We start from the raw sequence: 57,671 nt of genomic DNA, 5'->3' as shown, positions 1-57,671 counted from the left end.
CCAATAAAATAAGCGGTGCCTGCTGCACCAATAATCGGGCAAACAACACCCGCTGAAGTTGGCCACCGGATAACTCGCCGACGGGAGTGCGCGCCATAGCGGTCATGTTTACCCTGTCCAGCGCCTCGCTAATCTGCCGCTTCGCGTGCTTATTCAACCCACCGAACATCCCACTGGTCGGCCAGCTCCCCATCGCCACCAGATCGCTCACCAGGATCGGAAACTGGCGATCCAGTTCCGCCTGTTGGGGTAAATACGCCATACGCGGTAATTTGTTGCCGCTAAAACGTAAGTTCCCGCCCTGCAGCGGTAAAAGCCCAGCCAGTGTTTTCAGCAACGTAGACTTACCTGCGCCGTTAACACCAACCACGGCGGTCAGCGATCCCACGGCGAAATGCCCGCTAAGTGGGGGAAACAACGGCGTTCCGCCATAGCCGATGACGGCTTTTTGTAGCGTTATCATGGCAGCGCTACCGCCCAATGGATGCCCAACCAGAGTAAGCCGAGCAGCAAAGCGGCAATACCGCAGCGCAGGCCTGCGGAAGCGGTGAACAGCGAGTTCAATGACGGCAGCTCGCCATCTTGTGGTGTGGATGTCAGTTTCATGGCCAAACGAGAGAGAATTTATTGTTACAATATAACATCACAATCATTTCTGTGACTCAAGCACCCTCTCGGTGATTAATGCAACCGAACGTAACAATAAAGTGATACCAGCGTTGACCAGCGCCATTTTTGGAACACCAGCGGAACTCTTTCAGAGATATACTGAGAAACACCAGGGTTATTAACCGGTAAACAGCGTTGAGTTACTGTAAAAAGCATCTGGTTAACGAAAAGTTTACCGACGTATGGATGAAAAAGGAGTAAGATTAATAGATAGGATCGCTATACGGTCAGGCATTAAATGCAGGTAACTCTTAGCTACAGCACAATGATAGAAGCACTTTCTGTTAAAAAACTAAAGAAAGTGATTAACGATAGAATGTCCGAGTTGGTGCCGGCATTGACCAGCGGCTTGAGTTTTTATTCAGAAAGCGCACGGTATAGTGAAGGTTCATTAGAAATACTTGATATTGATAAATTGAGCGACCTCGAGTATTCAATGAGTTACCGCTATAAATGGACAATTTTCAACGCCTGTCTGGATATCAACGCCGAGGAATACATCAACGAAAGCGTGATTTTTAGCGTGACTGAATCGGGGTTGCGCTTTGACATCATTGATAACTCCCGTCCATCTACTGCAGATGAATTGTAAGTTTACGTAATAACAGCAGGCCAGACGTGGAGAAATGATTTATATTCATTATATAGGAAGTTTATTTTATCACCGTCATTAAGCTACCTCTGTCCATGATGTAAATCAGCTTACTCACAGAGTGTTATCAACACCGAAATTAAGACTTACGGAGGGGATGATATGGATGAGTATTCGCCTAAAAGGCACGATATTGCTCAGCTGAAATTCTTGTGCGAAAATTTGTATGATGAAGGCATAGCCACGCTGGGCGACAGCCACCACGGCTGGGTGAACGACCCAACGTCTTCCGTCAACCTCCAGCTTAATGAGTTGATTGAACATATTGCTTCGTTTGTGATGAGTTATAAAATTAAATACATGGATGAAAGTGATTTATCGGAGTTAGTCGAGGAATATCTCGATGATACCTACACGCTGTTCAGCAGTTACGGTATCAATGATTCCGATCTGCGTCGCTGGCAAAAAACCAAGGCGCGATTATTCAGAATGTTCTCAGGAGAGGGCATCTGTACGACAATGAAATCTTAGGGGATAATTATCCCTAAATTATTCTATTCTACGGTTTATAACACCAAAGGTTATCATGACTAAAACTGATTATCTGATGCGTTTACGTAAATGCACCACTATTGACACCCTTGAACGCGTTATTGAAAAAAATAAGTATGAGCTTTCGGATGACGAATTGGAGCTGTTTTACTCTGCAGCTGACCACCGTCTGGCTGAGCTCACCATGAATAAGCTCTACGATAAAATCCCAACGGCCGTTTGGAAGTTCGTACGTTAATCAAGGCTCGAGATGCGTTGAGCCGATAGACTATCGGCCTCAATGTCAGGCAAATTCTCGTATTTATCTCATTGACTTACTGCACTTTCATCCGCCGTTGAAAATCCTGTAATAACAATTGGAAACAATCCTCAATTAATGCCGGGTGATTTCTGTGTGCACTGCGCATTAATGCCACGGTACGGCTAAGCATCGGTTGCTGCAGTTGAACCACGGTTAATTCATCGTCTTTCAAATGGGTGGTGTAAAGCTGAGGTAAAATAGCGACCGCTAATTCCGAACGTACCAATCCGTATAACGTCTCCAGAAAATCGACCTGGTAGCGTGCGATTAAATTCAGACGGTGGCTTTCTGCCAATGCCAGTACCAGCCGGCTGATATTTCCCTTGGAAAAAACCGCAATATCACGCCGGGCTAATTGCCGCCATGGCAGATGATGTGATTCAGCCAAAGGGTCATCACGGCGCATAACCACCACAAAGGGATCTTCCTGCAGCGGATATATCTCCAACGACTCCGGCACGGAACTATCGAGCGCCCCAATACCAAAATCAATCATGCCGTTCTCTAATTGCAGCAGCAGAGAATCATTAGTTTGATCGTGAAATTCTACCCCCAGCCGTGGAAAGTTCGCCGCCAGCAGCTGTGGCACGGCCGGAAACAACAGTCTGCTGACCGAAGGTACCAACCCGATGCGCAAGGTCCCGTCGCCCCCCGCCAACATAATGCGCTGCATATCGTCAAAGGACGCCTGCGCCACATTCAGCAGCCGCTCGGCATGCGGCAGAATTGCCGCTCCCTGTTCGGTCAACGTCACCGCAGAAGCCGTGCGATTCACCAATTTTCCACCCAGCACCAACTCTATCTGTCGCAGCGCGCTACTCAGTGCCGGTTGGCTGATCGCCAAACGGTTCGCGGTATCGGTAAAATGCCTTAGCCGCGCCAGAGTAACGAAATATTGAATCTGCTTCAGAGACAGCGCGGGCAAGCGGCGCCAGGGTTCAGACATGTCAGGTTTCCATTCGCCAACCAAGTAAACGTTTGCGACAGCATAAACGTTTCTTATCAGGCAATAAATTAAATCATCTGTGCAAAGCCTGCCCGCCCCCCTAGAGTAACAACCCTGTCATCATGCCGGGTAATTACCATGACCACTCATTACACCAGCGCGGGCGAACGCCAACGCGCGGTGAAGGCTGCATTAGGCCAACTTCCTTTTGATTTGCTGCTGACAAACGCTGCGCTGGTTGATATGGCCACCGGTGAAATCCGTAGCGCTGATGTCGGCATCGTCGGCGCACTGATTGCCAGCGTTCATCCCTGTGGCAGTATGACCGAAGCCCTTCAAACGCAAGACTTGGCCGGCGCATATCTGAGCCCCGGTCTGATCGACACCCACGTACACGTTGAAAGCTCGCACCTGCCGCCGGAAAAATACGCCGAAATCGTCGTTGCCCAAGGCACCACTACCATTTTCTGGGATCCACACGAACTGGCCAACGTGCTCGGCGTTGAGGGTGTGCGTTACGCGGTCGACGCCAGCCGTGGTCTGCCGCTCAGGGTGATCTGTGCAGCACCATCAAGCGTCCCTTCCACTCCAGGTTTGGAAATGTCCGGCGCTGATTTCGGCGGTCATGAAATGGAAACCATGTTGGCCTGGCCGGAAGTCGGCGGGGTTGCCGAGGTGATGGACATGCACGGCGTACTGAACGGCAGCGAACGCATGCTGGATATCCTCAACGCCGGGCTGAACAGCGGCAAGTTGATCGAAGGTCACGCACGTGGGCTAAGCGGCGCTCAGCTTCAGGCCTATCTGGCCGCGGGCGTGACGTCCGACCATGAGCTGACCTCCGGTGCCGATGCGCTGGAGAAACTACGCGCCGGACTGACGCTGGAGATCAGAGGATCTCACCCTTACCTGCTACCCGAGATCGTTGCGGCACTAAAAACGTTGCCACACCTGTCCTCGCAGGTCACCGTCTGCACCGACGATGTGCCGCCGGATATGCTGCTGCAAAAAGGCGGCATTGTGGCGTTACTCAATATGCTGATCGAACAGGGGATGTCGGGAACCGACGTATTGAGGATGGCGACGCTTAACGCCGCTATTCGCCTGCAACGCAACGATCTGGGCTTGATTGCCGCGGGCCGCATTGCCGATCTGGTGGTCTTTGATTCGCTCACTCAACTGAGTGCGCGGCAGGTCTACGTCGCAGGAAAGCTGCTGGCGCAGAACGGAAAAATGCTGACACCGCTCAGTGCAAACCCGAAAGTGACGGTGCCGCGCGATACGCTGCGGCTCCCGCCACTGACTCCCGCAGATTTCATATTGAAAGTCCCGGCGATCCGCCACGGTAAAGCCACCCTGCGCCATATTAAAGGCGCGCGTTTTACCCAGTGGAACGAAACCACCGTCGAGGTTCGCGACGGCGAAGTGCAGATACCGGATGGCTTTAGCCTGATCTGGGTGAAACATCGCCATGGTCGCCACCAGGCCACCCCGCAACTGGCACTGTTGGAAGGCTGGGGGGAACTGCGCGGTGCCATCGCCACCAGCTACTCACACGACTCGCATAACCTGGTGGTTCTGGGCCGTAACGCAACCGATATGGCGCTGGCGGCCAATGCCCTGATCGCCTGCGGTGGCGGCATGGCCCTAAGTCAAAACGGGGAAATTCTGGCTCAGGTGGCGATGCCGATTGCCGGCATGCTTTCAGATTTGCCTGCCGCGGAATTGGCACAACAATTTAAAAAACTGCGCGATCTGAGCGCACAAATCGCCGATTGGGAACCGCCCTACCGGGTTTTCAAGGCAATCGAGGGCACCTGTCTGGCGTGTAACGCCGGGCCGCACCTGACCGATCTCGGCCTGACCGACGGCACCACGCGCCAAATTGTCGAACCACTGATCGCCTGCTGGGAAACCCCGGCGTAAAAATAATCATAATAACAATATATACCCTATGGATTTCTAGTTGCAGCTAGACAGGCACGCTCACTCATCCTCAGGCGCTTACTCAAGTAAGTTACTGGGGTAAGTGAGTGTTGCCAACAACGCTGCGGCTTGAAATACGACGGGTAGCAACGGAGATTGTCTATATGGCTGAGAATTCAGTAAATGCTCCAACACCAGGGGGCTGGCTGCAACGGCGTTTTCAACTGCATGCGCGGCAAAGCAATGTCAAAACCGAATGCCTGGCCGGTATCACCGGTTTTCTGGCTGCGGCCTATTTGTTGGTGGTAATCCCCGGATTGCTGGCCATCGGCGGCATGGATAAGGGCGCGGTGACCACCGGCACCATTCTGGTGTTTGTGATCGGCAGCTTGCTTATGGCGTTTTACGGTAATCTGCCGTTTATCGTTGGCCCAGGGATCGGCGGTTCGGTGTTGGTCGGCGTGACGTTGGCGGGCAGCGAAGACATAGGTTGGCAGATTGGGCTGGGTATCGCCTGCTGGTCCGGCATTTTGTTTTTTGCCCTGACTCGTCTTGGGCTGCGCGAGGTGGTTACCCGCTCGGTACCGCAGTCCATCAAGCTGGGGCTGACCGCCTCTATCGGATTATTTGTTGCGGTGCTGGGGTTCCGTAACGCCGGGCTGGTACTGGCCAATGCCAAATCCAATGCGCTGATGCTGGGTGACTTCACGGCACCCGGTGCGTTGATCGCCCTGTGCAGTCTGTTTCTGGCCATTGGCCTGCAGGCTCGACGCATCCCGGGCGCGATTTTGTGGGCGATCCTGGTCGCGACTCTGGTGGGTATTCCATTCGGCGTCACGCACCTTCCAGCCAGTCTGATGGCAATGCCACACTCATTGGCCCCTGTGCTCGGCCACGTCGATATGATTGGTGCATTGAATATCGCCTTCCTGCCTTACCTGTTTGTCTTTTTCGCCTCGGAGTTTTTCTCCACCATGGGCACCACGCTCGCCGTCGGCGGTGAAGCCGGGTTACTGGACGAGCACGGCAACATGCCGCACATCAACCGGCCGTTTATGGTGGACTCGATCGCAGCGGCTCTCGGGCCCTGGGTCGGCATTCCAGCCGCCACGGCGCTGATCGAATCGTCAGCCGCTGCCGAAGCCGGTGGCAAGACTGGATTAACGGCGCTGGCGGCAGCCATCATGTTCTTGCTGATGCTGCTGTTTACCCCCATTGCCCTGATGATCCCGAAAGAGGCTACCGCACCGGCATTGATCCTGATCGGCCTGAATATGTTCAGTGGATTGCGCAAAGTCGATTTGGCCAACTTTACCGACGGCCTGCCGGTGCTGATGATGGTGATGATCACGCTGATTGCCAACAGTTTCGGCACCGGTATCGCAGGTGGGCTGCTGTTTTACATCATCATCAAGGTGATTGCCGGCAAATGGCGTGAAGTCCCGGTCGGGCTTTACCTGTTGGCTATCCCGCTGGCGTACTATTTCGCTACGCTGGTGAAGCACTGAGGTGAATTGCTGGCGAGCAATCGGCGCCGGCAGTTTTCCTGCAGCGAGATTTTTACGGCGATAGTAAATACGAGAGAGTAGTGAAAGAATGATGCGGCGCTGAAATTGGTGGAGGCCCTGCCAGCTACATCCCGGCACACACGTCACCTGCTGCGGCTGCTTCCTTCCGGATCTGACCGAGTTCACAAGTTAGTGTTGCGGGAGAACCAACAGGGCCCCCATTGACGGCTTCTGGTACTGCGAAGCGGTGGGCATTATCGGTGATGACCAGCCAAATAGCAAGCCAACCGGGGCCAACCGCTGTTTTCTTACCCACCTCGGCTGTGGCACACTTTGATCTTGGGATTTCGCCGCAGCAGGAACACAGAAATGGAATCAGAAGACGCCTCATTCAGCCAGCGGGTGTTTCACATCGTGGCCGCCATTCCTTATGGCAAAGTGACGACCTACGGTGAGGTAGCGCGTCTGGCCGGTTCACCACGTGCGGCACGTCAGGTGGGCGGCGTATTGCGTCGCCTACCGGAAGGCAGCAGCCTGCCCTGGCATCGGGTGATTAACCGGCACGGGCAGATTTCGCAGCAGGGCGAGGACTTCCAACGCCAACGTCAGGCATTGCTTGGGGAAGGGATCATTTTTGGCGCCCACAGCACGGTGGATCTGTTGGTTTACGGCTGGCGCTGGTGATAAAAAAACAGCCTTTGGCCGGAGCGCAAAGGCTGTTGATAGCTTACTGCTTCAGGACCACCGGATTACGGCATCGCCGTTGGCGTTGCCTGAACCGGAATGCCTTGCACCGGAACCAGCAGCAGGTCGGCACGGGTGCCGTTACGGTTCACCACTTCCTGGATTGTGTCGGTAATAAAGATCAGCTGCCCATTAACCGTGATTGCCGCGCTCAGGATAATACGCGCATTAGGCTGAATATCAGCCGGGTTGAACGGCAATACAAAATTAAACGGCGCCTGCTTGCCGTCGGTACGTACCGCACGCTGGGCGATCACTTTAGACGGAGCGTCCGCCAGTGAAGCATCAGAGAGCGTGACGGTCAGTATCGCATCCGGCGGCAGCGCAATGCGCTGGCGAATGTTAACCGAACCAGTCACCGCCGGGCCCTGAATCTGCGTTTGTGCAATCGCCGCGCTTCCCGCCGTTGGAGTAGGCACATTGCCACTCTTCTGGGCACAGCCAGCCAGAGTGAGGGTTAATGCTGCAGCTCCACCTACGATTTGCCAGAGTTTCATGGATCGGTCTCCTTTTTTATTATCAACACGTTGGTGGCTTCCACCACCCCACCCATTAAAGTTAGCACAAAACACTGAAAAATCCATTTAACACTGCCTATTAATCACTTACCCCCCTAATAATGTTCAGTATTCAGCCAATTTTCTCTGTGCCATAACGCAATATATTGACGTCTTACCGTGATATTCCGCACACTGAGCAAAATGATTATTATAAGGGTAGTAACTTTATGAGCCAGGCACTGCAAAACCTCCTTGATCTGCTGGATCTGGAGAAAATCGAAGAAGGGTTGTTCCGCGGCCAAAGCGAAGATCTGGGGCTACGTCAGGTATTTGGCGGTCAGGTGGTTGGTCAGGCACTTTATGCCGCCAAACAGACGGTTCCGGCAGAGCGAAGCGTACACTCGTTCCACAGCTATTTTCTGCGTCCAGGCGACAGCAGCAAGCCGATTATCTACGACGTGGAAATCCTGCGCGACGGTAACAGTTTTAGCGCCCGTCGCGTCAGCGCCATTCAACATGGCAAGCCGATTTTCTATATGACCGCCTCTTTCCAAAGCCCGGAAGAAGGGTTTGAACATCAGAACACCATGCCGGATGTGCCGCCGCCGGAAGGACTGATGTCCGAATCGGACATTGCCCAAAAGTTGTCGCACATGCTGCCGGATAAAGTGCGTGAAAAGTTTATCGGCCAGAAGCCGATCGAAATGCGCCCGGTCAAATTCCACAACCCACTGAAGGGCAGCGTGGAAGAGCCGCACCGCTACGTTTGGTTCCGCGCCAACGGCACCATGCCGGACGATCAGCGCATCCACCAATATTTACTGGGTTACGCGTCAGATTTTAACTTCCTGCCGACGGCGTTGCAGCCTCATGGCGTAGGCTTCCTGGAGCCGGGCATGCAGGTGGCGACAATTGACCACTCAATGTGGTTCCACCGCCCTTTCCGCATGGATGACTGGTTGTTGTACGTGGTCGAAAGCACCTCCGCTTCCGGTGCCCGTGGATTTGTGCGCGGGCAATTTTATACCCGTGACGGCGTTCTGGTTGCCACTACGGTGCAGGAAGGCGTCATCCGCCAGCGAGAAGCCTAAGCAATTCACCCTTCAATGGAATGCCAGTCAGGTTGGCTGGCATTTTTGCTTTGTGCCTTCACAAATGGGCGGGGCTCCTGCTCAGTCAAGGGTTCCCGGTGCCAAATCCGGATGATCTTTCAGCCACCCGATGACCTCAGCAGCCGCTCTGTTCGCGGGGAAAACGGGATAGAACACATGTTCAATCGTGCCATCCCTGATGATCAGCGTTAAACGCTTAATCAGCCGCATACCCTCCACGTTCATCGTGGGTAAACGCAAGGCGTCGACCAATGCAAACTCAGCATCGCTCAAGATGGGGAAAGTCAGCCTGAGTCGGTCAGACAGCTCTCTCTGATAATCCGTTGTTTGCGTGCTCAACCCAAAGATCCTGATCCCGAAGGTGGTAAACACCTCCTTTTCGGCCTGAAAAGATAAAGTTTGCGCTGTGCAGCCACGGGCTCCGGGGATAGCGTCCCAACCTGCCGGCAGATTGCCGTGGGGCTCGCCGGTCCTCGGATAGGCATAAACAACCGTTCGCCCCGGCAAGATAGACAAGTCTACCCTCTCACCAAACGTTGAGTGAAAACGCAGGGCCGGCATCGGCATGCCGACCAGATGATCGGCCGCACCGTCATCCACCGGGCATGGCAGGTCGTCTGGCAATAACGCGGGATTGCCCATGTGATGTTTATTCGCCATGCTCTGGCTCCCTATTCAAATGAAAATACTTCCTCATCGTTCGGCGAAGAGTTAACGCTTACTTTTTCATCACGGTGACAAAAGCATCAGAAAACTCAACCCTATCCCCTTGATTTACACTACTGAAATCGAGATCCCAGCAGGAATCAAACAGAACTATGACTGTTGACCCCATAGTGAAATAACCTATCTCCTCGCCCTTCTTGTAAAACAAACAATCATTATAAAAAGACTCATGGGTGTAGAGCCGGTTATAGTTGACCTTTCCTCCCCAAGTCGTGACTATCCCCCCCACCATAAATGCGCCTACAAAAATAACGGACATCCTGCCATGCTCCGTCATAAACTCACAAATCAGCCGTTCATTACCCACATATAATTCTTTATCATTTTTTACATTCTTCTCCCTGACCGATTTAAAATCTCCGGGACAATAAATGGTATTAATCAAGAAACCGTCGAACGGCATATGTATCCTGTGATAATCCTCCGGCGCCAGGTATATATTCGCAAAACGGCCGCCATTGTAGCCCTGCGTCATTTCATTATTAAAACCAAAAAGCCTAAAGATGGAATACTCAACCCCCTTGGCTTGCAGTAACGTATTCTCTTTTATCTCGCCATGGGCCCCCATACGCCCATCACAAGGCATACAAAGCTCCATTGAATTCAATAAATTGACTTTATTCTTTGTTTCTTCGCTGAGCTCTCTGCAAAAAAAATCCTGGAAGCTGCTGTAGTCCTTGATGTTCTTCTTCTGGTAACGTGACAGATCGATTGACTTTGCCTTGCACAGGATAAAAATAAAAATATAGTGAACGTTAAAAAAACTGGCTTCACTCATCCGCTTACCAATTTTGAATAGGTTTGTACGTAGCAGCGATAAAAAATCAACGTACCCTTTCATTTTAATCCTTTTTTCCATGCAATCTTGGCGACCAATCTTCAACAGCCCCAGTGAGCAATCTTTTCATAAACAGTTTCCGCCAAGAGGCAACCAAGGGTAATTCCAACATACTGGTCAGGGTTTCTTCATCAAGAGATTTAGTAAAAATAACTTTCATTATCTCCTGCAAACTCCATTTATCATTGGTCCTGTTAATCAAGGTAATTTCATCGCCCAAACCGACATTTCCCTGCTGAATCACCCTGAAATACCAACCGGTGCGGTAGTTAATTTGTAGCATTTCCGAAAAATAGGGAATGTCGAATCTGTCATTTAACTTCCAACAGGGTAATCGACCTTGTGAAACCTCCACTACTGCCGTCCCTATGCTAAAAATGTCGCCGACAAAGACCTGGCTTTCATCCAAACCGATAGTGCTAAAATTCTCGCCAAATGCGCCGGCATTCTCGAAAAAGGGACAGTCGGGAAATTCTGCCTTCCACTTTTTATAATGTTCCAATGGATAAACGTGTACCGCTTTTTCGGGCCCGCCATGTACCTTCAGGTCGCCGATCTCATCACCCTCAATGCCTTCATAACCTACTGAAACCAGATGATTAACCTCTTTTTTGAATATGCCGGTAAAGCTGTCAGGACGAGTGAAAGGAACCACTTTTCCTACGTAAACAGAATTCACTATTCCTTTCATCGTTATCTCCCACTTAATACGTATTAATACAAATAAATAAAACAAACAGTACAAACCAAGGCCATTATAGAAAAAGCACTTGATAATGCAATTAATATAAGGTCAATAAAAACAGTGCATTACTTAAAAAGGGGGAATATCGTTAAAAAAGAAAAAGGGCGATGTCTCCATCGCCCTTTCTGCATCATCATTATTTTTCGAGTTATTTAGCGCACTGCCCTTCTTCAAGGCTTATTGGTTGTAGGCACTCTCACCATGGCTGTTGACGTCCAGACCTTCGCGCTCCTGCTCTTCCGGTACGCGCAGCCCGACGATAGCACCTGCCACTTTGAAGGCAATGAAGGCGGCCACTCCAGACCATACCAGCGTGATCACCACGCTCAACAGTTGGATCCATACCTGATGCCCCATGGTAACGCCTTCTGCGTACCCGGTTCCGCCCAGCGAGGCGGAGGTGAACACGCCGGTCAGCAAGCATCCGACGATGCCGCATACGCCATGTACACCGAACACATCGCAGGTATCGTCCACTTTCAGCCATTTCTTCAGCGTGACCACGCCCCACAGACCGGCAATGCCACCGACCAGACCGATAATCAACGCCCCGCCAACCCCTACGGTACCCGCAGCAGGCGTGATGGCAACCAGCCCGGCGATACAGCCGGAACAGGCCCCCAGCAGAGAAGGTTTACCGCGCACAATCCACTCGGCAAAAGTCCAGGAAAGAATAGCGCCTGCGGTTGCCACTACGGTGTTCAGGAAAGCCAGGGCCGCAATGCCGTTAGCCGCGCTGGCAGAACCGGCGTTAAAGCCGAACCAGCCGATATACAGGATAGAAGCGCCGGTAAATACCATCGGCAGGTTATGCGGTTTGAAAGCTTCCTTACCGAAACCAGCACGCTTGCCGAGCAGATAAGCGCCCACCAGGCCGGCACTTGCCGCATTGATATGCACCACAGTGCCGCCGGCAAAGTCCAACGCGCCATCAGCTGCCAGGAAGCCACCGCCCCACACCATGTGGGCAATCGGCAGGTAGGAAATGGTGAACCAGATAGCGGCGAAAATCACTACCGCCGAGAAGCGGATACGCTCGGCAAAGCCCCCCACCACCAGCGCGACGGTGATACAAGCGAATGAACACTGGAACGCTACGTGGATCATCTGGCTAAAGGTCCCGGTGACGCTGTCAATGCCAATGCCTTTCAGCATCGCCGTCTGGAAACCACCGAAGAAGGCATTACCTTCGCTGAACGCCAGACTGTAGCCATAAAGCACCCACAGAACACACACCAATGCGAAGGTGACGGTGACCTGGGTCAGCATGGAGAGCACGTTTTTGGAGCGCAGCAAACCACCGTAAAACAGAGCGACACCCGGCAAGGTCATGAACAGCACCAAAGCGGTGCAAATCATCATGAAGGCGTTGTCGGCCTTGTCTGCGACCGCCGGAGCGGCCAGGGCCAAAGAAGGAACCATGGTTACCGTACTCAGGCCCAACATGGATAAAAGTTTTTTCATTATCAATCCATCCCCATTACTTTACTGAGCCTGTGATTACAGTGCTGCTTCGTCTGTTTCGCCGGTGCGAATGCGAATGACACGTTGCAATTCGGCAACGAAAATTTTGCCGTCACCGATTTTACCGGTGTAGGCCGCTTTACTAATCACATCAACCACTTCATCCAACTGATCGTCGGCGATAGCGATGTCGATTTTTACTTTAGGTAAAAAGTTGACGCTGTATTCGGCTCCGCGATAGAGCTCAGCGTGCCCCTTCTGGCGACCAAAGCCTTTTACTTCGCTTACGGTCAGCCCCTGAATGCCTACAGAGGATAGGGCTTCACGCACGTCCTCCAGCTTGAATGGTTTAATCACCACGGTCACCAGCTTCATATTGCCCCTCCACGAATTAAGCCCAAACTCACCCCGGTACGAGACTTATAAAGCAAAGGCTATGCCACAAATGGTTTTGTACGCGGATTCAGCAAATTAACCGGCAGGATGGGGATCTGGCATGCGACGAGCGACTAACAGCACGCGACCAACTGATAGGCTGATTAAATATTGCGCACTAATTTGGTGCGTAGCGCGTCGAAAAAGTGCAGCGAGAGGGATTTTAAACGGGCTTGTGCCTGTTTGTGGTGCGTGGCGACAAAAGAAAGGGGCCGTTAAAACGGCCCCCAGATCATGCGGGTTGTGTTTCTTCGCGATTGGCAGCGGCCAATTCTTCACCTACCAGTTGCAGCTGGTACATCTGGTAGTAACGCCCCTGCTGAGCCAACAGTTGCTGATGATTGCCTTGCTCGACCGCCTGACCCCGGTGCAGAACCAGAATGGAATCGGCATCGACAATGGTCGACAATCGGTGAGCGATCACCACCAGCGTGGTATGTTCACGAATCAAACGCAGTGCACGCTGAATAGCTTGCTCAGTGCCTGAATCGATGTTGGCGGTCGCTTCGTCGAGGATCAGGATCTGCGGCGCCTGAACCAACACCCTGGCCATCGCCAATAGCTGTTTCTGGCCCACCGACAGGTTGTTACCCTGCTCGCCCAGCCGGGTGTGAATCCCCTGCGGGAAGCTGCGTACCAGCTCAGCCAATTGCACCGTTTCCAGCGCCTGCCACACTATCTCTTCACTGATGTTACGGCCCAGCGTAACGTTGGCCAGCACCGATTCGGCGATCACCACCGGATCCTGCTGCACCATTGCCACCCCCTGCCGCAACGTACGGTGCGACAGACTGGCCAGCGGACGACCATCGAGACGGACTTCGCCCTGATTGACCGGGTAATACCCCATCAGCAGGTTGGCCAGCGTGCTCTTGCCGCTGCCGGTATGCCCCACCAACGCCACAAAACCCCGCGACGGCACCGACAGCGAAATATGCTGCAGCACCTTTTTGTCATCCCGGTAGGCAAAGCTCAGGTCTTCAATATCAATGCGGCCACTCTCGAGCGGGCGATCGTCCGTTCCATAGCTCTGTTGACGGCGATCCATCAGTTCGAAAATACGCTCACCGGCTACCACCGCCTGCTGCAGAATCGACTGCTGCGACGTCAGCTCAATCAACGGCTCATTCAGACGCCCGAGGTAGTTGATAAAGGCATAGAGCACGCCCACGCCAATGCTTCCCTCACCGCTGAAACCAAACAACATCAGCAGGCCACACAGCACCAGCGCCGAAAACAGGCTGAGCAGCGGACGCAACAGGAAACCATCCAGCCGCAGAGTCTGCATACGCGCGGTGTAGTGCGAACGGCTGGCGGCGCTCATGCGTTCACCAAAGCGGATCTGTTGGCGGAACTGCTGGATCACGCCCATGCCGTTGATCACTTCGTTAAAGCCGTCGTTGATGTCTGCCAGATAGCTGCGCACCCGGCGCACAATCGGGATGCTGTAGTATTGGTAAATGCCCATCACCACAAACACCGCCGGGAAGATGCAGATCGCCACCAGCGCCATACGCCAGTCCAGGCTGAACATCGCCACCAGCATGGCGCCAATCAGCGCAGCGCTTTTCAATACGGTGGACACTACCATGACGTACAGATCTTTAATCACCTCGGTGTCATTGGTCACTCGCGAGATCAACTGCCCCACCGGCTGCGTATCAAAAGCGCTGAGCGGCTGACGCAACGCGGCGTCCATCACGTCGGTACGCAGGCGTTGAACCACCCCGACCGCGGCCTGATTGAACAACAACGCTTGAAAATAGTGCAGCGCCGCCGCCAACAGCTCCAGCAGAATATAGGCCGCCGCCAGCCCGCAGACGATCATCAGCGGCAACTGGCCCTTAGCCACATAGTTATCGATAAAATAACTGATCAGGATCGGCCCGGCGACTTCCGCTGCCGCCGCAACCCACAACATCAACACCGCCAGCCCCAGAGGTTTGCGGTATGGCGATCCATAAGCCAGCAACCGTTTCAGCGTCGGCCACAGCTTTTGCATCTTATTCATTGGCCAGTATCTCCTCGCCGCTTTCCGGTGCCTCATCCAGCGCCGCTTCCAGTTGCTGATAGCGGTACATATCGCGGTACCAGCCCGGTTGGGCCGCCAGAGACGCATGTTCGCCACGCTGAGCCACGCCGCCGTGTTGTATCACCAGAATTTCGCTGGCTTCGGTCAGTGCCGAAAGCCGGTGTGCGCTGATAATCACCGTCCGGTTTTGTCCCCAACTGCGCAAATTGTGCAGGATTTGGTGTTCGGTTCGACCATCTACCGCCGACAACGCATCGTCGAGGATCAAGATTTCTGCATCCAGCAACAATGCACGGGCAATAGAAATACGCTGTTTCTGGCCGCCGGACAGCATCACGCCACGCTCGCCCACTTCAGTTTCATAGCCTTGCGGCAGGCGCATAATGTCTTCATGCACGCTGGCCAACTGGGCCGCACGCTCAATCTGTTCCTGCGTCGCGCCCGGATTCCCCAGCGCAATATTGTTGGCCACGCTGTCCGAGAACAAGAATGGCGTCTGACTCACCACAGACAATCGCGAACGCCAGTCGTCGAGCTTCACCTGGGTCAGCGGCAATCCCTGATAGCTAATCTGACCATCATCCACATCAAACTGGCGCTGGATCAACGACAGTAACGTTGACTTACCGGCACCGGTCGGGCCACACAGGCCAAGCATCTGACCCGGCTCCAGCTTCAACGTGACATCGTGCAACGCCGGGTGATGATTGCCAGGATAGTGGAAGGATCGGATATCGACGGCCAGGCTGCCACGCCCCGCCGGCAATGGATGCTCACCGTCGGTCACTGCCGGCGCTTCCTCCAGCAGGCTGCGAATGCGGCCGTATGCCGCACTGCCGCGTTCAACAATGTTGAACATCCAGGCCAGCGCCAGCATCGGCCAAATCATCAGGCCGAGGTACATCACGAAGCTGGTCAGTTGCCCAAGCGTCAGGGAGCCATTGACCACCATCCAGCTGCCACCGCCAATAGCCAACAGATTGGCGGTACCGATAGCGATGTAAATCGTCGGGTCAAAACGCGCATCTACCCGCGCTACGTGCATATTTTTGGCGCCGGTTTGGGCGGCCACTTCGGCAAATTGATTGGATTGGTGATCCTCCAGACCAAACGCCTTGATCATGCGGATGCTGGTCATGCTTTCCTGCGCCTGATCGTTCAGGCTGGAGAACGCCGCCTGCGCCGATTTAAAGCGCTGATGCAACTGATCGCCGTAATACTTGATAACGATCGCCATGATGGGCATAGGGATCAACGATAGCAGGGTCAACTGCCAGCTAATTTGGGTGCTCATCACCACCAGCACCGCCAAGCCCATTACCAGCGAATCGACCAGCGTCAACACCCCTTCACCGGCAGCGAAAACGACCCGATCGACATCATTGGTGGCGCGTGCCATCAGATCGCCGGTACGGTGGCGCAGATAGAAAGCCGGGTTCTGGCGGCTAAGCTGGCGATAGAAATTTTCACGCAGTTCGACGGCAAGCTGATAAGACGCGCCAAACAGCAACACTCGCCATACGTAGCGCAGCAGGTAGACCACCACGGCGGTGCCGAGCATCAGCCCCAGCCATGCCATCAGCACGCCGCTGGACATCTGTTTTTCGGTAATACCGTCGACAATGATCCCCACCAGCTTGGGTGGCAACAGCTGCAGAATGGCAATGATGATCAACAGCACCACTGCCCCCAGGTAGCGGCGCCACTCGCGGCGGAAGTACCAGCCGATTTGGGTAAATAGTCTCACGCAGTTTTATTCCAGGATGTAGATGTAATAGTTTTTTCTCTCGATCTGCCTCAGCAGAGTAGGATACCACCGTTACTTTGCCAATTTGGTGAACTTTTCACTCAGGAACCGGCAGGGCGGTGGTGTATTTGATTTTTTCCATCGCGAAGCTGGAAGTGACGTCGATCAGCCCAGGTACCCCGTTCACCAGACGCTTGTAAAAGCTGTCGTAGCTCTTCATATCAGCTACTTCCACCTGCATCAGGTAATCGTACTCCCCCGCCATGCGGTAAAATGCCAGCACCTCCGGCATCTGCTGGGTCAGTTGCACGAACGTCTGATACCACTCGCTGCTGTGCTGCTGGGTTTTGATCAGCACAAATGCCGTCAGGCCCAACCCGAGTTTTTCATTATCCAGCAGCGCGACCCGCCCACGGATATAGCCTTCCTCTTCCAGCCGTTTCAGCCTTTTCCAGCAAGGCGTCGACGTCAGATTGACCGCATCGGCCAGCGCCTGCAGCGGCTGGGTGCAGTCCTGTTGCAGCATGCACAGTAACTTACGGTCTGTTTTATCTAACATATCGTCAACCAGGAGAAAAATTTTCTCTCATTAAGCGATTAAACAGGAAAAATGGCAATCCTTTTTTCCCGGCGGCAGGCTATATTATGCAGCAAATAAGCCCCCTATTCTGAGGCCAGACGATGACAAACTCTTGGGTAAAATATGCTATCGGTGAAATAGAAGCGGATTTCCAACGCTCCGCCGACACGCACCTGATCCGCCTGAACCTGCCCGAATTTCCCGGTATCTGCCTGTACCTGAAAGATGAAAGCACTCACCCGACCGGCAGCCTGAAGCATCGGCTGGCGCGCTCGCTGTTCCTGTACGGCCTGTGCAACGGCTGGATCACCGAAAACACCACGATTATCGAAGCCTCTTCAGGTAGTACTGCCGTGTCCGAAGCTTACTTCGCCCGGCTGATTGGCCTGCCGTTTATTGCCGTGATGCCTTCCTGCACGGCACGCCGCAAGGTTGAGCAAATTGCGTTTTACGGCGGCCGCTGCCATTTCGTCGATCACGCGGCACAGATTTACGCGGTCTCCGAGCAGTTGGCGCAAGAACTGAACGGCCACTATATGGATCAGTTCACCTACGCCGAACGCGCCACCGACTGGCGCGGCAATAACAACATCGCCGACAGCATCTTCCGCCAGATGGCGCGTGAACCCTTCCCTGTCCCTAAACATATCGTGATGAGCGCGGGCACCGGCGGTACATCTGCAACGCTGGGACGCTATATTCGCTATCAGGGGCACGACACCCGCTTGACGGTCGTCGATCCGGAAAACTCGGTATTCTATGATTGTTTCCACCAGCGCGATCGCACCCTGATCGGCAGTTGCGGCAGCAGGATCGAAGGTATTGGCCGCCCGCGCGCCGAACCCTCGTTTATCCCGTCGGTGGTCGACAGCATGCTGCGCGTTCCGGACGCGGCCAGCGTTGCTACCATTCATTGGCTGGAAACGGTACTGGGCCGTAAAGTAGGCGCCTCCACCGGCACTAATGTATGGGGCGCGCTGCAATTGGCAAAACAGATGCGGGAAAATGGCGAACAGGGTTCTATCGTCACCCTGCTATGCGACAGCGGTGAGCGCTATCTGGATACCTACTACAACCCTGAATGGGTGAGAAACAATATCGGCGATCTGACCCCGTATCTGGCGCAACTGGCAGACTTGTAATCGCCCCCGGCAGGCGAAAAAAAGCCGGGTAAGTCATACCCGGCCGGCTGCCAATAAAGCCTCATAATTCGGGGAATAGGTGAGGTAAGGTGAACGCAGCCAATGTTGCAAATAGTGAGCCACCGCCTGCTGTTCGCAATGGCCGATAACCTGTAGTTGTGGCAGTGAAGACTTCAGCTGCGGCAGGGCATTGCCCATCACCACGCCGTGCCCTACCGTCGCCAGCATTTCCCTGTCGTTCATGGCATCGCCAAACGCCATGCAGTCCGCCATCTTCAGCCCCAGATGGCGGCTCAACGTATCCAGCGCGGTGCCTTTGTTACACCCCAACGGCAAGACCTCCAGGCACTCATAGGCAGAGAAACAGAGATCAACGCGTGCTCCAAACTGTTCTCGTAGCTGAATCTGTAGCTTAAGCAGTTCCACATGTGGTCCAACGAAGCACACCTTGCTGTTGCCGAAGGCCGGTAAACGACGCACTTCGGTAAGCTGATAACGGAAGCCGCTCAGATGATGAGCCCGCAACATTTCTTCCGGTACCGCAAACTCGGTCATCCAGCCTTCGTCACGGAAGACGTGCATGCTGGCAACCGTATGCCAATGGGTGTGCAGCACCTCTTCGGCTATGTCAGCAGGCAAATCGGTGGCGTGAAGTTGTTGCCCCTGATGATCGTAAACCCGCGTACCGTTGCCGGTAATCAGATAGCCTTGCAGACCCAGTTGCGCCATGATCGGCTGCGCGTCCAGGTAGTGACGCCCGGTAGCGAAGGTGACAACCATCTCCCGTTCAACCAGTTGCTTTAGCACCGCCAGAGTTTCCGGCCCGACCCGGTGATCCGGTGTCAACAATGTGCCATCCATATCAAAAGCCGCCAGGCGATACATAAAGACCTCATGAGTGTGAACGCGATTACAGTCCCTGCAGTATGAGATGGTATTTGCGGAAGTAATAGTGAACAATTCTGGAAAACTGTTCCGGATTTCGATCATGCGCCTGACCCATCGTCTCAGCCAGTATCAACGCCTGTATCAACAGCTCGGCGCTGCGCCGGTGGCCATCACCATCGGCGAACTCGCAGCCCTGTTCTATTGCAGCGAACGCCATGCTCGCACGCTGGTACAACAGTTGCAGGATCAGGGCTGGCTAAGCTGGCAGTCACAGCCCGGTCGCGGCAAGCGGGCTCGCCTGCAGTGTTTGAAAACCCCGGACGAGCTGCGCGCCGCCCACTTGCAGCGCTTGCTGCATGACGGCGACCACCAGGGCGCGTTGGAAATGGCGCAGTTGGCGCCGCAGCATTTGCAGGAGTTGCTCAGCCCGCATCTCGGCGGCCAGTGGCAAGCAGGCAGCCCAACGCTGCGTATCCCCTATTACCGCACGCTGGAATCTCTGGATCCACTGACCCTGACCGGCCGCGCCGAACAACATTTGGTTGCCACCCTGCATGCCGGCCTGACGCGATTCATTACCGGCAATCCTGAACCGCAATCCGATCTGGCCCATCACTGGCAAATCAGCCATGACGGCCTGCGCTGGCAGTTCTTCCTGCGCAGTCAATTGCGCTGGCACAACGGTGAAATGCTGACCGGCCAGCAGTTGTTGCAAACGCTGGAAAAGCTGCAACGACACTCTCGCAGTCGCCCCAGCCTGGCCAACGTTAAGGCCATCAGCCTGCCGCATGCGCTGTGTCTGCAGTTTGATTTACAGCATCCCGACTACTGGTTGGCGCATCGTCTTGCGGAATTGCCTTGCCTGCTAACCCACCCGGAGGCCGCAGGCATTGGCGCTGGCCCTTTCAAACTGACGCTAAACGAGGCGCATTTGGTACGGCTGGAACAGCATCCGTTTTACCATTTGCAGCATCCTTATCTTGAGAGCATCGAGTATTGGATCACCCCGGAGCTACAGGTCGACGCGGCTTACACCAGTTGCCAGCACCCGGTGCGCATAACCATCGGCCAGCAGGAAGAGATGGCGCTGGCACGGCCGGTGCAACGCAGCATGAGCCTGGGCTGGTGCTATCTGGCGGTCAATTTGAAACACGGCGTGCTCAACGAAGCCCAGGGCCAAAAACTGCTGATGTTGATCCAGCAATCTGGCCTGTTGGCCAATCTGCCGGTACCAAACAGCGTCATCACCCCCAGCCACGAAATGCTGCCAGGCTGGGCCATCCCTCGGCATCAGGTCGATGATGAGATAGCCCTTCCCGCCAAATTGACGCTGCTGTATCGGCCACCGGTAGAACTGGAAACGGTCACTGTGGCTCTGCAGCAGCTATTAGCACGCCACGGCTGCGAGCTGGAACTGCGTTATTACGCGGGTAAACGCTGGCAAAGCGCCGAACAAATCGAACAGGCCGACCTGCTGCTGGCCGATAACCTGATCGGTGAGTCACCGGAAGCGACGCTGGAAAGCTGGCTGCGGCAAGATACGCTGTGGCGCGGCATTCTGCCCGACGATCGCTGGCGACATCAGCAGCAAACGCTGCAGCAGATCCAACAGTTGCCTGCACAGCAACCGCGTTATGAGCAGTTGAAAGAGTATTATCAGCAGCTGATGAGGGCGGCGATCATCACGCCCTTGTTTCACTATCAGTATCAGATCAGCGCACCGCCGCGCATTCATGGGGTTACCCTGACCGCCCATGGCTGGTTCGATTTCTGCCAGGCCTGGCTGCCGCCGCCGCTGGACTCGACAGAGCCGCTTTCCCCAGACTTAATGGGCCCGGCCCAGCGGTAACCCGCTATTTCTGCTACCATTGCTGCCGCAACGCATTTTTATCCTACCGCCCGAGTGTTCATCGGGTAGGGTCTCAGCACTAAATTGAGGTAATTTTATGAAACGCGCGGTTGTCGTTTTCAGCGGTGGACAAGATTCCACGACCTGCTTGATTCAGGCATTGCAACAGTACGACGAAGTTCACTGCGTCACCTTCGATTACGGTCAGCGCCATCGCGCCGAGATTGAGGTGGCTCAAGCGCTGTCGGTGGCCCTTGGGGCCAAGGCACATAAGCTGCTGGACGTTGGCCTGCTCAATGAACTGGCGATCAGCAGCCTGACCCGTGACAATATCCCGGTTCCGGCTTACGGCAGCACCGAAGCCAACGGGTTGCCGAGCACTTTCGTGCCGGGCCGTAATATTCTGTTCCTGACGCTGGCGGCGATTTATGCCTACCAGGTCGAAGCCGAGGCGGTGATCACCGGCGTTTGCGAAACCGATTTTTCCGGTTATCCCGACTGCCGCGACGAATTTGTCAAAGCGCTGAACCAGGCAATAGTGCTGGGCATCGCACGCGATATCCGTTTTGAAACGCCACTGATGTGGCTGAACAAGGCTGAGACCTGGGCACTGGCAGATTACTACCATCAGTTGGATCTGGTTCGGCAGGAAACCCTGACCTGCTACAGCGGCATTAAAGGCGACGGCTGCGGTGAATGTGCCGCCTGTCACCTGCGCGCCAACGGCCTGAAGCAATACCAAATCAACAAGGCGGAAGTGATGGCGAGCCTGAAACAGAAGACCGGCCTGGTCTGAGTGAATAACGGCGGCAAACATTGCCGCTCGTTGCTTTAGCCTTCTTCCGACAGCGTGAGCACCTGAAGGTGTTCGCGCAGTTGCCCTTCAATCGGCAACGCCCGCTGAGTTTTCAAATCGACGCAGACAAAGGTCAGCATCGCATCCGCGACCGGCGCGCCCGTGGCATCCTGCGTCACCTTTTGGCTCAGCACGCCGCTTTTACCGTTAAGCTGCACCATCTGACTGTCGATACGCAACTTGTCCCCCAGCACCGCCGGCGTACGGTAATTGATATTGATATTAACCACGATAAAGGCGATGTTGTTTTCCGTCATCCAACGGAAGCCCTCCTGGTTCTCCAGCCAATCCCAGCGCGCCTCCTCGAGAAATTCGAGATAGCGTGCATTGTTAACATGTTGGTAAACATCGAGATGATAACCACGGACTTTGATAAAGGTCTGATGCATAGGGAACGGCCACTCCTGCCTGGTGATTACAGAAAGAAGGAGCCACTGATGGCTCCTTCACTCGTTTGGTCAAGTCGCCAAACTGGTAAGACCTGTAAAATGTAGCAGAGGAAAAAGGGCTGCATCGGTACTTTGCCATGCAGCCGTGATAGATATCACATTTTGAGCCGCGCACGGTTCCGTTCAAACAGGGCGGGCCCAATACCCGGCACTTCCTGAAGCTGCTCAATCTGCGTAAAAGGACCATTCTGCTCACGGTAGCGCACGATGCTTTCCGCTTTCTTCAAACCCACCCCCTTCAGTACGCTGGCCAACTGCTCGGCATCGGCCTGATTGATACTGACCGATGCCTCATCGTCGATGCCGACTGCGGCTTCAGTGCCTTGCCCTGCTTTCACCGCCGGTGCTGATAACACCGGCTGATCGGTCGCGCTCTTTTCCTCAGCGGCCATCGATGGCCCGGCCAAACCTATCAGGGCCGCGGCCAGCAAAACTTTGAGGCTGAAACCATATCCATTAACCGCTTTCATTTCTGCAAGTTGCATGCTGTATCCTCCTTGTGTTTAACAGCAAGCTCACCTTGCCGCAGCGGGTGAACTTCAGCAATTGGCGGATAACAGATATGGAAAAGGCCGCGAAAGCGGCCTTTTGGAATTGCATTGCGTTGCAGAAAACTGCGGCGCGTTACTGAGGCTGTTGCTGCTCAGCGGCACCCATGGTGATTTTGGCTTCTTTACGCAAGCTGGCCAGCAGCGAGTCAAAGGAGACGCCGGTAGCGCCTTCTTCCATTTTGCTGACGAAGGTTTTCATTTCTTCCGCCGACAGGCTGCCTGGCGTCACGGCATCAAGTGCAATCAGCACTACGTTGTCCTGACGGTCTTGCGACATGCCGTATACCGGTTTGCCTTCCTGCGGGTGGGGCAGCGCGAACACGCTCTGCACCAGTTGGCTGTCTTCCGGCGCGCGTGCCATCTTCTGCACGCTGCCAAAGCTCAGGCCGGCCGCTTTCATCGCTTCGTCGCCCTTGCCCTGTTTCAGCTCAACCAACAGCTTTTCGCCCTGCAGTTTCGCTTCCTGTTCGGCTTTGTTGCGCTTGACCAATTCCGCCACGCGATCTTTTACCTGATCGAACGGCTCAATGCCTTCTGGCTTGTGGCCTGAAACGCGGATCACGAAGGCACGGTCGCCATCAACGGTGATTACATCGGAGTTGCTGCCCGGAGAGCCGCCTTCGCCAATCAGTGAACCGTCGAAAATCGACTGGATGACAGGTTTGAAGTTCAGCGCAGCCGGAATGTTGTCGCGGGTGAACCAATCGGTCTGAGTCGCTTTCACGCCGGCGGCTTCTTCGGCTGAGGCCAGAGATTCGTTATCGCTGGTCGCCGCTTCACTCACCTTTTGCTGCAGCGCGTAATAGGCGTCTACCGCCTTCTCCTGCTTAACCTGCTTGGCGATGGCATCACGCACTTCGCTAAGCGGCTTCACTTTTTCCGGCTCGATGTCGTTCAGACGTACGACCAGATAGCCCACAGAGGACTTCACTGCACCGGAAAGCTGGCCTTTTTCGGTCAGGTTTGCCTGTTTCAGCTCGTCTGCCGTGGTGTCCGGCTCCAGCCAGCCCAGCTCGCCACCGGTACGGCGTGAGATGATGTCGGTGGATTTTTCTTTCGCCAGGGTGGCGAAATCGCCGCCTTTTTTCAGCTCGTCCAGCACCGCATTGGCTTCCGCCTCGGTTTTCAGCTGGATCACGCTGTAGTTTTTACGCTCAGGCTGGCTATAGCTGCTTTTGTGCTGGTCGTAATAGGCGCTGATATCCGCATCTGCTACCGTCACCTTGTCCTGCATAGAGGCGGCGTCCATCGGGATGTAGCTTACTTTGACCTGCTCCGGCGCAATGAAGCTGTTCTTGTTCTGGCTGTAATAGTCTTTCAACTCGTCGTCGGTCACGGTTTGCTTGGCCTGCAACGCTTTCAGATCCAGCGTCGCCAGGCGCACATCGCGCTGCTGCAGCACCAGTGACGTCATCCCTTGCGCTTCGGTTGGCAGGATGAAACCTGACTCGCCGAAGGCCTGGATCACCTGCTGATTAACCAACTGCTGACGCATTGACTGCGCAAAGTTATCGGCGGTGTAACCCATGCGGCTAATCAGATCGAGATATTTAGCGTTATCGAACTGGCCGTTTGTCTGGAAGTAAGGCGCTTTACGGATGGCTTCTTTCACCTGATCGTCACTGACGCTCAGGCCTAATTTCTTGGCATATTGGTCCAGCAGCATGTTGTCGATCAGCTGTGACAGTGCCTGATGGCGCATCTGCTGCATATAGCCTTCGTTGCCCGCCAGTACGGAGAACTGGTCACCCAACTGTTGCTGCATGCGGCTGCGTTCGCTTTGGAAAGCCTGTTCCAGCTGAGCACGCTCGATCACCTGGCCATTGACCTTCGCTGCATAATCACCGGCACTCCCCTGATAGCTGACCACCCCTGTCAAAAGAAATGACAAAATGATCAAGCCCAGGATGATTTTGAGCACGACGTGATTAGCTGCCGCGCGTAAATTGTCCATCATAGTGTGACAACACTCCGCTGTGATGTGGATTAAAAACACCCTTGTGCAGGCGCGTTCCCTGCGACAAAAATAAAAAAAGCGCATCAATCTGATGCGCCTTATATCTTACCTTACCAGCACCGTTGCGTCAGGTGATTGTTTATTGCTAAACCCTGCAACGCTAAACGGTTAGACGCAAACAATCAGTTTACTGCGTCTTTCAGCGCTTTCCCTGCACGGAAGGCCGGAACTTTGGCTGCCGCGATTTTGATCTCTTTACCGGTCTGTGGGTTACGGCCAGTACGGGCAGAACGCTCACGCACGGTGAAAGAACCGAAACCAACCAGCGCCACGTCATCCCCTTCCTTCAAGGATTCGGTAACAGATGCAATCACTGCATCTAAAGCACGCCCAGCTGCCGCTTTGGAAATATCAGCACCTGCGGCAATTTTGTCGATCAGTTGTGACTTATTCACTCTATCATCCCCTCTAGAATTCAATCGTCGCACCGGAAAATCCCTACGGTTGCGACAGCGCAGCTGTTATATCAATCCCATCGAACCTTGGCAAGCCACCGAAAGCGTGACAAAACGCGGGCCGACAGCTTTCTAACTTAGCGGTACAAAAAAAGACTGGCAAGTCCGAAATGACTTGCCAGCATAAGTTTTATCAATGGTTTTTGCGATTCGTCACTATTTTGCCGCTACCGGCAGTGCGCCGAAGGCCGGATTCTGCAACGCAAGGTTCAAAACCTCATCGATTCGCTGCACCGGATGAATCTCCAGATCGGCGATAACATTGTCCGGAATTTCTTCCAAATCGCGCTTGTTCTCATACGGGATCAGCACGGTTTTAATGCCGCCGCGATGCGCAGCCAACAGTTTCTCTTTCAAGCCACCAATCGGCAGTACCTGACCACGCAAGGTGATCTCACCGGTCATTGCCACATCGGCACGAACCGGGTTGCCGGTCAGGCAAGACACCAGCGCGGTACACATGGCGATACCGGCACTCGGGCCGTCTTTCGGCGTCGCGCCTTCCGGCACGTGCACGTGAATATCGCGCTTCTCGTAGAAATCGGCGTTGATACCCAGTTTGTCTGCACGCGCACGGACCACGGTCAGCGCAGCCTGAATCGATTCCTGCATCACTTCACCGAGAGAACCGGTGTAGGTCAGCTTGCCTTTGCCCGGCACGCACGCGGTTTCGATGGTCAGCAGATCGCCGCCCACTTCCGTCCACGCCAGGCCGGTGACCTGGCCCACACGGTTTTCGGTATCGGCACGGCCGTAGTCAACACGCTGGACACCCAGATAATCTTTCAGGTTCTCGCCGTTGATCTCGATATGCTTGATCTTCTTGTCCATCAGCAGCGTTTTCACCGCTTTACGGCACAGCTTGGAGATTTCACGCTCCAGGCTACGCACCCCGGCTTCGCGGGTGTAATAGCGGATAATGCCAATGATGGCGCTGTCGTCGACCGTCAGCTCACCTTTTTTCAGGGCGTTACGCTCAAGCTGCTTCGGCAGCAGGTGCTGCTTGGCGATATTGAGCTTCTCGTCCTCGGTGTAGCCGGACAGGCGAATCACTTCCATACGGTCCAGCAACGGCGCAGGTATGTTCATCGAGTTCGAGGTAGCAACGAACATCACGTCGGACAGATCGTAATCCACTTCCAGGTAGTGATCGTTAAACGCCACGTTCTGTTCCGGATCCAGCACTTCAAGCAATGCAGAAGCCGGATCGCCACGCATGTCGGAAGACATCTTGTCGATTTCGTCCAGCAGGAACAGCGGGTTTTTCACCCCGACCTTGGCCATTTTCTGGATCAGTTTACCCGGCATCGAGCCGATGTAGGTACGACGGTGACCGCGAATTTCCGCTTCGTCACGCACGCCGCCCAGCGCCATACGCACGTACTGGCGACCGGTCGCTTTGGCGATCGACTGCCCCAACGAGGTTTTACCTACGCCAGGAGGCCCCACCAGACACAGGATAGGCCCTTTGATTTTGCTTACGCGGCTCTGTACTGCGAGATACTCAAGAATACGGTCCTTGACTCGCTCCAGGCCATAGTGATCGATATCGAGCACTTCTTGCGCTTTAACCAGGTCTTTTTTAACCTTGCTGCGCGCATTCCACGGCACCTGCAGCATCCAGTCGATGTAACCACGAACCACGGTCGCTTCCGCAGACATGGGTGACATCATTTTCAGCTTTTGCAGTTCCGCTTCGGTTTTTTCACGCGCGTCTTTCGGCATTTTCGCCGCTTCAATCTTGCGCTTCAGCGCTTCATGCTCGTCCGGCGCGTCGTCCATCTCGCCCAGTTCTTTCTGAATCGCCTTCATCTGCTCATTCAGATAGTACTCGCGCTGACTTTTTTCCATCTGCTTTTTGACGCGGTTACGGATACGTTTTTCAACCTGAAGCAGGTCAATTTCCGATTCCATCATCGCCATCAGGTATTCCAGACGTTCGGTGATATCGAACATCTCCAGTACCGACTGCTTGTCGCTGAGTTTCAGCGGCATGTGCGCGGCGATGGTATCCGCCAGGCGTGCAGCATCGTCGATGCTGTTCAATGACGTCAGCACCTCCGGTGGAATTTTTTTGTTCAGTTTGATGTAGCCTTCAAACTGATTGATTGCGGTGCGCACCAGGACTTCTTGTTCACGTTCGTCAATCGCCGGTGACTCAAGATATTCTGCCTGGGCGGCAAAGTGCTCGCCGCTGTCGGAAAGCGTAGTAATACGTGCCCGCTGCAGGCCTTCTACCAGCACTTTTACCGTGCCGTCTGGCAGTTTTAGCATCTGTAAAATCGACGCTACGGTGCCGACAGAGAACAAGTCATTAATGCCAGGTTCATCCGTTGAGGCCTCTTTCTGTGCCACCAGCATGATCTTTTTATCATGATCCATTGCTGCTTCGAGGCACCGAATCGATTTTTCCCGGCCAACAAATAACGGGATCACCATGTGCGGATAAACCACCACGTCGCGCAACGGCAAGACGGGGATTTCAATGCGTTCGGAACGCTCAGGGTTCATAGAGCTCTCTCTTAAGTTTAACTTCCGCCAGGTTGAGGGGAATCTCATGAGACGCAAGCATCAAACGTTTCATAAAATCTGGTTAATGAGTATATGGGGATGAATCTCTTACATTCAACGGCAAGAATGCAGGAAAAAGAAATGGGGGATAAAATCCCCCATTTTGACATTAACTTTCTGGTTTGACTGGCGAATTATTCGCCTGAAGCCTGTGCTTCCGGTTTGCCGTAAATCAGCAAAGGTTTGGACTGGCCGGCGATAACCGATTCATCGATCACCACTTTGTCGACGCTGTCCATGGACGGCAGGTCATACATGGTGTCCAGCAAGGCGCCTTCTACAATGGAGCGCAGACCACGTGCACCGGTTTTACGCGTCATGGCCTTCTTGGCGATGGCGTTCAGCGCTTCTTCACGGAATTCCAGCTCCACGCCTTCCAGATTGAACAATGCCTGATACTGTTTGGTTAAGGCATTTTTCGGCTCTTTCAGGATCTGGATCAGCGCTTCTTCGCTCAGTTCGCTCAGGGTTGCCACGACCGGCAGACGACCGATGAACTCAGGAATCAGGCCAAACTTGATCAGATCTTCCGGCTCAGCCTGCAGCAGCAGTTCGCCTTCGGTCGCTTTCTCAGCTTCACCCTTCACGGTCGCGCCGAAGCCGATACCGGAACCGGTATTGACGCGCTGACCAATCACCTTATCCAGGCCGGCAAATGCGCCGCCGCAGATAAACAGGATTTTCGAGGTATCAACCTGCAGGAATTCCTGCTGAGGGTGCTTACGGCCACCCTGCGGCGGAACCGCGGCAATGGTGCCTTCGATCAGCTTCAACAGGGCCTGCTGCACGCCTTCACCCGACACGTCACGGGTGATGGACGGATTGTCTGACTTACGGGAAATCTTGTCGATTTCATCGATGTAGACGATGCCGCGTTGTGCTTTCTGCACGTCGTAGTCGCACTTCTGCAGCAGCTTCTGGATGATGTTCTCCACGTCCTCACCCACATAACCGGCTTCGGTCAGCGTGGTGGCGTCGGCCATGGTGAAAGGCACGTCCAGGAAGCGCGCCAGCGTTTCTGCCAGCAGGGTTTTACCGCTACCGGTCGGGCCAATCAGCAGAATGTTGCTTTTGCCCAACTCGATACCGTTGCTGGTATCGCCGTTACGCAGGCGTTTGTAGTGGTTATACACAGCTACCGCCAGCACTTTTTTCGCCTGCTCCTGGCCAATGACATAGTCATCCAGGTGGTGGCGAATTTCGTGCGGCGTCGGCAGCGCACTGCGCTCACGATGCGGGGCAACTTCTTTAATCTCTTCGCGAATAATGTCGTTACACAGGTCAACACATTCATCGCAGATATACACTGACGGACCGGCAATCAGCTTACGCACTTCATGCTGGCTTTTGCCGCAGAAAGAGCAGTACAGCAGCTTTCCTGAACCGTCTTTGCGCTTATCTGTCATCAGTAAACCTCTTCTTTAGTCTTTGTCCCGCAGGAATATCACGGCGGCAGTGCGCCCAAAACGCATACCGGGAACGCCGATTATGCTCACCAGAGCGAGCTGCGCCCGCTCTGATTACTATAGCCTATCGGCTCGCACATATACCTCGCCAGCCGCGTGGTACTTACTTGCGGTGCGTCAGAATGCCGTCAACCAGACCGTATTCTACCGCTTCTTCCGCGGTCATAAAGCGATCGCGCTCGGTATCGCGTTCGATCTGCTCCAGTGACTGGCCGGTATGCTCTGCCATCAGCTCGTTCATGCGCGCCTTCACCTTCAGGATTTCACGCGCATGGATTTCGATATCCGTCGCCTGGCCCTGATAACCGCCCAGCGGCTGGTGGATCATCACGCGTGAGTTCGGCAAGCAGAAGCGTTTGCCCTTGGCACCCGCGGTCAGCAGGAAAGAGCCCATCGAGCACGCCTGGCCCATACAAATAGTGCTGACGTCCGGCTTGATGAACTTCATGGTGTCATAGATTGACATGCCGGCGGTGATCACGCCACCCGGGGAGTTAATGTACAGGTAAATGTCTTTTTCCGGGCTTTCCGCTTCGAGGAACAGCATCTGCGCCACAATCAGGTTGGCCATGTGATCTTCGACCTGGCCGGTCAGGAAAATAATGCGCTCTTTCAGCAGGCGGGAATAGATGTCGTAAGAACGCTCCCCGCGTGAAGTCTGCTCTACCACCATCGGCACCAGGGCCATGTTAGGTGCAAATTGATCTCGTTCGCCACTGTATGACATTACCGTCTCCTAATAGAAATTGCCTTGGCGGCCAGGGTTACACCCTATTACACCGATTCTACTTGAGAACGGTCATGATGACTATGCTCAAGCATTCGACCCGCGCCACACGTACCCGACGGTTTTTCTCATACCGCGCACTCTGGCAAACAGCCCATACCCATCATCTTTCAAGTCGCAGCGTTCAAATCTGTTCCCGACAGATTTGTCGCTCACCCCAGTGACTTACTCGAGTAAGCGCCTGAGGATGAGCGAGCTGGGCGCCTGACTGCGACTTGAAAGCTACAGGGTATATATACATTTTACAGATTGGGGCCGCTGACAGAATTTCAAGCCCAACTGCGTATTTTAACGCGGCCAGCATTGTCGACGATGACCATCATGCCAGACTGTCCCAAGAGCAACAGGGTAAATATAGTGCATATTGTCACGCTTAACCTGAGATTAATCAGCTACGTGGCAAAAAGAAAAGCCCGCAACCGAAGGTTACGGGCTTTTTTAACGCCGGGGCCGGCAAGCCAGCCCCGAAGGCGCGTTAGATTGCGCCCTGGCGTACAGACATTACGCCTGTTGAGTCTGGTTCATCAGCTCGCTGAAGGTAGTGGCTTTTTCAGTCACTTTCGCTTTTGCCAGCAGGGCTTCAACCGCTTGTTCTTCCAGAGCAACGTTGCGCATGTTGTTCATCAGCTCTTTGTTTTTGCTGTAGAACTCAACAACTTCACTTGGATCTTCGTAAGCGGAAGCCATTTCTTCGATCAGCGTCTTAACGCGATCTTCGTCAGCTTTCAGATCGTTGGTGCTGATCACTTCGCCCAGCAGCAGGCCAACAACTACGCGACGCTTAGCCTGCTCTTCGAACAGTTCGCGTGGCAGTTCCAGCGCTTGCTTCTCGTTGCCGCCGAAACGCTGTGCAGCCTGACGGCGCAGAACGTCAACTTCGCCGTCGATCAGCGCAGCAGGAACGTCGATTTCGTTAGCGCTGACCAGACCGTCGATTGCCTGAGTCTTGATGCGGTTACGCACTGCGCCTTTCAGCTCGCGCTCCATGTTTTTACGCACTTCAGCACGCAGGCCTTCGATAGAACCATCAGCCACGCCGAAACGTTTGATGAATTCTTCAGTCAGCTCTGGCAGCTCACGCTCTTCCACTTTCTTCAGAACGATAGCGAATTTAGCCGCTTTGCCCTTCAGGTTTTCAGCGTGGTAATCTTCTGGGAAGTTAACGTCGATAGTGAATTCTTCACCGGCTTTATGACCGACCAGACCTTCTTCGAAGCCTGGGATCATGCGGCCCTGGCCCATAGCCAGTACGAAGTCAGAGGCTTTGCCGCCTTCAAACTCTTCGCCATCGATAGAACCGGAGAAATCTACGGTTACGCGGTCTTCAGCTTGCGCTGCGCGATCGCTGTCTTTCCAGGTCGCCTGCTGCTTGCGCAGGGTGTCCAGCATGGTGTCAACGTCGGCGTCGTTAACTTCAACAACCGGCTTCTCAACTTCGATGCTGTCCAGGCCTTTCAGCTCAACTTCCGGATACACTTCGAATTCAACCGCGAAAGTGAAATCTTCACCTTCTTTGTACTCGCCCGGCACGTAGTTTGGTGCGCCGGCCGGATTGATCTTTTCTTTGATGATCGCATCAACAAAGCTGCGTTGCATCGCTTCGCCCAGCACGTCTTGACGAACGGAAGCGCCATAACGTTGCTCAACGATGTTCATCGGTACATGGCCTTTACGGAAGCCATCGATACGAACGCTTTTTGCCGCGTTGATCAGCTCTTTTTTAATAGCCTGCTTGATAGTATCAGCGGGTACAGTAATAGAGAGACGGCGCCCAAGGCCTTGAGTGGTTTCTACTGAAACTTGCATCTTGTTACCTCAAAAAAATCACAGTGCTCGGTCAACTCCGTTCCAAGAACCAGGACGGCTACATTACAGAACCGAGTTTCCTGATGACAGAAGCGTCCCGAAACCATTCCGGAAAAATAAGACGCGACATTATAGCGGCGCAAGCGGAGCGAGTCGAGGAAAGCAAGGCGGCGGCGGCGCGCTAAAACTCACACTTTTGCCGATTTGATCGCCAAAAGGCCGCCGAAGCCGACCCGGCCTTCGCTGCATTACGCATCGGCTATGTCGTCGTCAAAAACAGAAACGGCCCGCAGGCCGTTCCAAAATTCGTCTGTAGTAATACCCCAAATCGTGGTCAAAGTTCCACTGATACCGCAAATTTAGCCGTCAGGCCAAGGTTCCGGCCCCACGACAAGGCGGAGACGCCGGCACGGTATCCTGCAACCCTTCCCACTCTTTCAGGGTGTAGGTGTGCAACGCCAGCGCATGTACGCCATCCGCCAACTCCTCTGACAGCACGCCGTAAATCGAACGATGCCGCGTCAGGAAGCGTTCGCCAACGAAGCGATCGCTAACCAATACCACCTTGAAATGGCTTTCTGAACCCGCCGGAACGTTATGACGATAACTTTCATCAACGACTTCCAGATACGCGGGCTCAAACGCCGCCCTTAACTTTGCTTCTATTTGCTCGCGAATCATAGGATCTCCTTACTACACCGGCAGAGGACCGCCCCCATCTATTTCAATCTTAGCCGCTTTCGTCCCTTTTAGACCATTCCTCAGGTAAATTTCTCTTTTTTGCGGACAAAAAACGGTCAACATCCGCCGTCGCTTGAGGTTTATCTGATTGAGACGGCCAAAAAAGCATGTTTTTATCAACGGCAGGTAAAAATTTGTCACTCCATTGCGTTCTGCGCTTCCTCCGGCCGGCGGCGATGCTATGATGTCGACAATTTGTTGTTGGCTATCCCGCTCTGATTATTACAGAAAGCTTGCTCAAACCCGCTTCGTTAATCTTGGCAGTTTGCGGCGGCTTAAAATCCATCGAGAATGAGACAGTAACTATGTTAAAAAAACTTTGCCTTCCACTGTTGGCCGCACTGATGCTGGCCGGCTGTGCCACCAGCAGCAACACCCTCAATGTGACGCCGAAGATCGTCCTGCCGCAGCAGGATCCGACCCTGCAGGGCGTGACCATCAGCATTAACGGCGCGGATCAGCGTCAGGACCAGGCGCTGGCGAAAGTGAACCGCGACGGCCAGTTGGTGACGTTGACGCCATCACGCGATCTGCGCTTCTTGCTGCAGGAAGTGCTCGAGAAACAAATGGGCGCACGCGGCTACATGATTGGCGCTGATGGCGCAGTTGATCTGCAAATCGTGGTCAATAACCTGTATGCAGACGTCTCCGAAGGCAACCTGCGCTACAACATCACCACCAAGGCTGATATTTCTATTACCGCCCAGGCCAAAAACGGCAACAAACAGGTGAAAAACTACCGTTCAACCTATAACGTTCAGGGTGCCTTCACGGCAACCAACGAGAAAATCACTAACGCGGTCAACACCGTGTTGGGCGACGTTATTGCCGATATGGCGCAAGACACCAGCGTCAACGACTTCATCAAGCAAAACGCGCGTTAATCCGCGAACGCCTTGTGCCGCCCGAACCATCGGGCGGTGCAGACAGGGAACTCATGTCGAAACAGTATCTGAATATCTTTACCCAGCGTAATTCCGCCATCCTCCTGCTGCTGGGCTTCGCGTCGGGTCTGCCCTTGGCACTGACCTCCGGCACGCTGCAAGCCTGGATGACCGTCGAAAACATCGATCTGAAAACCATCGGCATTTTTTCGCTGGTCGGTCAGGCCTATGTGTTCAAATTCCTCTGGTCGCCCTTTATGGATCGCTACACCCCGCCCTTTCTCGGGCGGCGGCGCGGCTGGTTACTGATCAGCCAGCTGTTGCTGGTGGTGTCGATTGTGGCGATGGGCTTTATGCAGCCGGCACAGCACCTGTGGTGGCTGGCGGCATTGGCGGTACTGGTGGCGTTCTGTTCTGCGTCACAGGATATTGTTTTTGACGCCTATAAAACCGATCTGCTGAGCGCAGAAGAACGCGGCACCGGTGCCGCCGTCTCGGTATTGGGTTACCGGCTGGCGATGCTGGTGTCCGGTGGGTTGGCGCTGTGGCTGGCGGACCGCTACTTAGGCTGGCAGTCGACCTATTGGTTGATGGCCGGTTTGATGTTGATCGGTATTGTTGCCACCCTTTTGGCGCCTGAACCCGACGACAGCATTCCGGCACCGCGCACCATGGAGCAGGCGGTAGTCGCTCCGCTGCGTGATTTCTTTGCGCGTAACAATGCCTGGCTGATTTTACTGCTGATCGTGATGTACAAGATGGGCGATGCCTTTGCCGGCAGCCTGAGCACCACCTTCCTGATCCGTGGCGTCGGCTTCGATGCCGGTGAAGTCGGCTTGGTCAACAAAACGCTCGGCCTGTTCGCCACCATCGTCGGCGCGCTGTTTGGCGGCGTGCTGATGCAACGCCTCAGCCTGTTCCGTGCCCTGATGCTGTTCGGCATTCTGCAGGCGGTTTCCAATCTCGGCTATTGGATACTGGCGGTCACCGATAAAAACATCATGACCATGGGCAGCGCCATCTTCCTGGAAAACCTGTGTGGCGGCATGGGCACCGCGGCCTTTGTCGCGTTGCTGATGACGCTGTGCAACAAGTCATTTTCCGCCACCCAGTTTGCCCTGCTGTCGGCGTTATCTGCCGTCGGACGGGTATACGTCGGGCCGATTGCCGGATGGTTTGTTGAAGCACACGGCTGGCCACTGTTCTATTTATTCTCGATCGTTGCCGCGGTGCCTGGTCTGCTGCTGTTGCACCTGTGCCGTCAGACGCTGGAATATACTCAACGCACCGATAACTTCATGCCGCGTACCGAATTCCGCCAGTTTTACCGCTGGGCATTGCGCCTGCTGACGCTGGGCTGCTCCTTGCTGGGCCTGTGGCTGCTCCTGCTTATCACCAATGCGCTCGACTGGACCCTCTTGCCGAACCTGGCCGATCGGTTACTGCAGATGGGCGCCGCGCTGAGTCTGGTGGGTATTGCGATGGGGAGCCTGCTGGACTATCTGGCACTGCGTCGTACCCGGCTGGCCTGATCGAGTCGACCGGCCATCGTGCCGGTCGACAAAAACGCATCAGAGTGATGTATTTATTTAGTTAAAAAATATAATTCCCGTCCAAATTATTTTTTTATCCGAGTACGGCGCTCGGAAATAAAATTAAATTCACCTTTAAGACACAATTATTTTACATTAAATAAACCTTTCATTCGTATTTCAAAAAAGCGTTTTCACCTGAAAGATTCATCATACCTTTAGTTTTCCTTAACATACGAATTACCCGGAACGATTCAGCGCGCCAACGCGTTGTTGCCATTAGTAAATTGTCACGTAGCGTGACATCTGTGACACCCTTAACAGAAAGTGTCAACAAGGCGCTGACACTCCCTTAAGCATGTTTACAGTACTGCAACCTTCCCGTAAAATGCCCGCACACATGAAACGACAATAGAGCCTTTGTAATTGAGGTCGTTAGATGAGACTTAAGAAATACAATAAAAGTATTGGGATGTTGTCATTAATTGCCTCCACTGTAATGCTCAGTGGTTGCAATATGGTATTGATGAATCCCAAAGGAGCAATTGGTGTTGAGCAACGGACACTGATTATCACTGCAATCGCATTGATGTTGATCGTAGTGATACCAGTTATCTTTATGGCGTTCGCCTTTGCCTGGAAGTACCGTGCTTCCAACAAAGACGCCAAATACAGTCCGAACTGGTCACATTCCAACAAGATCGAAGCGGTCGTCTGGACCATTCCTATCATTATCATCGCCATCCTGGGCACCATTACTTGGAAGACTACCCACGAACTGGATCCGTTCAAGCCAATTGTCACTGACAAGAAGCCGATGACGATCGAAGTGGTGTCGCTCGACTGGAAATGGCTGTTTATCTACCCGGAACAAGGTATCGCGACGGTTAATGAGCTGGCCTTCCCGAAAGATGTTCCAGTCGAATTCAAGATCACCTCTAACTCGGTAATGAACTCGTTCTTTATTCCTCAGTTAGGTGGGCAGATTTATGCGATGGCCGGGATGCAGACCAAACTGCACCTGATCGGCAATGAAGCAGGCAAATACGACGGTATTTCAAGCAGCTTCAGCGGTCGCGGGTTCTCCGGCATGAAATTCACCGCCATTGTCACCCCAACCGAAGGCGACTTCGATCAGTGGGTTGCCAAGGTGAAAGCATCGTCGAATAACCTAAACGCCACCAGCGACTTTAACAAACTGGCAGAGCCGAGTGAAAACAACCCGGTCGAGTACTTCTCCAGTGTCAAACCGAATTTGTTCAAAGAAACTATTGGCAAATTCATGGGTGATATGGACATGCACAAAGGCGCTACCGCGCACGAAGGTATGGACATGAGCCAGGGTATGGACATGGGTGAACATGCTCACGCCGGAGCCGAGGAATAAACTGATGTTGGGAAAATTAACGATTGATGCGGTTCCGTACCACGAACCGATCATCATGGTCACCGTTGCTGCAATTGTTATTGGGGGCCTGGCACTGCTGGCGCTGATAACCTATTTCGGCAAGTGGAAATGGCTATGGAGCGATTGGTTGACTTCGGTTGACCATAAAAAAATTGGTATCATGTACATCATCGTGGCAATGGTTATGCTGCTGCGTGGTTTTGCCGATGCCATCATGATGCGTAGTCAGCAGGCGCTTGCGTCCGCCGGCGAGGCCGGATTCCTGCCGCCGCACCACTACGACCAAATCTTCACCGCCCACGGCGTCATCATGATCTTCTTCATGGCGATGCCTTTCGTGGTCGGTCTGATGAACGTAGTGGTACCTTTGCAAATCGGTGCGCGCGACGTTGCCTTCCCGTTCCTGAACTCCCTGAGCTTCTGGTTCTTCGTGGTGGGCGTAGTGCTGATCAACATCTCTCTGGGGGTTGGTGAGTTCGCGCAGACAGGTTGGCTGGCGTATCCGCCGCTGTCGGGCAAGGAATACAGTCCTGGCGTCGGGGTCGACTACTGGATCTGGAGTCTGCAGATTTCCGGTATCGGTACCCTGTTGACCGGTGTGAACTTCTTCGCCACCATTCTGAAGATGCGTGCTCCTGGCATGCCTCTGATGAAGATGCCGGTGTTCACCTGGGCGGCTCTGTGTACTAACGTCCTGATCATCGTTTCTTTCCCAATTCTGACCGTAACCATCGCGTTGCTGACCCTGGATCGCTATCTGGGCACCCATTTCTTTACCAATGATATGGGCGGCAACATGATGATGTACATCAACCTGATTTGGGCCTGGGGTCACCCAGAGGTGTATATCCTGGTTCTGCCGGTGTTCGGTGTGTTCTCCGAAGTCACCGCGACCTTCTCGAGAAAACGTCTGTTCGGCTATACCTCACTGGTATGGGCAACCATCGCGATTACCGTTCTGTCGTTCATCGTATGGCTGCACCACTTCTTTACCATGGGGTCCGGCGCGAACGTAAACGCCTTCTTCGGTATTGCCACCATGATCATTTCCATCCCTACCGGGGTGAAAATCTTCAACTGGCTGTTCACCATGTACCAAGGCCGCATTCAGCTCAACTCCGCTATGCTGTGGACCATCGGCTTCATCATCACCTTCTCCGTGGGTGGTATGACCGGTGTTCTGTTGGCCGTGCCGGGCGCGAACTTCGTGCTGCACAACAGTCTGTTCCTGATTGCCCACTTCCATAACGTTATCATTGGTGGTGTGGTGTTCGGTTGCTTCGCAGGCCTGACCTACTGGTTCCCTAAATCCTTCGGCTTCACGCTGAACGAAAAATGGGGTATCCGTGCGTTCTGGTTCTGGATCATCGGCTTCTTCGTTGCCTTTATGCCGCTGTATGCTCTGGGCTTTATGGGTATGACTCGTCGTATCAGCCAGAACATCAACCCAGAGTTCCACCCACTGCTGCTGGTAGCGGCTGGCGGCGCGGCTCTGATTGCCTGCGGTATCCTGTGCCAAGTGATTCAGGTGTTCGTCAGTGTGCGTGACCGTGAGCAGAACCGTGACCTGACCGGTGACCCATGGGGTGCTCGTACGCTGGAGTGGTCGACTTCGTCTCCACCGCCGTTCTATAACTTTGCCGTAGTGCCACAGATTCATGACCGTGATGAATTCTGGGACATGAAAGAAAAAGGCGTAGCTTATAAGAAACCGGCTAAATACGAACCGATTCATATGCCGAAGAATACCGGTGCCGGTGTGATTATTGCTGGCTTCAGCCTGGTATTTGGTTTCGCGATGATCTGGGACATCTGGTGGATGGCGATCGCTGCCTTCGTAGGTATGATCGTGACCTGGATTGCCAAGAGCTTCGATGAAGATGTTGATTACTATGTGCAGGTTGATGAGATCGAGCGCATTGAAAACCAACACTATGAACAAATCAGCAAAGCAGGCGTGAAACATGTCAACTGATACTCTGACTAACCATAACGCAGCCCATGCAGAGCATGGGCACCACGACGCAGGAGAGACCAAAGTCTTCGGATTCTGGATCTACCTGATGAGCGACTGTATTTTGTTTGCGAGCTTGTTCGCGACTTATGCAGTACTGGTGAACGGGACCGCTGGCGGTCCCTCTGGCAAAGACATCTTCGATCTGAAGTTTGTCCTGGTTGAAACCTTCCTGCTGTTGTTCAGCTCCATCACCTACGGTATGGCGATGATCGGCATGAACAAAGGCAAGGTTAGCAGCGTTAACACCTGGCTGTTCCTGACCTTCCTGTTCGGTCTGGGCTTCGTTGCGATGGAAATCTACGAATTCCATCACCTGATCGTTGAAGGCTATGGCCCGGATCGCAGTGCGTTCCTGTCCAGCTTCTTCGCGCTGGTTGCGACCCACGGTCTGCACGTAACTACCGGTCTGGTTTGGATCATCATCATGATGATTCAGGTCAGCAAGCGTGGCCTGACCGCAACCAACAAAACCCGTTTGATGTGCCTGAGCCTGTTCTGGCACTTCCTGGACGTGGTCTGGATCTGCGTCTTCACCGTTGTTTACCTGCTGGGGGTTATGTCATGAGTCATTCATCCCATGAAACTTCTCACGGCGGCGCAAGCCACGGTAGCGTCAAGACCTATCTGATCGGCTTTATTCTGTCGATCATCCTGACGGTGATTCCATTTGCGATGGTGATGAGCGGTACCGCCTCTCACTCAACCATCCTGGCGGTTGTTGTTGGCATGGCAGTGATTCAGGTCGTCGTTCACCTGATTTACTTCCTGCACATGAATACCTCATCGGAAGAGCGCTGGAACCTGGTGGCATTGCTGTTCACCGCTATGATCATCGGTATCGTTGTTGTGGGTTCACTCTGGATTATGTACAACCTCAACATCAATATGATGGTCAGTTAAGAGTCGAGCTGCACGTGATGATTAAGCAATACCTGCAAGTAACTAAACCAGGAATTATTTTCGGCAATTTAATTTCTGTCGTCGGGGGATTCCTGTTGGCTTCCAAAGGAAGCATCGACTATCCCCTGTTTCTCGCCACCCTGGTGGGTGTCTCGTTGGTTGTCGCTTCGGGCTGTGTGTTTAACAACTACATTGACCGCGACATCGACAAGAAAATGGAGAGAACGAAGAATCGGGTGCTGGTAAAAGGCCTGATCGCGCCGAGTGTAAGCCTGGTTTACGCTACCGCCCTGGGTATTGCGGGCTTTGCGTTGCTGTATATTGGCGCCAACCCGCTGGCCATGTGGCTGGCGGTGATGGGCTTTGTGGTTTATGTCGGCGTCTACAGCCTGTACATGAAACGCCACTCGGTATATGGCACGCTGATCGGCAGCTTGTCGGGCGCTGCACCACCGGTTATCGGTTACTGTGCGGTCACCAACGAGTTCGATGCCGGTGCGTTGATCCTGCTGGCTATCTTTAGCCTGTGGCAGATGCCGCATTCCTATGCGATTGCCATCTTCCGCTTTAAAGATTACCAGGCGGCCAACATTCCGGTACTGCCTGTCGTCAAAGGCATCTCGGTGGCGAAGAACCACATCACCGTCTACATCGTGGCGTTTATGGTTGCTACGCTGATGCTGACTTTGGGCGGCTATGCCGGCTACAAATACCTGATCGTCGCTGCGGCGGTAAGCGTTTGGTGGCTGGGGATGGCGCTGCGTGGTTACAAAGCCGAAAATGACAGCGTTTGGGCACGCAAACTGTTTGTGTTCTCGATTGTTGCCATTACCTCGCTCAGCGTGATGATGTCTATCGACTTCAGCGCTTCGGCCTCGCCGGAAACCTTGATGACTTACGTCTGGTAAGCCAAATCGTCTGTGAATGGGCCGCTTAGCGGCCCATTAAATTGATGACAAACACCCGAAAAACGTGGTTTTCGGATGTTTGGGGCAAGGCAGAGATATAATCCTTTGTTTCTATTAGTACTCAATGCATTACTACTAGCTACTGAGGTCTTTGTCCGCTCTCTATGGGCCGCTTAGCGGCCCATTTTATTTGTCTCGCAGAAAAACCGACGAACTGTAATATCTGCTAAACAACATTAGATTTACCCCCCCCTGCCCTTCACACTAAAATGACGCAGTTTTAACAGAAGCTATCCCATCAGGCGTTATCACCGATAACCTGACGGAATGGCTTTTAATGAGGTTTTAATGAACGATAATGCAATGACCCCGCTGGAACGACGGGCGACCTGGGGATTAGGAACGGTATTCTCACTGCGCATGCTCGGCATGTTTATGGTGCTGCCGGTACTGACCACCTACGGTATGGCGTTGAACGGCGCCAGCGAAACGCTGATCGGTATCGCCATTGGCATTTACGGCCTGGCGCAAGCGGTGTTCCAAATTCCCTTCGGCCTGATTTCCGACCGCATCGGCCGCAAGCCGCTGATTGTCGGCGGGCTGTTGATCTTCGCGCTGGGTAGCGTGATCGCCGCCGCCACCGACTCCATCTGGGGGGTGATCCTCGGCCGGGCATTGCAAGGTTCCGGCGCTATCGCCGCAGCGGTGATGGCACTACTGTCTGATCTCACCCGGGAACAGAACCGTACCAAAGCGATGGCATTCATCGGCGTCAGCTTTGGTATTACCTTCGCCATCGCCATGGTGGTCGGCCCGATAGTCACCCACGCTTTTGGCCTGCATGCGCTGTTCTGGATGATTGCCGTGCTGGCATTGGCCGGTATCGTCATCACCCTGGCGGTCGTGCCTTCCGCCAGCAGCCACGTGCTGAACCGCGAATCCAGTATAGTCCGTGGCAGTTTCAGCAAGGTGTTGAGCAATTCCCGCCTGCTGAAACTGAATTTCGGCATCATGTGCTTGCACATCTTGTTGATGTCCAGCTTCGTGGCACTGCCATTAGCGATGGAAAAAGCCGGTTTGGCGCCCAGCGAACACTGGATTGTCTATCTGATCACCATGCTGGTGTCTTTCGCCGCCGTAGTGCCGTTTATCATCTATGCCGAAAAGAAGCGCCGCATGAAGCAGGTGTTTATGGGCTGCGTGGCGGTATTGTTCTGTGCTGAAGTGCTGCTGTGGCTGTCCGGCGCGCATCTTTGGGGCATTATTGCCGGCGTTCAGTTGTTCTTTATGGCGTTCAACGTGATGGAAGCGATCCTGCCTTCCCTGATCAGTAAAGAGTCGCCGGCGGGCTATAAAGGCACGGCGATGGGGGTTTACTCCACCAGCCAGTTTATCGGCGTGGCAATTGGCGGCAGCCTGGGAGGCTTTCTGTACGGCCTGCAGGGCGCGGGATTGGTCTTTATCGCCGGGGCAGTTTTAGCCGCCATCTGGTTCATGGTCAGCAGCACCATGCAGGAACCGCCGTACGTGAGCAGCCTGCGTATTACGCTGTCGGAACTGGCAGTGAAAGACTCGGCGTTGGAAAGCCGCCTGAAGGCCCAGCCGGGTGTAGCAGAAGCGATTGTGGTGCCGGAAGAGCGCAGCGCCTACGTAAAGGTCGATACCAAGCAAACCAACCGCGGCCAGTTGGAAGCGCTGGTGAATTCGCTGTAAAGAAAAGGGCCGGCAAGCCGGCCCCATCAATATATTCTTCTTGGCGAAAGGATCAGTCGCGGAAGTTTTTGAACTGGAAAGGCTGCCCCAGATCGGCACCGCGCACCAGCGCCATCACGCCCTGCAGGTCGTCGCGTGATTTACCGGTTACCCGTACTTCATCCCCTTGGATTTGCACCTGAACTTTCAGCTTGCTGTCTTTGATCAGCTTGACGATTTTCTTCGCCTGGGCGGCTTCAATACCCTGCTTCAGCTTGGCTTCCACACTGTAGGTTTTACCGCTGTGGGTCAGCTCTTCGGGGATCTCCAGCGCGCCGCCGTCAATGCTGCGCTTGCTGAGTTTTTCACGCAGAATATCGAGCAGCTGCTGCACCTGAAAATCAGATTCGCTGGCAACCTTGATGCTTTCGTTTTTTTCGTTCAGCTCAAAGCTGGCCGGCACGTTACGGAAATCCCAACGGGTGCCAAGATCGCGCGTGGCGTTCTCAACGGCGTTACGTACTTCTTGCATATCAATTTCGGAAACAATGTCGAAAGATGGCATACTTCTTCCTCCTGAATTAGAGCCTAATGCGATAGGCGATTTCGATGCCGAGCATGATAACCGCTTTAGCGCCTCAGACAAAATTTGCCGGCCCCGCCGCGCAGCAGAAAAGTCTATAATTATAGGATAGATACTGGGCGTTCTTTCCGTTACCCCAAGGAGTCTGGATGAAAATAACTGTTCTTGGTTGCGGCGCGCTCGGACAGCTGTGGCTCTCCCGGCTTTATCAGCAGGGCCACGACGTACAGGGATGGTTACGAGTACCGCAACCCTTTTGCGCAGTGAACGTCATTGAGCCTGAAGGCCTCTCGTTCAACCGTAATTTGCCCACCAACGATCCTGAACATCTGGCCCAGAGCGAACTGTTGCTGGTCACGCTAAAAGCCTGGCAGGTCTCTGGGGCGGTTAGCGCCCTGCTGCCGAAGCTGCACCCGCGTTGCGCCATCCTGCTGCTGCATAACGGCATGGGCACGCAGGACGAGCTGCCGCCGAACAACCAGCCGATACTGCAGGGTACCACCACCCATGCGGCACGCCATGACGGCAGCACTATTATCCATGTTGCCGGCGGCACCACCCATATCGGCCCGACATCTCCGGCGGCGACTTCGCTCAGCCACCTGGCGGAAGTGCTGCATCAGGCACTGCCTGACGTCGCCTGGCACAACAACATTGCCTCGGCGAACTGGCGCAAACTTGCGGTCAACTGTGTGATTAATCCGTTAACGGCCCTGTATAACTGCCGCAATGGCGATTTGCAGCGCTATCCGGAACAAATTGAGATTATCTGCCGTGAAGTCGCCGGCGTGATGGCGATGGAGGGTTACCATACCTCCTGCGAAGGCTTACAGCAGTATGTGATGGAGGTGATCCAGAGCACTGCGGACAACGTCTCTTCGATGCTGCAAGATATCCGCACTCAGCGGCATACCGAGATCGACTACATTACCGGCTATCTGCTGCGTCGCGCACGCAGCCACGGCGTGACTCTGCCGGAGAACGCGCGACTGTTTGAATTGATTAAGCGAAAGGAAAATGAATATGAGCGTATCGGCGCTGGTCTGCCTGGCACCTGGTAGCGAAGAAATCGAAGCCGTCACCACGATAGATCTGTTGGTTCGGGCGGGCATCAAAGTCACTACAGCCAGCGTAGCCGGCGATGGCGACCTGACCATTGTCTGCTCACGCGGCGTCAAGCTGCTGGCAGATGCGGCGCTGGTGTCTATTGTCGATGATCCCTTCGACGCTATAGTGTTACCCGGCGGCCTGAAAGGTGCCGAGTGTTTCCGCGACAGCCCGCTGCTGGTGGAGAAAGTGCGTCAGATGCATCTGCAGGGCAATATCGTCGCCGCCATTTGTGCCGCACCCGCGCTGGTGCTGCAACATCACGATCTGTTCCCCGTCGGCAATATGACCGGCTTCCCGGGGCTGAAAGAACAGATCCCGGCCGATAAATGGATGGAACGACGTGTGGTATACGACGCGCGCGTTAATCTGCTCACCAGCCAGGGGCCGGGAACTTCGATGGAGTTTGCGCTGAAGCTGATTGATCTACTGCTGGGGAAAGCCAAAGCGGCGGAGATTGCCGCTCAACTGGTCTTGATTCCGGGGATGTACGACTTTCGCGATTAAATCACAGGGGCGGTTTACCCGCCCCTGGATTGATTACGGACGGTAAACCTTGACGTTGCTGTAGCCCTGCTCCAGCAAATACAGCGCCTGCAAGCGGCTCATCACGCCACGTTCACAGTACAGCAGGTAGGTTTTGCTCTGGTCCAAATCGCCAAACTGGGTGCTGAGTTTGTAGAACGGCAGCGGTTTCACCTCAACCTGATCCAGCTTCAGCGGCTTGTCTTCCTGCTCGTCATTAGAACGAATATCCAGAATCACCTCGTCAGCGCCAAACGCCGCCACGGTTTCCACTTCGGTAACCTGTTCCTGCGTCTGCTCGGCGATGGTGCGAATGTCCACGTTCTTGGCTTCGCTGACCACGCGATCGAGAATGCTGAAGTCAAAGTGAGCTTCTTCTTCTTCGATTTTGGCTTTGACCGCCTTCACCGTCGGGCTTTTCGAGATCACGCCGCAGTATTCCGGCATAGTCTTGGCGAAGTCTTCGGTGCCAATCTCACGCGCCACTTTGATGATGTGCTCTTTGTCGTGGGAGATCAGCGGACGCAGAATCAGCGTATCGGATGCGTTGTCGATCAAACGCAGGTTAGTCAGCGTTTGGCTGGAAACCTGTCCCAGCGCCTCACCGGTCACCAGAGCCTGCACGCCGTAACGCTCCGCTATCTGTGAAGCGGCGCGCACCATCATGCGCTTAAGCACCACGCCCATTTGACCGTCTTCGACCTTCTCGAGGATCTCACCGACCACAGGTTCAAAATCGATGGCGATAAAGCGCACCTTGTGCGAACTGGCAAAACGGTTCCACAGGTAGTGAGCCACCTGCCGCACGCCAATTTCATGTGCGGCGCCGCCCAGGTTGAAGAAGCAATAATGCACGCGGCAACCACGGCGCATCAGCATATAGCTGGAAACGCCCGAGTCGAAACCACCGGAAATCAGCGACAGCACGTCTTCCTGAGTGCCCACCGGGTAACCGCCAATGCCTTCACGACGGGCTTTGACCAGCATCAGCTTGTCGTCTTCGATTTCCAGGTTAACCGTCACCTGCGGGTGCGACAGTTTAACGCGCGCGCTCTCAATGTGCTGGTTCAGACCGCCACCGACGTAACGCTCAACGTCTTGCGAATTGAAGTCCTGCTTGCCGCGGCGCTTTACGCGCACGCAGAAAGTTTTCCCCTGCAGTTGCTCGCGGTAGGCCTCCAGCGTCTGCTCAAAAATATGGTGGATATCGGTATAGTCGCGGTCTTCCACTTCCAGAATGTGGTGAATGCCGGGAATGCGCGTTAACGCGTCGGCAATTACCGGCCGCTGGTTTTCATCTTTGGCGCGAACTTCGATATGATCCCAGTGACGGACGACCGCCAGTGTTTCATCATACTGCTTCAGGACGTTACGGATACTGGTCGAGAGGATCTTGATAAAGCGCAAGCGCACAGATTGGCTCTTGATGGTGATTTCCGGGAACAATTTAATGATAAACTTCATGGCGGTCTTTATTGTCAGAATTACGAGGGAAAAGGATTTACAATGTATATGCGATTGATAAAACCCACGGGGTTGCCGAATGTTTTATCAATCGCATTTGCGGCGCAGAGTATATCACTATCTGGTGAGCCTCGGTGCACAAAACCACACATGCGCGCCATGATTTGCCAATCAAGATCCGCTAGGATAGGCTCTGGCGCCACTGTTCACATGATGATGTAAAAAGAAAATTATGCCGAAAAAACCTGCACAATCAGACAGTACAGAGCAAAACGTCAGCTTTGAGAGCTCCCTCAGCGAGCTGGAAAACATCGTGACGCGTCTGGAATCGGGTGAGTTACCGCTGGAAGACGCGCTGAATGAATTCGAACGCGGCGTGCAGTTGGCGCGTCAGGGCCAGCAGAAGCTGCAGCAGGCGGAGCAGCGCGTACAAATTTTGCTTAACGACAGCGCCGATGATGCTGCGCTGACGCCTTTCACACCGGATGCCGAGTAATCACCATGTCCGTAACTGTCCAACAGACCGCTTTTTCTGACCAGTTGCAGGCCTTGCGCCAGCGGGCCGACCGCACGCTGCTGGATTTTATCGCACCGTTGCCATTCAACGATGGCAATATGGTGGCGGCAATGCGTCACGGTGCACTGCTTGGCGGGAAACGCCTGCGTCCGTTTCTGGTGTACACTACCGGGCAGATGTTTGGCGTATCACTGAATAATTTGGATGCTCCCGCAGCTGCGGTAGAATGCATTCACGCCTACTCGCTGATCCATGACGACTTGCCGGCCATGGACGACGACGATCTGCGTCGCGGTCAGCCAACCTGCCACATCAAATTTGGCGAGGCCAATGCCATTCTTGCCGGAGATGCATTGCAAACGCTGGCATTCACCATTCTGGCCGATGCCGACATGCCCGACGTGGCGCTGCGCGATCGGTTGGCGATGGTTTCCGAGCTGGCCACCGCCAGCGGCGTTGCCGGCATGTGCGGTGGGCAATCGCTGGATCTGGAAGCCGAAGATAAGCAGATAGGTCTGGAAGCGTTGGAACAGATCCATCGCCACAAAACCGGCGCGTTAATTCGCGCAGCAGTTCGCCTTGGGGCTCTGGCCGCCGGTGAACCCGGCCGTAAAGCGCTGCCGCAGCTTGACCGATACGCCGCCGCGATAGGCCTGGCTTTTCAGGTGCAGGATGATATTTTGGACGTGGTCGGCGAAACCGAAAAAATCGGTAAACGCCAGGGGGCGGACCAGCAACACGGAAAGAGCACCTATCCAGCTTTGCTCGGGCTTGACAGCGCGAAAGCAAAAGCGTGGGATCTCTATCAGGAAGCTTTAGCTGCATTAGACACTTTGGCAGCACAATCTTATAACACAGCGCCATTGCGAGCGTTAGCCAGCTTCATTATTGAACGCGACAATTAACGTGTGACGTTAACTCCTCTGATATGAGTATCGAATGAGTCTTGATATAGCCAAATACCCGACCCTGGCGCTAGCGGAAAATCCCGATGAACTCCGTTCGCTGCCGAAAGAGAGCCTGCCGAAACTGTGTGACGAACTTCGGCAATACCTGCTGGACAGCGTCAGCCGTTCCAGCGGCCACTTTGCCTCCGGGCTGGGAACCGTCGAACTGACGGTGGCGTTGCACTATGTGTACCACACCCCCTTCGATCATCTGGTGTGGGACGTGGGTCATCAGGCTTACCCGCATAAAATTTTGACCGGTCGCCGCGACAAGATTTCTACCATTCGCCAGAAAAATGGCCTGCACCCTTTCCCATGGCGTGCGGAAAGTGAGTATGACGTGTTGTCGGTTGGTCACTCCTCGACTTCGATCAGCGCCGGTCTCGGCATGGCGGTAGCTGCGGCTCGCGAAGGCAAAAATCGCCGTACGGTTTGCGTTATCGGCGATGGCGCCATCACCGCCGGTATGGCGTTTGAAGCCATGAACCACGCCGGTGACATCGATCCGGATATGCTGGTGGTGCTTAACGACAATGAAATGTCGATTTCGGAAAACGTCGGTGCGCTGAACAATCATCTGGCGCAGCTGTTGTCCGGCAAGCTTTACTCCACCCTGCGTGAGGGCGGTAAAAAAGTGCTGTCCGGCCTGCCGCCAATCAAAGAGCTGGTCAAGCGTACCGAAGAACACCTGAAAGGCATGGTCGTGCCGGGCACGCTGTTCGAAGAGCTAGGCTTTAACTACATTGGCCCGGTCGACGGCCATGACGTTCAGGGACTGGTCGCTACGTTGAAGAACATGCGTGACCTGAAAGGCCCGCAACTGCTGCATATCATGACCAAAAAGGGCCGTGGATACGCACCGGCAGAAAAAGACCCGATCAGCTTCCACGCGGTACCCAAATTCGATCCGGCCAGCGGTACCCTGCCGAAAAGCGCCGGCGGCCTGCCGACCTATTCAAAAATCTTTGGCGATTGGCTGTGCGAAACCGCCGCCAAAGACAGCTCACTGATGGCGATTACCCCGGCAATGCGTGAAGGCTCGGGCATGGTGCAATTCTCCCGCGACTATCCGCAGCAATATTTTGACGTAGCGATCGCCGAACAGCACGCGGTGACCTTCGCTGCCGGGTTGGCGATTGGCGGCTACAAACCGGTGGTGGCGATTTACTCCACCTTCCTGCAGCGCGCTTACGATCAACTGATCCACGACGTCGCGATTCAAAATTTGCCGGTGATGTTTGCCATCGATCGCGGCGGTATTGTCGGCGCTGACGGCCAGACTCACCAGGGTGCGTTCGATCTGTCATTCATGCGCTGCATCCCGACTATGGTGATCATGACGCCAAGTGATGAGAACGAATGCCGCCAAATGCTCTACACCGGTTATCACTATAACGAAGGCCCAAGCGCCGTACGTTACCCTCGCGGTACGGGTACCGGCGCGCCGCTGGAGCCCCTTAGCGCGCTGCCGATCGGCAAAGGCGTTGTCCGCCGTGAAGGTGAAAAACTGGCGATCCTGAACTTCGGCACCTTGCTGCCGGAAGCTGCGCAGGTGGCGGAAGCGCTCAATGCCACGCTGGTGGATATGCGCTTCGTAAAACCGCTGGACGAACAGCTGGTGCTGGAGCTGGCAGCCAGCCATGACGCGCTGGTCACGCTGGAAGAAAACGCCATTATGGGCGGTGCCGGTAGCGGTGTTAACGAGTTGCTGATGGCCAAGCGTCGCGCTATCCCGGTACTGAATATCGGCCTGCCGGACAGCTTTATCTCACAAGGCAGCCAGGAAGAGGTGCGTGTCGATCTGGGTTTGGATGCCGCAGGGATACAGCAGAAGATTGAGGTCTGGCTGGCGCAATAATTTTCGCGCCTGATTTGACCGACGCCTCCGCATTGCGGAGGCGTTTTCATTTGCGTCGCCCGAAAACCCGCTACAGTTAAAGTTCTGTGCTGATACCGGGAGGAAAGCATGAAGTATCTGAAACTGGGCAATACCGACCTGAACGTTTCCCGCATCTGCCTCGGCTGCATGACCTACGGTGAACCCGACCGTGGCAACCATGCCTGGACGCTACCGGAAGAAAGCAGTCGCCCGCTGCTGAAACAGGCGCTGGATGCCGGCATCAACTTCTTCGATACCGCCAACAGTTACTCAGATGGCAGCAGCGAAGAGATCGTCGGCCGGGCGCTGCGCGATTACGCTCGCCGTGACGAAGTGGTGCTCGCCACCAAAGTCTATTTCCCGATGAGCAATCTCGAGTCTGGGCTATCGCGCGCTAAAATCATGCAGTCCATCGACGATAGCTTGCAGCGACTGGGCACCGACTACGTTGATCTGTTGCAGATCCACCGTTGGGACTATGAAACGCCGCTGGAAGAAACGCTGGAAGCGCTGCATGAGGTGGTGAAAGCCGGCAAGGCGCGTTATATCGGCGCGTCTTCGATGTACGCCTGGCAGTTCGCCAAGGCACTTTATACCGCCGATCTGCACGGCTGGACGCGTTTTGTCAGCATGCAGGATCAGTACAACCTGATCCAGCGGGAAGAAGAGCGAGAGATGCTGCCGCTGTGCGCCGCCGAGGGTATCGCGGTGCTGCCCTGGAGCCCGCTGGCACGTGGGCGCCTGACCCGTCCATGGGGTGAAACCACCGCGCGGCTGGTGTCCGATCAGGTCGGCAAAAACTTGTACGATGAAACCGAAGGCATTGACGCCATCATCGCAGAACGCGTGGCGAGCATTGCGCAAGAACGCGGCGTATCTCGGGCGCAAATCGCTCTGGCATGGCTATTGAGCAAGCCGGTCGTCAGTGCGCCAATCATCGGCGCGTCACGTCATGAACATCTGGAAGACGCCGTTGCTGCCGTCGATCTTGAATTAACCCAGGAAGAGATAGCCGAGCTGGAAACGGCTTATGTGCCGCATCATGTGACAGGATTTGAATAGCACAGTGAGTATCAAGGGCGCAGCATGATGAACTGCGCCCTTGTCATCAGAACAGCCCGGCAGGCCAGTGATGACCAATCAGGTAGATGATACCGGCGGAAATCACCCCGGCGACGATGTCGTCGATCATAATCCCCATGCCACCGTGCACGTTGCGATCGAACCAACGGATCGGCCACGGCTTCCACATATCCAGAATGCGGAAAATCACAAAGCCCGCGGCAACCCATTGCCAGTCGTTGACCGGCAGCGCCATCAGCGTGATCCACATCCCGACAAATTCGTCCCAGACGATGCTGCCGTGATCATGGACCTTCATATCTTTGGCCGTCTGGTGGCACAAATAAACGCCGATGCAGATGCTGAACATCACCAGCAGCGAATAGAGTTGCCACGGCAGTTGGATCAACAATAACCAGAACGGGATCGCCGCCAGCGACCCCATGGTGCCCGGTACCACCGGTGACAAACCGCTGCCGAAGCCGGTTGCCAACAAGTGCCACGGATTGCTCATCCGCAAGCGACGTGTTGCTTCATCCATGTTACGCCTGCCCTTCGCTGAAATGATCGAAACCGTGCCATGGCAGCTCAACCGCTTCATCGTTGCGATAGAACTTGATGCCTTCCGAAAGCGGGCCAATCTGACCAATGCAGGTGTAATCCGCGCCCAAATGGCTCAACGCCACTTCCAACGCGCCGCGATTGATCTCCGGTACGGTGAAGCACAGCTCGTAATCCTCTCCGCCGGTCAACGCCCAGCGTAACGCCTGTTCAGCATCGGTGTGGCTGCTTAGCGCCTGCGACAGCGGCAGCTCATCCAAATTGATGCGCGCACCGCACTCGGAGGCTTTCAATACGTGCTTCAGATCGGAAATCAGACCGTCCGAAATATCAATCGCCGAGCTGGCCAGATCGCGCAGCGCCTGCCCTTGCAGCACCCGCGGCTGGGGCCGCAGATGGCGCCCAATCAGGTAATCGCGAGCATCGGCGTCCGCCACCTGCAGGCGATCCTGCAAAACAGCCAACCCGGCGGCGCTGTCACCCAGCGTACCGGTGGTGTAGATCCAATCGCCAATACGTGCGCCGCCACGGGTCAACGCCCGGCCGGCCGGGATCAAGCCGTGGATCGTCAGCGTCATGCTCAATGGGCCACGCGTGGTGTCGCCGCCAATCAACTGCATGCCGTAATAATTAAGTTGTTCGAATAGACTGTCGCTGAACGCCTTCAACCAGGGCTCATTCACTTCCGGCAGGGTTAATGCCAGTGAAAGCCAGGCTGGATCCGCGCCCATAGCCGCCAGATCGCTCAGGTTAACTGCCAACGCTTTGTAACCGAGATCGGCCGGATCGATGTCCGGCAGGAAGTGAACGCCCGAAACCAGGGTATCGGTACTGACGGCCAAAAGCTGTTTTTCTGCCACTGTCAGGAGTGCGCAGTCATCTCCAATGCCCAACTGTACGTCCCGGCGCAGACTCTTAAACCGGTCAAAATAGCGGGCAATGAGGTCAAATTCGCCACATGCCATGGTCGATGTTCCAATAGAAGAAATTAAGGCCGGGGATACCGGCCTTAATTTTTTATTTTTTCTTGCGGATGCTTGGTGCTGCTTTATCCAGCACGCCATTCACAAACTTGTGGCTGTCTTCAGCGCCGAAGGTTTTCGCCAGCTCGATCGCTTCATTGATAGCCACCTTGTACGGCACGTCCTCACGCATTTTCAGCTCAAACAGCGCAATGCGCAGAACGGCTCTTTCCACCTGGCCCAGCTCTTCGAGCTGACGCGACAGGTAAGGTGCCATCAGGCCATCCAGCAGACCTGCATTCACCGCCACGCCGGACAGCAGCTCCCGAAAATAGGCGATGTCCACATCTTTGACATCTTGCTCCGTCAGGAACTGGTGTTCAACATCGGCAATGTCATTTTTAGACAACTGCCAAGAGTAAAGCGCTTGAACAGCGCACTCACGAGCGCGGCGACGAGCAGCAGGTTTCACGGAATTCCCCTTAACTAAATTCAGGCTTTAATAGCTTTGATAACATTAATCATTTCAAGTGCGGTCAGAGCAGCTTCAGCACCCTTGTTGCCCGCTTTGGTGCCGGCACGTTCGATAGCCTGTTCGATGCTCTCGGTTGTCAGCACGCCAAAGGCAACCGGGATTTCAGTGTTCAAAGAAACACTGCCCAGGCCGGAGCTGGCTTCGCCCGCGACATATTCGAAGTGCGCGGTGCCCCCACGGATAACGGTGCCCAGTGCAATAACCGCATCGTATTTGCCGGTGTTAGCCAGCACGCGTGCAGTCAGCGGCAGCTCGTAAGCGCCCGGGACCCAGACAACGGTGATGTTGTCGTCAGCAACCTGGCCAATGCGCTTGAGTGCATCGATAGCACCTTGCAGCAGGCTGTCGTTGATGAAATTGTTAAAACGTGCAATTGCGATCGCCACACGGGCATTTGGAGTAGCAACAACACCTTCGATAACTTTCATGGGCTTTCCTTAAAAATGGGTTCAATACCCCGCAGGGGGGCGGATTCTATCACATTCTTTATCTGCCTGCGCGGGCGGTTTTGTAAAACGCTGACCGCCCCGGCTCGCGGGCATTAAATTCAGTATTTTGCCTTCAACCGCAGCCGCAAATCGGGGCCAATTTGCCGTACTTCGCTGAAAACAAACTCCGGCGCATCGGCCAGACGCTCAAGGCCTGGCAGTTGACACAGACCGCGGCCATTATCGCCCAACAGTTTTGGCGCGATGTACAAAATGAGCTCATCGACCAGCCCCGCCTGCAGCAAGGCACCGGCGAGCTGTGCACCGCCCTCTACCCAGATCGAGTTCACCTGGCGTTTCGCCAGTTGCATCATCATCACCACCAGATCGACTCCGCCGCCGTGCGCCGGAAACGTCAGTTGCTCGACGTCCTGCGGCCAGGTTTGAGCGTCCGCCTGCAGGCGTGCCAACCAGGTTGCACCCGGCTGATTAACCACCCGATGCTGAGGCGTGACGCGATTTTGGCTGTCGAGGATAATGCGCAACGGCTGGCGCAGGTTTTCACGCGGATAAATGCTTTGAGTTTCGGCGTCCAGCTCATCCCAACGAACCGTCAGTGACGGATCATCAGCCAGCACCGTAGCGCTGGTGCTGAGAATCGCGGCGCTTTGCGCCCGCAACCGCTGCACGTCCTGACGCGCCTGCTCAGAGGTGATCCATTGGCTTTCGCCAGAGGCCATTGCCGTGCGCCCATCCAGCGAGGCACCCAGCTTCAGTTGTACATAAGGGAAGCCGGTGCGCATGCGCTTGAGGAAGCCCAGATTCACCGCCTCGGCTTCGGCCAGCATCACACCGTGGCGTACGTCCAGCCCGGCCTGCTGCAGCTTATACAGACCACGACCGGCGACCTGCGGATTAGGATCTTGCATCGCCGCAACCACACGGGTAATACCGGCGGCGACCAATGCATCGGCACAAGGCGGCGTGCGGCCATGGTGGCTACACGGCTCCAACGTGACGTAAGCCGTGGCACCACGGGCTTTTTCGCCCGCCATGCGCAACGCATGCACTTCCGCATGGGGTTCACCGGCGCGCAAATGGTAGCCTTCGCCGACGATTTCGCCATCGCGCACAATCACGCAGCCGACGTTAGGGTTAGGTGCCGTAGTAAAACGCCCCAGCCGCGCCAGTTCGAAGGCGCGCGCCATATACAATTCGTCGTTATGCATCAAAGCTCCCTTAGTCCTGCAGACGGGCGATCTCTTCGCCAAATTCGCGGATATCTTCAAAGCTGCGATAAACCGAGGCAAAGCGAATATAGGCCACTTTATCCAGCTTTTTCAGCGCATCCATCACCAGGTTGCCCACCAGTTTAGTCGGCACTTCACGCTCGCCGGTGGCACGCAGTTGGGATTTAATGTGGTTAATCGCGTTTTCCACGTCGTCGGAGCTGACCGGGCGCTTTTCCAACGCTTTCAGCATGCCACGACGCAGTTTGTCTTCGTTGAAGGGCTCGCGAACTTCATCGCTTTTTATTACCCGCGGCATCACCAGTTCAGCCACTTCAAAGGTGGTGAAACGTTCATTACAAACCAGACATTGGCGGCGACGGCGCACCTGCGAACCATCACCCACCAGGCGAGAATCAATGACTTTGGTATCAACGGCGGCGCAGAAAGGGCAATGCATAACACGTCCTGATAAACGTTTTCATAGTTAAGAACAGTTTACCCCGAAGTGCGGTCACAACAAAGGCCGCCGGTTATTTGTTGCGAGCCCCTCTTCGAAATAGCGCCCCAAAAGGCGACGAACATGACTTTCCCCACCAGGCGGGCTAAGCTGATATCAGGAGATGTTGAATAGGAAATACCCGCCATGACAACCCGTTACCCCAAAATTTGCCTGCTCAGCGCACTGGTTCTGCTGGCCGGATGCGCACAAACTCGCGAAGTGCCGAAGCTGCGTAACCAGGTGGTTGAACTGAATCAGAAACTCACCATCCTGACCAATCAGGCCACGGCGCTGGAACAGCAAAACCAGCTGAATCAGAACTCCACAAGCGGCGTCTATCTGGTGCCTGCTGCCAATAATGCCGCCCGTCTGCACAGCAATCTCGGCGAACTGAGCGTGTCACTTAGCCACGTAAAAACCGAGGCTAACGGCGCCCAGGCCTTGTTGCACGTTCGCACCTTGTCACAAGCCTCCTTGCCTGCGTTCAAGGCGGTAGTAGAATGGGGCCAGCTAGATGCGGCTACCGGTAAACCGCTGACGGCCGATGCGCTTTCACAACCTATCGCCACCGCGGACTCGCTGCTGCCAAAAACAGAATACAGCTTTGAGCTGCGTTTCAGCGGCCTGACGCCAGAGCAATTAGGCTATGTGCGACTGCACAGCGTAGAGCCCACTACGGCCGCCGTCCCTCAGCACTAAGCTTTTGAATGCCCACTCCCGGCCTTGACCGAGCGTGGGCCTACCGCTTAGCTCAACCGCTGCAGCCTTGCCGGCAACCCTTGGCGCACCGCCGCGCCGCTGACCCAATCCAGCCAGCTATTGCTGATTTCGCGGGTCGGATCGGGCAAACCGAGGTCATTGAGATTAATGCCGGCGGCAATGCGTGCATCCGCGGCCAACGGTTGACCATCCAGTGTGTGTGTCCGCGCGCCCATCTCACGATGGCCATAACCATGCTCAATAGCAATTACGCCAGGCATCACGCCATCCAGCAGGCTGATCTGGGCTTCGACGCTGCCTCCCGGAGTCTGCAACCTGACCCGATCGCCATGCCGCAGCGCATAGCGTCGCGCATCGGCCGGATTCAGCGCCACCAGATTGACCGGTTTCACCGCACGCAAGCGATCGATCGGTGCCGTAGAGCTGCTCATCAGATGCGATTTGAACGACATCAAACGGAATGGCCATGCCTCTGGCGGATAGTGCTCCCCGACATCAGAGCCGTCGGCAAAACGCGGCGGGTAATAGGTCGGACAGCCGCTATAGCGTTCTCCCGTCATCGCATGGCGGTGGCGGGCCACCTCTTCATTCCAGATATTCAATCCCTTTTTCCACTGCGGGCCGGTTTCATCGCCACGCCAGGCCTGCTCATAAGGCGCAAAACGCCCACCGCGCGCCAGCAGATAGCCCACACGCAGTCGCTCATCCGCTTTCAACACGCTATCCAGCGCCGGTTGCAGGCGATCGACCCCGGTCAATCGCAGCTCGCTTTCCGTCGCCTCGGGCAGCGGTTCACCGGCAAAGGCCACGTTGGCCGCCGCCCGCAGATAATAATCTTCGGCATTGTGCAGCCCGAAGCGGTTACCCTGTAGATCCTGCAATGCGCCGTCGCCAAAGCCCGGTAAACCCATTGCTTTAGACAGCGCAATGACAAAGCTCTCCAGCGCCACCGGCTGCCCATCGGCCGTTTTCGCCGTACGTGACGGCACCACCGGCCAACGTGCAGTGCTCGCCCGCACCATCACACCGGACCAGGGGGCGGTAAAGCCCCAACTCTCGAAGTTATGCGTATCCGGGACGATATAGTCCGCCAGCGCACTGGTTTCGTTAATAAAAGCATCGATCGCAATAAACAGCGGTAGCTGCCGCGGGTCCTTCAGCCGACGCTCAACCACCTCACGCAGACCGGCCACGCCATACAGCGGGTTGCCCATATGGCTGATCCAGGCTTTTAGCGGGTAGGGATATCCCATCAGCGCCGGTGCCAACTGTTCGGTGAACTGACCCGCCACGAACGGGTACCAAGGCCCGCGCGCCGGGTAAGGTTTTTCCCCTTGCTCAAGCTTGCGGCGATATTCGTCGGATTGTTCATACGCCTGCTTGCTGCGTGATAGCACCAATCCTTTCGGTTTCACCATGCCGGGAAACGTCTTGAGGTTATAGCGTGGCCCGTCGGCAAACTCTTTGAATTTGCCGCCGCCTACCGAAACACCGCCCTTAAGGTTCAGGTTGCCGATCAGCGCGTTGAGCATCATCACCGCCCAACTGTTATAAAAGCCGTTGCCGCTCATCATGCCGCCGTGGGCAATCACCGCCGCTTGCCGTTGGTAAGAGGTGAATTCTTTGGCCAGTGCGGCAATGGTCTCGGCACTGACGCCGCAGCGCGCGCTGTATTCAACCAGCGTAAAGCGCTCAGCCGCCTGTTGCAGACACAGGAAGCTCGAACGCACCCGAACCTGCGAACCGTCGACCAACTGTAATGGCTGATCCACCCGCAACGGCCCCTGCAGCGCCAGGTTGGCCGCTACCGGCTGACCGCGCTGCTCATCCCATACCAAAGGCGAACTCTCTGACTCTCCTGGCGTGCTGCCGTCCAGATGTTCCTGACGCAAAAACTGTCCGCACAAGGGGTGATCTTCATCGGTGACTACCAGGTGCGTGGCATTGGTCCAGCTTTTTTCACCGGCGGCCTGCATTGCCACCTCGCCTGGCAACGCCAGGTAGTCTGCGTTATAACGTTCCTGTTCGATAATCCAGCGGATCATCCCCATGACCAACGCAGAGTCTGTACCGGGCAACACCGGCACCCAACGGTTGTGATCGTTGGCCAGGGTCGTGGTCAACGGCAATGCCGGAGCCACGACCACGTAACGAAACTCGTCGCGCATGCGGGCATTGGCCAGTTGGCGCCCCTGGCGCTTGAACGGGTTGCCGGACTGCGCCGGTGAAGTGCCGAGAAACAGGCCAAAGCGCAAATTATCCCAGTCCGGTTTGACGTGGGCATTGGTTTCCAAATCGCCCATTAAAGCCCCGG

At 54.8% G+C, this 57,671-nt stretch carries 56 protein-coding genes and 1 other RNA gene (2 of these 57 only partly in view); 25 read left to right on the top strand and 32 right to left on the bottom strand.

The genetic code is table 11. The annotated features are described in order from the left end of the window. On the bottom strand, positions 1–463 hold the 5' portion of the coding sequence (locus tag EBA31_RS04380) for a metal ABC transporter ATP-binding protein (RefSeq protein WP_048759568.1). The gene continues 260 nt to the left of window position 1, outside the view; 463 of the gene's 723 nt are visible here — the first part of the coding sequence; the start codon lies at positions 461–463; its stop codon lies beyond the left edge, outside the window. Next, a complete protein-coding gene (locus tag EBA31_RS26880) occupies positions 460–606 on the bottom strand; it encodes a hypothetical protein (RefSeq protein ID WP_202914190.1) in 147 nt (48 codons plus the stop codon). The genes EBA31_RS04380 and EBA31_RS26880 overlap by 4 nt, the downstream gene beginning before the upstream one ends. Positions 607–907: 301 nt before the next feature. On the opposite strand from EBA31_RS26880, the gene EBA31_RS04375 reads away from it, so the two are divergent. From EBA31_RS04375 to EBA31_RS04365, 3 genes are all read left to right on the top strand, one after another. Beyond that, a complete protein-coding gene (locus tag EBA31_RS04375; protein ID WP_238387429.1) occupies positions 908–1,261 on the top strand; it encodes a hypothetical protein in 354 nt (117 codons plus the stop codon). Positions 1,262–1,423: 162 nt separating this feature from the next. Beyond that, complete coding sequence (tomB, locus tag EBA31_RS04370) at positions 1,424–1,792, top strand: Hha toxicity modulator TomB (protein ID WP_020825515.1); 369 nt, start codon at positions 1,424–1,426, stop codon at positions 1,790–1,792. Positions 1,793–1,847: 55 nt separating this feature from the next. After that, positions 1,848–2,051 (top strand): HHA domain-containing protein, encoded by a 204-nt coding sequence (locus tag EBA31_RS04365; protein WP_020825514.1) that lies wholly within the window; start codon positions 1,848–1,850, stop codon positions 2,049–2,051. A 76-nt stretch (positions 2,052–2,127) separates the two neighbouring features. Here EBA31_RS04365 and EBA31_RS04360 read toward each other — a convergent pair whose 3' ends face one another. Next, entirely contained in the window at positions 2,128–3,060 is a 933-nt protein-coding gene (locus tag EBA31_RS04360) for a LysR family transcriptional regulator (protein ID WP_122077516.1), read from the bottom strand. A 138-nt stretch (positions 3,061–3,198) separates the two neighbouring features. On the opposite strand from EBA31_RS04360, the gene EBA31_RS04355 reads away from it, so the two are divergent. Together EBA31_RS04355 and EBA31_RS04350 are read left to right on the top strand one after the other, a co-directional pair. Then, positions 3,199–4,986 carry an adenine deaminase gene (locus tag EBA31_RS04355; protein WP_122077514.1) on the top strand — a complete coding sequence of 596 codons (1,788 nt, stop codon included), beginning with the start codon at positions 3,199–3,201 and terminating at the stop codon, positions 4,984–4,986. A gap of 164 nt (positions 4,987–5,150) precedes the next feature. Continuing rightward, entirely contained in the window at positions 5,151–6,494 is a 1,344-nt protein-coding gene (locus tag EBA31_RS04350) for an NCS2 family permease (RefSeq protein WP_122077512.1), read from the top strand. A 115-nt stretch (positions 6,495–6,609) separates the two neighbouring features. On the opposite strand, the gene ffs is transcribed toward EBA31_RS04350, so the two are convergent. Continuing rightward, positions 6,610–6,706, bottom strand: an RNA gene (ffs, locus tag EBA31_RS04345) — signal recognition particle sRNA small type. 157 nt (positions 6,707–6,863) lie between these two features. Between ffs and EBA31_RS04340 the strand changes: the two genes are divergently transcribed. Next, positions 6,864–7,178 carry an MGMT family protein gene (locus EBA31_RS04340; protein WP_048759573.1) on the top strand — a complete coding sequence of 105 codons (315 nt, stop codon included), beginning with the start codon at positions 6,864–6,866 and terminating at the stop codon, positions 7,176–7,178. Positions 7,179–7,243: 65 nt separating this feature from the next. On the opposite strand, the gene EBA31_RS04335 is transcribed toward EBA31_RS04340, so the two are convergent. Further along, positions 7,244–7,735, bottom strand: coding sequence for a YbaY family lipoprotein (locus EBA31_RS04335; protein ID WP_020825509.1), 492 nt, complete (start codon positions 7,733–7,735; stop codon positions 7,244–7,246). Between the two features lie 230 nt (positions 7,736–7,965). On the opposite strand from EBA31_RS04335, the gene tesB reads away from it, so the two are divergent. Beyond that, positions 7,966–8,829, top strand: a complete 864-nt coding sequence (gene tesB / locus EBA31_RS04330; RefSeq protein WP_020825508.1) for an acyl-CoA thioesterase II — start codon at positions 7,966–7,968, stop codon at positions 8,827–8,829. Positions 8,830–8,910: 81 nt separating this feature from the next. Here the strand turns inward: tesB and EBA31_RS04325 are convergent, their stop codons facing one another. From EBA31_RS04325 to EBA31_RS04290, 8 genes are all read right to left on the bottom strand, one after another. Continuing rightward, the gene (locus EBA31_RS04325; RefSeq protein ID WP_238387428.1) at positions 8,911–9,510 is read right to left on the bottom strand and encodes a peroxiredoxin; all 600 of its coding nucleotides are present in this window, start codon (positions 9,508–9,510) and stop codon (positions 8,911–8,913) included. A 58-nt stretch (positions 9,511–9,568) separates the two neighbouring features. After that, positions 9,569–10,417: an archaetidylserine decarboxylase gene (gene asd, locus EBA31_RS04320; RefSeq protein WP_162302865.1), complete on the bottom strand. Its 849-nt coding sequence runs from the start codon at positions 10,415–10,417 to the stop codon at positions 9,569–9,571. 1 nt (position 10,418) lies between these two features. Beyond that, entirely contained in the window at positions 10,419–11,105 is a 687-nt protein-coding gene (locus EBA31_RS04315) for an MOSC domain-containing protein (RefSeq protein ID WP_020825505.1), read from the bottom strand. A 231-nt stretch (positions 11,106–11,336) separates the two neighbouring features. Continuing rightward, the gene (amtB, locus tag EBA31_RS04310) at positions 11,337–12,623 is read right to left on the bottom strand and encodes an ammonium transporter AmtB (protein ID WP_020825504.1); all 1,287 of its coding nucleotides are present in this window, start codon (positions 12,621–12,623) and stop codon (positions 11,337–11,339) included. A gap of 36 nt (positions 12,624–12,659) precedes the next feature. Continuing rightward, positions 12,660–12,998 (bottom strand): P-II family nitrogen regulator, encoded by a 339-nt coding sequence (gene glnK / locus EBA31_RS04305; protein ID WP_012005549.1) that lies wholly within the window; start codon positions 12,996–12,998, stop codon positions 12,660–12,662. Positions 12,999–13,290: 292 nt separating this feature from the next. Beyond that, positions 13,291–15,069, bottom strand: a complete 1,779-nt coding sequence (locus EBA31_RS04300; RefSeq protein WP_020825503.1) for a SmdB family multidrug efflux ABC transporter permease/ATP-binding protein — start codon at positions 15,067–15,069, stop codon at positions 13,291–13,293. After that, a complete protein-coding gene (locus EBA31_RS04295) occupies positions 15,062–16,837 on the bottom strand; it encodes a SmdA family multidrug ABC transporter permease/ATP-binding protein (RefSeq protein ID WP_122077508.1) in 1,776 nt (591 codons plus the stop codon). The genes EBA31_RS04300 and EBA31_RS04295 overlap by 8 nt, the downstream gene beginning before the upstream one ends. A gap of 97 nt (positions 16,838–16,934) precedes the next feature. After that, on the bottom strand, positions 16,935–17,396 hold the full coding sequence (locus tag EBA31_RS04290; protein WP_044548705.1) for an Lrp/AsnC family transcriptional regulator: 462 nt from the start codon (positions 17,394–17,396) through the stop codon (positions 16,935–16,937). 122 nt (positions 17,397–17,518) lie between these two features. On the opposite strand from EBA31_RS04290, the gene EBA31_RS04285 reads away from it, so the two are divergent. After that, the gene (locus tag EBA31_RS04285) at positions 17,519–18,559 is read left to right on the top strand and encodes a PLP-dependent cysteine synthase family protein (RefSeq protein WP_020825500.1); all 1,041 of its coding nucleotides are present in this window, start codon (positions 17,519–17,521) and stop codon (positions 18,557–18,559) included. A gap of 33 nt (positions 18,560–18,592) precedes the next feature. Here EBA31_RS04285 and cof read toward each other — a convergent pair whose 3' ends face one another. Beyond that, a complete protein-coding gene (gene cof / locus EBA31_RS04280; RefSeq protein WP_122077506.1) occupies positions 18,593–19,444 on the bottom strand; it encodes an HMP-PP phosphatase in 852 nt (283 codons plus the stop codon). A gap of 103 nt (positions 19,445–19,547) precedes the next feature. Here cof and EBA31_RS04275 point away from each other — a divergent pair, with 103 nt between their 5' ends. Continuing rightward, positions 19,548–21,296, top strand: a complete 1,749-nt coding sequence (locus EBA31_RS04275; protein WP_122077504.1) for an SgrR family transcriptional regulator — start codon at positions 19,548–19,550, stop codon at positions 21,294–21,296. Between the two features lie 97 nt (positions 21,297–21,393). Continuing rightward, entirely contained in the window at positions 21,394–22,092 is a 699-nt protein-coding gene (gene queC, locus EBA31_RS04270) for a 7-cyano-7-deazaguanine synthase QueC (protein WP_122077502.1), read from the top strand. Between the two features lie 35 nt (positions 22,093–22,127). Here queC and EBA31_RS04265 read toward each other — a convergent pair whose 3' ends face one another. The 9 genes from EBA31_RS04265 to bolA form a co-directional block, all read right to left on the bottom strand. Further along, a complete protein-coding gene (locus EBA31_RS04265) occupies positions 22,128–22,541 on the bottom strand; it encodes a thioesterase family protein (RefSeq protein ID WP_020825496.1) in 414 nt (137 codons plus the stop codon). A gap of 155 nt (positions 22,542–22,696) precedes the next feature. Beyond that, positions 22,697–23,086: a helix-hairpin-helix domain-containing protein gene (locus EBA31_RS04260; protein ID WP_122077500.1), complete on the bottom strand. Its 390-nt coding sequence runs from the start codon at positions 23,084–23,086 to the stop codon at positions 22,697–22,699. Positions 23,087–23,225: 139 nt separating this feature from the next. Further along, entirely contained in the window at positions 23,226–25,109 is a 1,884-nt protein-coding gene (gene ppiD / locus EBA31_RS04255) for a peptidylprolyl isomerase (RefSeq protein ID WP_122077498.1), read from the bottom strand. 182 nt (positions 25,110–25,291) lie between these two features. Beyond that, a complete protein-coding gene (gene hupB, locus EBA31_RS04250; RefSeq protein WP_006319790.1) occupies positions 25,292–25,564 on the bottom strand; it encodes a nucleoid-associated protein HU-beta in 273 nt (90 codons plus the stop codon). Between the two features lie 216 nt (positions 25,565–25,780). Beyond that, a complete protein-coding gene (lon, locus tag EBA31_RS04245) occupies positions 25,781–28,135 on the bottom strand; it encodes an endopeptidase La (RefSeq protein WP_122077496.1) in 2,355 nt (784 codons plus the stop codon). 194 nt (positions 28,136–28,329) lie between these two features. Next, a complete protein-coding gene (gene clpX / locus EBA31_RS04240) occupies positions 28,330–29,601 on the bottom strand; it encodes an ATP-dependent protease ATP-binding subunit ClpX (protein ID WP_020825492.1) in 1,272 nt (423 codons plus the stop codon). A 163-nt stretch (positions 29,602–29,764) separates the two neighbouring features. After that, complete coding sequence (gene clpP, locus EBA31_RS04235) at positions 29,765–30,388, bottom strand: ATP-dependent Clp endopeptidase proteolytic subunit ClpP (protein ID WP_020825491.1); 624 nt, start codon at positions 30,386–30,388, stop codon at positions 29,765–29,767. Positions 30,389–30,949: 561 nt separating this feature from the next. Then, entirely contained in the window at positions 30,950–32,254 is a 1,305-nt protein-coding gene (gene tig, locus EBA31_RS04230) for a trigger factor (RefSeq protein WP_020825490.1), read from the bottom strand. 366 nt (positions 32,255–32,620) lie between these two features. Beyond that, positions 32,621–32,935: a transcriptional regulator BolA gene (gene bolA / locus EBA31_RS04220; RefSeq protein ID WP_004940361.1), complete on the bottom strand. Its 315-nt coding sequence runs from the start codon at positions 32,933–32,935 to the stop codon at positions 32,621–32,623. Between the two features lie 365 nt (positions 32,936–33,300). On the opposite strand from bolA, the gene EBA31_RS04215 reads away from it, so the two are divergent. From EBA31_RS04215 to EBA31_RS04180, 8 genes are all read left to right on the top strand, one after another. Beyond that, positions 33,301–33,879, top strand: coding sequence for a lipoprotein (locus tag EBA31_RS04215; RefSeq protein WP_006319785.1), 579 nt, complete (start codon positions 33,301–33,303; stop codon positions 33,877–33,879). 53 nt (positions 33,880–33,932) lie between these two features. Continuing rightward, positions 33,933–35,411, top strand: a complete 1,479-nt coding sequence (gene ampG, locus EBA31_RS04210) for a muropeptide MFS transporter AmpG (RefSeq protein ID WP_048759602.1) — start codon at positions 33,933–33,935, stop codon at positions 35,409–35,411. Between the two features lie 439 nt (positions 35,412–35,850). After that, positions 35,851–36,798: a cytochrome o ubiquinol oxidase subunit II gene (gene cyoA / locus EBA31_RS04205; protein WP_041414273.1), complete on the top strand. Its 948-nt coding sequence runs from the start codon at positions 35,851–35,853 to the stop codon at positions 36,796–36,798. A gap of 4 nt (positions 36,799–36,802) precedes the next feature. Next, complete coding sequence (gene cyoB, locus EBA31_RS04200; RefSeq protein WP_020825487.1) at positions 36,803–38,794, top strand: cytochrome o ubiquinol oxidase subunit I; 1,992 nt, start codon at positions 36,803–36,805, stop codon at positions 38,792–38,794. Then, the gene (locus EBA31_RS04195; protein ID WP_046374351.1) at positions 38,784–39,401 is read left to right on the top strand and encodes a cytochrome o ubiquinol oxidase subunit III; all 618 of its coding nucleotides are present in this window, start codon (positions 38,784–38,786) and stop codon (positions 39,399–39,401) included. Before cyoB ends, EBA31_RS04195 begins: the two co-directional genes overlap by 11 nt. After that, entirely contained in the window at positions 39,398–39,736 is a 339-nt protein-coding gene (locus EBA31_RS04190) for a cytochrome o ubiquinol oxidase subunit IV (RefSeq protein WP_020825485.1), read from the top strand. The genes EBA31_RS04195 and EBA31_RS04190 overlap by 4 nt, the downstream gene beginning before the upstream one ends. Before the next feature lie 17 nt (positions 39,737–39,753). After that, a complete protein-coding gene (cyoE, locus tag EBA31_RS04185) occupies positions 39,754–40,644 on the top strand; it encodes a heme o synthase (protein ID WP_020825484.1) in 891 nt (296 codons plus the stop codon). Between the two features lie 348 nt (positions 40,645–40,992). Beyond that, on the top strand, positions 40,993–42,357 hold the full coding sequence (locus EBA31_RS04180; RefSeq protein ID WP_122077494.1) for an MFS transporter: 1,365 nt from the start codon (positions 40,993–40,995) through the stop codon (positions 42,355–42,357). A gap of 52 nt (positions 42,358–42,409) precedes the next feature. On the opposite strand, the gene EBA31_RS04175 is transcribed toward EBA31_RS04180, so the two are convergent. Next, on the bottom strand, positions 42,410–42,901 hold the full coding sequence (locus EBA31_RS04175) for a YajQ family cyclic di-GMP-binding protein (protein ID WP_020825482.1): 492 nt from the start codon (positions 42,899–42,901) through the stop codon (positions 42,410–42,412). A gap of 167 nt (positions 42,902–43,068) precedes the next feature. Here EBA31_RS04175 and panE point away from each other — a divergent pair, with 167 nt between their 5' ends. Beyond that, the gene (gene panE / locus EBA31_RS04170; protein ID WP_122077492.1) at positions 43,069–43,980 is read left to right on the top strand and encodes a 2-dehydropantoate 2-reductase; all 912 of its coding nucleotides are present in this window, start codon (positions 43,069–43,071) and stop codon (positions 43,978–43,980) included. Then, positions 43,943–44,533 carry a protein deglycase YajL gene (gene yajL, locus EBA31_RS04165; RefSeq protein ID WP_020825480.1) on the top strand — a complete coding sequence of 197 codons (591 nt, stop codon included), beginning with the start codon at positions 43,943–43,945 and terminating at the stop codon, positions 44,531–44,533. The genes panE and yajL overlap by 38 nt, the downstream gene beginning before the upstream one ends. 33 nt (positions 44,534–44,566) lie before the next feature. Here yajL and thiI read toward each other — a convergent pair whose 3' ends face one another. Next, on the bottom strand, positions 44,567–46,015 hold the full coding sequence (gene thiI / locus EBA31_RS04160; RefSeq protein WP_044548680.1) for a tRNA uracil 4-sulfurtransferase ThiI: 1,449 nt from the start codon (positions 46,013–46,015) through the stop codon (positions 44,567–44,569). Between the two features lie 232 nt (positions 46,016–46,247). Here thiI and xseB point away from each other — a divergent pair, with 232 nt between their 5' ends. From xseB to EBA31_RS04140, 4 genes are all read left to right on the top strand, one after another. Then, complete coding sequence (xseB, locus tag EBA31_RS04155) at positions 46,248–46,511, top strand: exodeoxyribonuclease VII small subunit (RefSeq protein ID WP_020825478.1); 264 nt, start codon at positions 46,248–46,250, stop codon at positions 46,509–46,511. A 5-nt stretch (positions 46,512–46,516) separates the two neighbouring features. Next, positions 46,517–47,437 carry a (2E,6E)-farnesyl diphosphate synthase gene (gene ispA, locus EBA31_RS04150; RefSeq protein WP_122077490.1) on the top strand — a complete coding sequence of 307 codons (921 nt, stop codon included), beginning with the start codon at positions 46,517–46,519 and terminating at the stop codon, positions 47,435–47,437. A 34-nt stretch (positions 47,438–47,471) separates the two neighbouring features. Further along, positions 47,472–49,337: a 1-deoxy-D-xylulose-5-phosphate synthase gene (gene dxs, locus EBA31_RS04145; RefSeq protein WP_116691066.1), complete on the top strand. Its 1,866-nt coding sequence runs from the start codon at positions 47,472–47,474 to the stop codon at positions 49,335–49,337. 108 nt (positions 49,338–49,445) lie between these two features. Continuing rightward, positions 49,446–50,420 (top strand): aldo/keto reductase, encoded by a 975-nt coding sequence (locus tag EBA31_RS04140; protein WP_046374358.1) that lies wholly within the window; start codon positions 49,446–49,448, stop codon positions 50,418–50,420. Between the two features lie 46 nt (positions 50,421–50,466). Here EBA31_RS04140 and pgpA read toward each other — a convergent pair whose 3' ends face one another. The 6 genes from pgpA to nrdR form a co-directional block, all read right to left on the bottom strand. Then, positions 50,467–50,961: a phosphatidylglycerophosphatase A gene (gene pgpA / locus EBA31_RS04135; RefSeq protein WP_041414271.1), complete on the bottom strand. Its 495-nt coding sequence runs from the start codon at positions 50,959–50,961 to the stop codon at positions 50,467–50,469. Position 50,962: 1 nt separating this feature from the next. Then, on the bottom strand, positions 50,963–51,946 hold the full coding sequence (gene thiL, locus EBA31_RS04130; RefSeq protein ID WP_116691067.1) for a thiamine-phosphate kinase: 984 nt from the start codon (positions 51,944–51,946) through the stop codon (positions 50,963–50,965). Positions 51,947–51,998: 52 nt separating this feature from the next. Further along, positions 51,999–52,415: a transcription antitermination factor NusB gene (gene nusB, locus EBA31_RS04125; protein ID WP_020825472.1), complete on the bottom strand. Its 417-nt coding sequence runs from the start codon at positions 52,413–52,415 to the stop codon at positions 51,999–52,001. Positions 52,416–52,435: 20 nt separating this feature from the next. Next, a complete protein-coding gene (gene ribE / locus EBA31_RS04120; protein ID WP_012005513.1) occupies positions 52,436–52,906 on the bottom strand; it encodes a 6,7-dimethyl-8-ribityllumazine synthase in 471 nt (156 codons plus the stop codon). A gap of 119 nt (positions 52,907–53,025) precedes the next feature. Beyond that, positions 53,026–54,135 (bottom strand): bifunctional diaminohydroxyphosphoribosylaminopyrimidine deaminase/5-amino-6-(5-phosphoribosylamino)uracil reductase RibD, encoded by a 1,110-nt coding sequence (gene ribD / locus EBA31_RS04115; protein WP_122077488.1) that lies wholly within the window; start codon positions 54,133–54,135, stop codon positions 53,026–53,028. A gap of 10 nt (positions 54,136–54,145) precedes the next feature. After that, complete coding sequence (nrdR, locus tag EBA31_RS04110) at positions 54,146–54,595, bottom strand: transcriptional regulator NrdR (RefSeq protein ID WP_004949256.1); 450 nt, start codon at positions 54,593–54,595, stop codon at positions 54,146–54,148. 186 nt (positions 54,596–54,781) lie between these two features. Here nrdR and EBA31_RS04105 point away from each other — a divergent pair, with 186 nt between their 5' ends. After that, entirely contained in the window at positions 54,782–55,336 is a 555-nt protein-coding gene (locus tag EBA31_RS04105) for a DUF3251 domain-containing protein (RefSeq protein ID WP_020825470.1), read from the top strand. A 47-nt stretch (positions 55,337–55,383) separates the two neighbouring features. Here the strand turns inward: EBA31_RS04105 and ttrA are convergent, their stop codons facing one another. Continuing rightward, positions 55,384–57,671, bottom strand: the 3' portion of a protein-coding gene (gene ttrA / locus EBA31_RS04100) for a tetrathionate reductase subunit TtrA (protein ID WP_122077486.1). It continues 796 nt past the right edge of the window; only the last 2,288 of its 3,084 coding nucleotides appear in the window; the start codon falls outside the window, past its right edge — the gene reads right to left on this strand; its stop codon occupies positions 55,384–55,386.

The sequence above is a fragment of the Serratia sp. P2ACOL2 genome (genome assembly GCF_003691565.1).
Classification (GTDB): domain Bacteria; phylum Pseudomonadota; class Gammaproteobacteria; order Enterobacterales; family Enterobacteriaceae; genus Serratia; species Serratia liquefaciens.
Note: the sequence above shows the minus strand (reverse complement) of the source record. Positions and strands in the feature narration are given on the sequence as shown.

Bases quoted from the DNA above. Each gene is read 5' to 3' on its own strand.
- cyoE (WP_020825484.1), top strand. From the start codon at position 39,754: ATGATTAAGCAATACCTGCAAGTAACTAAACCAGGAATTATTTTCGGC.
- EBA31_RS04265 (WP_020825496.1), bottom strand. From the start codon at position 22,541: ATGCATCAGACCTTTATCAAAGTCCGTGGTTATCATCTCGATGTTTAC.
- xseB (WP_020825478.1), top strand. From the start codon at position 46,248: ATGCCGAAAAAACCTGCACAATCAGACAGTACAGAGCAAAACGTCAGC.
- EBA31_RS04285 (WP_020825500.1), top strand. From the start codon at position 17,519: ATGACAAACTCTTGGGTAAAATATGCTATCGGTGAAATAGAAGCGGAT.
- asd (WP_162302865.1), bottom strand. From the start codon at position 10,417: ATGAAAGGGTACGTTGATTTTTTATCGCTGCTACGTACAAACCTATTC.
- EBA31_RS04350 (WP_122077512.1), top strand. From the start codon at position 5,151: ATGGCTGAGAATTCAGTAAATGCTCCAACACCAGGGGGCTGGCTGCAA.
- EBA31_RS04275 (WP_122077504.1), top strand. From the start codon at position 19,548: ATGCGCCTGACCCATCGTCTCAGCCAGTATCAACGCCTGTATCAACAG.
- EBA31_RS04325 (WP_238387428.1), bottom strand. From the start codon at position 9,510: ATGGCGAATAAACATCACATGGGCAATCCCGCGTTATTGCCAGACGAC.
- glnK (WP_012005549.1), bottom strand. From the start codon at position 12,998: ATGAAGCTGGTGACCGTGGTGATTAAACCATTCAAGCTGGAGGACGTG.
- thiI (WP_044548680.1), bottom strand. From the start codon at position 46,015: ATGAAGTTTATCATTAAATTGTTCCCGGAAATCACCATCAAGAGCCAA.
- yajL (WP_020825480.1), top strand. From the start codon at position 43,943: ATGAGCGTATCGGCGCTGGTCTGCCTGGCACCTGGTAGCGAAGAAATC.
- EBA31_RS04340 (WP_048759573.1), top strand. From the start codon at position 6,864: ATGGAATCAGAAGACGCCTCATTCAGCCAGCGGGTGTTTCACATCGTG.
- EBA31_RS04260 (WP_122077500.1), bottom strand. From the start codon at position 23,086: ATGCAACTTGCAGAAATGAAAGCGGTTAATGGATATGGTTTCAGCCTC.
- ppiD (WP_122077498.1), bottom strand. From the start codon at position 25,109: ATGATGGACAATTTACGCGCGGCAGCTAATCACGTCGTGCTCAAAATC.
- cof (WP_122077506.1), bottom strand. From the start codon at position 19,444: ATGTATCGCCTGGCGGCTTTTGATATGGATGGCACATTGTTGACACCG.
- amtB (WP_020825504.1), bottom strand. From the start codon at position 12,623: ATGAAAAAACTTTTATCCATGTTGGGCCTGAGTACGGTAACCATGGTT.
- thiL (WP_116691067.1), bottom strand. From the start codon at position 51,946: ATGGCATGTGGCGAATTTGACCTCATTGCCCGCTATTTTGACCGGTTT.
- EBA31_RS04315 (WP_020825505.1), bottom strand. From the start codon at position 11,105: ATGAAAGGAATAGTGAATTCTGTTTACGTAGGAAAAGTGGTTCCTTTC.
- EBA31_RS04175 (WP_020825482.1), bottom strand. From the start codon at position 42,901: ATGCCATCTTTCGACATTGTTTCCGAAATTGATATGCAAGAAGTACGT.
- EBA31_RS04290 (WP_044548705.1), bottom strand. From the start codon at position 17,396: ATGTTAGATAAAACAGACCGTAAGTTACTGTGCATGCTGCAACAGGAC.
- ribE (WP_012005513.1), bottom strand. From the start codon at position 52,906: ATGAAAGTTATCGAAGGTGTTGTTGCTACTCCAAATGCCCGTGTGGCG.
- EBA31_RS04180 (WP_122077494.1), top strand. From the start codon at position 40,993: ATGAACGATAATGCAATGACCCCGCTGGAACGACGGGCGACCTGGGGA.
- queC (WP_122077502.1), top strand. From the start codon at position 21,394: ATGAAACGCGCGGTTGTCGTTTTCAGCGGTGGACAAGATTCCACGACC.
- dxs (WP_116691066.1), top strand. From the start codon at position 47,472: ATGAGTCTTGATATAGCCAAATACCCGACCCTGGCGCTAGCGGAAAAT.
- EBA31_RS04300 (WP_020825503.1), bottom strand. From the start codon at position 15,069: ATGAATAAGATGCAAAAGCTGTGGCCGACGCTGAAACGGTTGCTGGCT.
- EBA31_RS04140 (WP_046374358.1), top strand. From the start codon at position 49,446: ATGAAGTATCTGAAACTGGGCAATACCGACCTGAACGTTTCCCGCATC.
- ribD (WP_122077488.1), bottom strand. From the start codon at position 54,135: ATGCATAACGACGAATTGTATATGGCGCGCGCCTTCGAACTGGCGCGG.
- tig (WP_020825490.1), bottom strand. From the start codon at position 32,254: ATGCAAGTTTCAGTAGAAACCACTCAAGGCCTTGGGCGCCGTCTCTCT.
- cyoB (WP_020825487.1), top strand. From the start codon at position 36,803: ATGTTGGGAAAATTAACGATTGATGCGGTTCCGTACCACGAACCGATC.
- clpX (WP_020825492.1), bottom strand. From the start codon at position 29,601: ATGACAGATAAGCGCAAAGACGGTTCAGGAAAGCTGCTGTACTGCTCT.
- EBA31_RS04195 (WP_046374351.1), top strand. From the start codon at position 38,784: ATGTCAACTGATACTCTGACTAACCATAACGCAGCCCATGCAGAGCAT.
- panE (WP_122077492.1), top strand. From the start codon at position 43,069: ATGAAAATAACTGTTCTTGGTTGCGGCGCGCTCGGACAGCTGTGGCTC.
- clpP (WP_020825491.1), bottom strand. From the start codon at position 30,388: ATGTCATACAGTGGCGAACGAGATCAATTTGCACCTAACATGGCCCTG.
- EBA31_RS26880 (WP_202914190.1), bottom strand. From the start codon at position 606: ATGAAACTGACATCCACACCACAAGATGGCGAGCTGCCGTCATTGAAC.
- EBA31_RS04105 (WP_020825470.1), top strand. From the start codon at position 54,782: ATGACAACCCGTTACCCCAAAATTTGCCTGCTCAGCGCACTGGTTCTG.
- EBA31_RS04335 (WP_020825509.1), bottom strand. From the start codon at position 7,735: ATGAAACTCTGGCAAATCGTAGGTGGAGCTGCAGCATTAACCCTCACT.
- cyoA (WP_041414273.1), top strand. From the start codon at position 35,851: ATGAGACTTAAGAAATACAATAAAAGTATTGGGATGTTGTCATTAATT.
- tomB (WP_020825515.1), top strand. From the start codon at position 1,424: ATGGATGAGTATTCGCCTAAAAGGCACGATATTGCTCAGCTGAAATTC.
- EBA31_RS04190 (WP_020825485.1), top strand. From the start codon at position 39,398: ATGAGTCATTCATCCCATGAAACTTCTCACGGCGGCGCAAGCCACGGT.
- EBA31_RS04355 (WP_122077514.1), top strand. From the start codon at position 3,199: ATGACCACTCATTACACCAGCGCGGGCGAACGCCAACGCGCGGTGAAG.
- ispA (WP_122077490.1), top strand. From the start codon at position 46,517: ATGTCCGTAACTGTCCAACAGACCGCTTTTTCTGACCAGTTGCAGGCC.
- ampG (WP_048759602.1), top strand. From the start codon at position 33,933: ATGTCGAAACAGTATCTGAATATCTTTACCCAGCGTAATTCCGCCATC.
- EBA31_RS04365 (WP_020825514.1), top strand. From the start codon at position 1,848: ATGACTAAAACTGATTATCTGATGCGTTTACGTAAATGCACCACTATT.
- EBA31_RS04360 (WP_122077516.1), bottom strand. From the start codon at position 3,060: ATGTCTGAACCCTGGCGCCGCTTGCCCGCGCTGTCTCTGAAGCAGATT.
- nrdR (WP_004949256.1), bottom strand. From the start codon at position 54,595: ATGCATTGCCCTTTCTGCGCCGCCGTTGATACCAAAGTCATTGATTCT.
- pgpA (WP_041414271.1), bottom strand. From the start codon at position 50,961: ATGGATGAAGCAACACGTCGCTTGCGGATGAGCAATCCGTGGCACTTG.
- tesB (WP_020825508.1), top strand. From the start codon at position 7,966: ATGAGCCAGGCACTGCAAAACCTCCTTGATCTGCTGGATCTGGAGAAA.
- EBA31_RS04375 (WP_238387429.1), top strand. From the start codon at position 908: ATGCAGGTAACTCTTAGCTACAGCACAATGATAGAAGCACTTTCTGTT.
- EBA31_RS04215 (WP_006319785.1), top strand. From the start codon at position 33,301: ATGTTAAAAAAACTTTGCCTTCCACTGTTGGCCGCACTGATGCTGGCC.
- lon (WP_122077496.1), bottom strand. From the start codon at position 28,135: ATGAACCCTGAGCGTTCCGAACGCATTGAAATCCCCGTCTTGCCGTTG.
- bolA (WP_004940361.1), bottom strand. From the start codon at position 32,935: ATGATTCGCGAGCAAATAGAAGCAAAGTTAAGGGCGGCGTTTGAGCCC.